The sequence below is a fragment of the Pseudomonas sp. GW821-FHT01E10 genome (assembly GCF_059422365.1).
In genome coordinates, this window is record NZ_JBWKWT010000021.1 from 1 (window position 1) to 56617 (window position 56617).

The window sequence follows — 56617 nt, forward strand, 5'->3', positions numbered from 1 at the left end:
TGGAGCGGGAAACGAGACTCGAACTCGCGACCCCGACCTTGGCAAGGTCGTGCTCTACCAACTGAGCTATTCCCGCATTGGCGTCCCCTAGGGGACTCGAACCCCTGTTACCGCCGTGAAAGGGCGGTGTCCTAGGCCACTAGACGAAGGGGACACACGTACAACATTCACTCCCTACCGCGTTTCGCTGTGTGCTTTACGCTGTAAGTGGCGCGCATTCTATGGATGGATTGAGGGGTCGTCAACCCCCAGATATAAATTTATTTAAATCAATGACTTCGCCCTGCTTTTGGCAGCGATTCAGGCTTTTGTGTCGCCTGACCTTTGGCGCCTATATTCTGGCATCCACCAAGACGCTATAGTCCATGCCGAGATGATGGCAATGTGCACCTCGCACGCTATTTACTTATAGAAGCGGCATTGCGGCCGATATAAGAAGAGCTATAGCCGATTCACTCGTCGAGCAACCCTATGCGCCCATATGCCAAGCCAACTACACTCGACTCGAACGCGAACCCCATAAAGAGGTCTTACCGGTGACACCACTCATGATCACCCTGCTAGTCGTAGCCGGGATCGCACTATTGATCGCCATTGGCTACATGAACCATGTGGTGGAAAACAATAAGCTGGAAAAAGCCCGCACCAAGGTTGAACTCAACGACCGCCTGCGTCGCTGCGGCGAAATCACCGAGACCTTTCCCGGTCAGTTCATGACACCCGCGCTCAAGTTGCTATTGACCCGTCTGGAACTGAACGTCTGCCAGCGCCTGCTCAACCTGGAAAAAACCAGCCCCACGCTCAAGCCACGGATTACCGAGCTGAGTGCCTTGGTTGCCCAAGGCGAATCGATCCCGGTCAACAACCCGCCGGCACCGATCCAGACCGAAGCCAAGGCCAAAGACGTGCGCTTCCTGCTCGAAGCCCTGCATGGCCAGATCACCCGTGCCGCACAGGACGGCTACCTGCCGACCAACGAAGCCAAGCACTGGATCCGCGAGGTCCGCCACATCCTGGTCCTGCTGCACATCGAATTCTTCAACAACCTTGGTCAGCATTCCCTGCAACAGAACCAGCCAGGTCAGGCCCGACTGGCCTTCGAACGAGGCGTGCAATACCTGCGCAAACAGCCGGAGCCCCAGGTCTACAGCGAACAACTCGAGTACCTGGAAAAACTCCTGGCCCGCGCCAACGACCAGGTCATGGACAAGATCGCCCCGGTTGAAGGCGAAGTGAACCAACTGACTGAAGGGCTCAAAGACGTCGAGGCTGATGCCGACTGGAAGAAGAAAGTGATCTACGACTGATCATGCAAATGCTGAAAAGCCACCGGGTCAGGTGGCTTTTTTTTTTGCGTTGGGATTGATGCCCGCCAGAGTCAATAGATCATCCGGACACAGCCCGGGCCTTCGGCAGCTGCTACAGCTTGAAATGCCCCACCATCCCCCTCAACTCACTCCCCAACTGCGCCAGTTCAATACTCGACGCCGCATTGCCCTGCATCGCCAATGAAGACTGATCCGCACTGGCGCGAATGCTCGTGACACTGCGATTGATCTCCTCGGCCACCGAGCTCTGCTCCTCCGCAGCCGCTGCTATCTGCTGGTTCATCTGCTGAATCAGCGACACCGCCGCCGCAATACTCCCCAATGCACTTTCGGTCTGCAACGCATCGCTCACCGCCAGCTTCACCAACTCGCCACTGCTCTGAATCTGCTGCACCGACGATTGCGCCGCCGTGCGCAAGGCACTGACCAGGCGTTCGATTTCCTCGGTCGATTGCTGGGTTCGCCTGGCCAGCGCCCGAACCTCATCGGCCACCACCGCAAAGCCCCGGCCCTGCTCGCCGGCACGCGCCGCCTCGATGGCCGCATTGAGCGCCAACAGGTTGGTCTGCTCGGCAACGCTTTTGATCACGCTGAGCACCGTGCCGATGTTCTGGATTTCTGCACTGAGGCTTTCGATGCTGGAGCTGGCCGAGGTGGCCGAGTCCGCCAGTTGCTCAATTCGCGCCATGCTCTGACGCACCACCTGCTGACCGCTTTCGACCTTGCCGTCGGCCGTCTGCGCCGCCTGGGCGGCCTCCTCCGCGTTACGTGCCACATCGTGCACCGTGGCGGTCATCTGGTTCATCGCAGTGGCGACCTGCTCGGTTTCTTCTTTCTGGCTGCTGACTTCAAGGTTGGTCTGCTCGGTCACCGCCGACAGCGATTGCGCAGAGCTTGCCAGCTGTTCGATACCGGCCTGCAAACCACTGACAATGCTGCTGAGCCCCGCGCCCATTTGCTGCATGGCTTGCATCAACTGGCCGATCTCGTCACGGCGGGTCACCTCAATCGTCGCGCTCAAATCGCCCGCGGCGATCTGCTGGGCGACACGGATCACGCTGCGCAGCGGTGCGACGATCAACCGGGTAATCACCCACGCGGCAATCAGCCCGACCAGCAAGGCCAGTGCCGAGGAGCCGATGATCAACAGCGAGTTCTTTTTCAGCTCTGCCTGCATCGACCGGTCTTCGGCAACGTAGGCCTGATCCACCCGCTCCACCACTTGCGCGGCGCGCTGGTGGAGTTGCTCGGAGACGGTCTTTTCCTGCGCCAACAGCCTGGTGTACTCGGCGAGTTTTTCAGTGAAACTGCCGATATGACCCGACACTTCATTGAGGACCGTCTGGTAACCCTCATCCTTTACGGTAGCTTTCAACTGTTCGGCCTGGGCCAGCGCCTGGTCGGCTTGCTCGATCTTGCCCTGCCCGGCACTGTCGTCGCCCTTGCGGCTCTGATCCAGACGTACGTGCGCTTCGTTCATGGCCTGCAACATCAGTCGCGAGACCTGGCTGACCTGATTCGCCTGCTCGATGAATTGCGCACCGTCCTTGCCCTCGGACTCCTTCAAGGCATAGGCGCCATCATCGCTAAGCCCGGACTGCAGCACATCCAGGTTATTGGCCACACTGGACACCGACCAACTGGCCATTTCCAGCGCCAGGTCCTTGGCCTGACTCAGCGAGACGAACTCGTCAAAGGCTTTGCGATAAGCCCCCAGAGACTGTTCGACGTCATTCATGACCGGCACGTTGGCTGCGGACTGAGCCTTGAGCTCGGTCGCCAGCGCGATCAACGCGTCCACCCCCGCGTGCAAGGCTTCCACGGTTTTCGGGTCGCCGCGCAAGACGTAGTCCTGCTCAAGCAGACGCACCTTGAGCAAACCGCTGTTGAGCGACGACATCTGCTTGAGCCCGTCGAAGCGATGACTGATGGTTTGCAGGGACCATACGCCAATGGCCGCCACCAGGGCTGTCAACAGCAGCACCAGTACAAACCCGACACCCAGTTTTTTCGCCATACCGAGGTTGGCAAAACGTCCTTGCACGGCCGAAATCATTGCGCTTAGTCCCCTGCCATTATCTGTTGATGCAGATTCGCAACGGGCTTGTGCCAACACAAGTCTCTGGCGTCGGAATAATGGCCAAAAGCTACGCCAGCGTCGTTTTCAGAACGCTTGAGGTCGATCCTCAGGGTCTGTTGACGTTTGGTGACGACCGCGACGGATGCCAACGTTGCGCAGGGCAAGGCGCGAGGAACGTGGTTTGGTTGTTCCAAATAAGTTCCGAGCAACGCAGCCCTGCGCAACGTTGGCTCCGTCCCTTCGGGTTGCGCGCCAACGTGCGCGAGGCTGCGTTGCGGGATTTGCCAAGGGAACAACCATTGGCGGCATCCCGCGCCTTGCCTCGCGCACGTTGGCATCGCAACGCGGCTCGCCACCAAACGTCAACAGACCCTGGCGGTAGCCTGAAAAAATGCCCGAGCACGAGGATCACAGGCATAGGCAACGTTGATGCGCTGCCAGTCATGAGCCTCGCCGGTGGGGCTGAATGCCGTTGCGCATGACAGACGGATGCCGAAGCGTCGCGCCTGAACCTGCACCTGAACGGCGTCGGCCTTGCGCGATCGCGCCCAGATGAACAGGCCACCTGCGGGTTTGCCGAAAACCTCCCATTCCGCGTCTTCAAGCACCTGCAAGGCCGCGTCCCTGTCGGTGCTTAAACGCTGGCGCTGACGCTGCACCAATTTGCGATAGGCACCACTGGCCAATAAAGAAGCCAGCACCGATTCGCTGAACCGTGAAGCACCCATGCTGCTGATCATCTTGACCTCGGCCAGTCGCGCAATGACGTCGGCACCCGCCACGACAAAGCCGACCCGCAACGAACTGCTGAGGGTTTTGGAGTAGCTGCCGACGTAGATCACGTTGTCATCGATACCCAGTGCCGCAAGACGCGTCCCGGGACCGCGGTACAAATCCGCATAGACGTCGTCTTCGATCACCAGTACGCCATGCTTTCTGGCCAGCTGCATTACCTGCCGAGCCACGCCCAAGGTCAAACTGCTGCCGGTGGGGTTGTGATAAAAGCTGTTGATGAACAAGCCACGGGGTTTGTATTTCAGCAACAGTGCCTGGAGTGCTTCGGTGTCGGGTCCGTGAGGCGTTCGTGGGACTTCGATCATGCTGACCCCGTGCAGCCTGAGCAAATCGAACAGCATCGAATAACCGGGGTTCTCCACCACCACGCAATCGCCCGGTTTGAACAACGTGCGCACGATCAGGTCGAGCCCATGACTGGCACCCGCCGTGGTGAGGATTCGACTTTCATCCACCGCGATATCCAGCTGCTTCAGTCGTTTGAGGATCTGTTGGCGCAGGGCAAGCAGGCCCAGCGGTGTGCTGTAGTTGAACAAACCGGCCATATCGGTGCGGCTGACCTGGCGTATGGCATAGCTCAGGTCGTCAGTCTCGCGCCAGCTTTCGGGTAATCCGCCGCAACCCAGCTTCAGATCGCCCGCGACGCCACTCTGCTGCTCAACCCCCTCGAACCAGGAAAAATCCCGTTGCCCGTGAGCGGCAAGCGCCGTTGCCGCGACAAAGAAACCCGCCCCGCTACGCGTGGCCAGCACACCTTGGGCCACTAACCGTTCACAGGCCTCGACAACACTGGATTGGCTGAGCAGATTGATCCGCGCGATTTGCCGCACGGAAGGCAAACGTGTCCCCGGCGACACCTCGCCACGATGGAGCCAGTCGGCCATCGCGTCGACGATTTGCTGCACGACCGGCACCAATGCCTGTCGATCGATTCTCAACTCCATGAGCAAGCAAACTCCTGTCTGTTTTGCGGAAAACAGTTAATCACAGGAGCGCTCGACAAGATGTGCGACAAAACCGCCAAAACCGTCGGTTCTAACCATTTGAAACACAATGCCCGGTGTTTTCACGGAACCGATGGCAGTGTGCGTAATGCTGAGAAACCTGTGGCGAGGGAGCTTGCTCCCGCTTGAGTGCGTAGCACTCACAAAAACCGGCAATGGTTGTCAGATTTTTGGGGCCGCTACGCAGCCCAGCGTGAGCAAGCTCCCTCGCCACAAAAGCAGGTATATCGAAACGCCTGATTAAAACGCCGTGACCCCACCATCCACCGCCAGCGAATGACCGGTGGTGAACGCCGCGCCGTCGCTGCACAGGTACAGCACCGCGCTGGCAATCTCCTCGACCTTGCCGATACGTCCGACCGGGTGCATGGCATTGGCGAACTCGCCCTTCTTCGGGTCCGCTTCATAGGCCCGACGGAACATATCGGTGTCGATCACCGCCGGGCACACCGCATTCACGCGAATCTTTTTCTTGGCGTATTCGATGGCCGCCGATTTGGTCAGGCCGATCACCGCATGTTTGGAGGCGGCGTAGATGCTCATCTTCGGCGCAGCCCCCAGGCCGGCGACCGAAGCGGTATTGACGATCGCGCCGCCGCCCTGGGCCAGCAGCAATGGCAACTGGTACTTCATGCACAGCCAGACGCCTTTGACGTTGACGCCCATGATCGCGTCGAACTCATCGAGCGTGCCCTCGGCCAGTTTGCCTTTCTCGATTTCGATGCCGGCATTGTTGAAGGCATAGTCGAGACGGCCGTAGGCATTCACGACCTCGTCCATCAGATTTTTTACATCGCTTTCCACAGTGACATTGCAGCGCACGAAGGTCGCGTCACCGCCGGCAGCGCGAATCAGCGCCACAGAGCTTTCACCACCGGCCACGTCCAGATCGGCCACCACCACTTTCAACCCTTCGGCGGCGAACGCCAAAGCGGTTGCGCGGCCAATCCCATTGGCCGCGCCCGTCACAACGGCGACCTGGCCGGAAAACGTCATGCTCATTGTTATGTCCTCGAAGGCAAGAATGTGGGGATCGCGAGTTCCCAGTCTAGCCACAGGGGCCGATGCCACGGCAGCACTATCAGAAGGCCGGTTGGGCACCCATGAGTGGCAGTGATGGAACGGCCGCCCTGACTATCACTGCACTGGATCGATGTGCATTCGCCGTGTCAGCCAACCTTGCAGCATCGTCCATGAAGGTCTATCAACAAGGCTTCATTCATCTTGAGTGCCTGTCATGACTACCCAGACCAATCGCCAGTTCCTGCTCGCCAAACGTCCCGTGGGGCCAGCTACCCGCGAGACGTTCACCTATCAAGAAGTACCAGTCGGTGAGCCTGCGGCAGGTCAGATCCTGGTCAAGAACGAATACCTGTCCCTGGACCCGGCCATGCGTGGCTGGATGAACGAGGGCAAGTCCTACATCCCTCCGGTCGGCATTGGTGAAGTGATGCGTGCATTGGGCGTAGGCAAAGTCATCGCCTCGAACAATCCGGGCTTTGCCGTGGGGGACTACGTCAACGGTGCCTTGGGTGTGCAGGATTACTTCCTTGGCGAGCCGCGAGGTTTCTACAAGGTCGATCCGAAACTGGCGCCGCTGCCGCGTTATTTATCCGCGCTGGGCATGACCGGAATGACCGCCTACTTCGCCCTGCTCGATGTCGGCGCGCCGAAAGCCGGCGACACCGTGGTGTTGTCGGGCGCGGCCGGTGCGGTGGGCAGCATCGCCGGGCAAATCGCCAAGATCAAAGGTTGCCGGGTGGTCGGCATCGCCGGCGGCGCGGACAAGTGCAAGTTCCTGATCGATGAGCTGGGTTTTGACGGTGCCATCGATTACAAGAACGAAGACGTGATCGCCGGCCTCAAGCGTGAATGCCCGAAAGGCGTCGACGTGTATTTCGATAACGTCGGCGGCGATATTCTCGACGCCGTGCTGAGCCGCCTGAACATGAAGGCACGGGTGGTGATTTGCGGTGCCATCAGCCAGTACAACAACAAGGAAGCGGTCAAAGGCCCGGCCAACTACCTGGCCTTGCTGGTCAACCGCGCGCGGATGGAAGGCTTCGTGGTGATGGATTACGCCGCACAGTTCGCCGCTGCCGGGCAGGAAATGGCCGGCTGGATGGCCAAGGGGCAGCTCAAGAGCAAGGAAGACATCGTCGAGGGACTGGAAACATTCCCGGAGACGCTGATGAAGTTGTTCAGCGGCGAGAATTTCGGGAAGTTGGTGTTGAAGGTATAAAAGCTTCGCGGGCAAGTCGGATCGCCGCACCGCTCGCTCCTACAGGAGCGAGGCTTGCCCGCGAATCGGCGCTTAAGCGATTTCTGCGACGACCGCCGCCAACGCCTTGGCCGGATCCGCCGCCTGGCTGATCGGACGGCCGATCACCAGGTAATCGGAACCGGCATCCAGCGCCTGACGCGGCGTCAGGATGCGGCGCTGATCGTCCAGGGCACTGCCCGCCGGACGAATCCCCGGCGTCACCAGTTGCAACGACGGGTGGGCGGCTTTCAAGGCCTGGGCTTCCTGGGCCGAGCAGACCAGACCGTCCATCCCGGCCTTTTCCGCCAGCGCGGCCAGGCGCAGCACCTGCTCCTGCGGCTCGATGTCCAGGCCAATACCCGCCAGATCCTCACGCTCCATGCTGGTCAGCACGGTCACGCCGATCAACAGCGGTTTCGGGCCGCTGCGCTGATCGAGCACTTCGCGGCAGGCGGCCATCATGCGCAGGCCGCCGGAGCAGTGCACATTGACCATCCATACGCCCATTTCCGCAGCCGCCTTGACGGCCATGGCGGTGGTGTTCGGAATGTCGTGGAACTTGAGGTCCAGGAACACTTCGAAACCCTTGTCGCGCAAGGTGCCGACGATTTCCGAAGCGCAACTGGTAAACAGTTCTTTACCGACTTTGACCCGGCACAGTTTCGGGTCCAGTTGATCGGCCAGCTTCAGTGCGGCGTCACGGGTGGGGAAATCCAGGGCGACGATGATAGGCGTCTGGCAGGCGGACATGAGTGGGCTCTCAGGCAAGTCGAAATCGGCGCGCATTGTAGCGGAACCAGCGCCGCTGCGGGACCCGATGATCGGTAATTCGTCGTCGCGGCTCAGGCAAGACTAGCTGCTGCGGCAATTGTGTCTAGCCCGATACACACACGACACGCCCACAACACCCTTCAACGCTACCCTCGTCAGCCGCAACAAGCCCTACAGCACTTCCCGCCTCACGGCCGGACGCCTATGCTGAAGCCACAACCTCGCAGCCTATCTTTGTGGTTGGCAGCCTACCTGGCAGATGAACGCACGCATGCACAATTCCCCAGCACCTCTGAACGACGATCAAAAAGCGCCGGCCGATGACAAACGCTGGAGCATTCGCGCCCTGATCGTCGACGATGACGTTCCGATCCGCGAACTGATGATCGACTACCTGGCCCGTTTCAATATCCACGCCAGCGGCGTCTCTGATGGCGCCGCCATGCGTCAGGCGCTGCAAGCCGAGCATTTCGATGTGGTGGTGCTCGATCTGATGCTGCCGGGTGAAGATGGTTTGTCGCTGTGCCGCTGGCTGCGCGCCGAATCGGACATCCCGATTCTGATGCTCACCGCCCGCTGCGAACCCACCGACCGGATCATCGGCCTGGAGCTGGGCGCCGACGACTACATGGCCAAGCCGTTCGAGCCGCGGGAACTGGTTGCGCGGATTCAGACCATTCTGCGTCGGGTGCGCGACGACCGTACTGAACAGCGTGCGAATATTCGCTTCGACAACTGGCGATTGAACAGCGTGTTGCGCCAGTTGATCGCCGCCGATGGCCTGGTGGTGCCGCTGTCCAACGCCGAATTCCGTTTGCTTTGGGTGTTCATCGAACGGCCGCGCCGGGTGCTCAGCCGCGAACAACTGCTGGACGCGGCGCGCGGTCGCTCGATCGAAGCGTTTGATCGCAGCATCGATCTGTTGGTGTCGCGCCTGCGCCAGAAACTGGGCGACGACCCGAAAGCCCCGCAGTTGATCAAGACCGTTCGCGGTGAGGGTTATCTGTTCGACGCACGAGACATCAGCTGATGCGTGCGCGCTTCGATACGCTGTTCGGCCGCCTGTTCGGCGTGCTGTTGGTGGCGATCGTACTGGCGCACTTGTTAGCTTTTTTATGGTTCAAACATTACGGACCGCCCCCGCCTCCCCCACCGCCACCGGGTTTTTCCGAGCGCTTCGACGGCCCTCCCCCACCAATGGACCCGCGTTTCGGCAATCGACCACCACGGCCATGGTTCGGCGGGCCGCTGGTGCCACTGACCTTTCAGTTTGTCTCGCTGATCATCGCCGCCTGGTACGGCGCCAAGCTATTGACCCGCCCGATTCAACGCCTGAGCGACGCCGCCGAGCGCCTGAGTGAAAATCTCGACAGTCCGCCGCTGGATGAGTCCGGCCCACGGGAGGCGCGGCAAGCGGCGCACACTTTCAACCTGATGCAGAAACGCATTCTTGAACAAATGCAGCAACGTTCGCGCATGCTCGGCGCGGTGTCCCATGACCTGCGCACACCGCTGTCGCGGCTCAAGCTGCGGCTGGAACAGATCGACGATGAGAAGCTGCAAGGCCAGATGCGTCAGGACCTGGACGACATGATCGGCATGCTCGATTCCACCCTCACCTACCTGCACGAACAGCGCACCAGTGAGGCGCCACAATGGATGGACGTGCAAGCGCTGGTGGAGTCCCTGAGTGAAAACGCCCAGGACCAGGGCGCCGACGTCCAGGCCCGCGGCCATTGTGCCCCGCTGCAGGTTCAACCGATGGCTTTGCGCTCGTGCATCAACAACCTGCTGGACAACGCCTTGCGTTATGCCGGGGACGCGCTGATCACGCTTGAGGACAGTCGCGAACAACTGGTGATCCGGGTCATTGACCATGGCCCGGGTATCGCGGCGGAAAAACGTGAAGCGGTGTTTGAACCGTTCTTTCGCCTGGAAGGTTCGCGTAATCGCAACTCCGGCGGCGTCGGCCTGGGCATGACCATCGCCCGGGAAGCCGCGGAGCGTTTGGGCGGGCAGTTGAGCCTGGAAGAAACGCCCGGCGGTGGTCTGACCGCCGTCATCCGCCTGCCCCGCGTCTAAGCCCGCACCCACAGGATCCGGGTCTGACTGGATAAGTTGTGTGTACCCATCGGTACAAATCCCACATACCCACGACAACTTGCCCCTTGAGGCTGCATAAGCCGGTGCACCCACCGGTTTCCCATTCCAAGGAGTGAGCACAATGATCGGTAGTGTCAGCAGCTACACGAGCTATACCAGCACCAGCAGTACCGCCACCAACAGCGCCCGTAGCCAGCAATTCCAGAAAGAACTGCTCGCCAAACTCGACAACAACAGCGACGGTGCGGTGGATCAGGATGAGCTCAAGAGCGCCCTGTCGCAGAAAAACGACGATGGTCTGCTGGTCAGCCTGAGCAAGAACTTCAGCGATCTGGACAGCGACAAAAGCGGCAGCCTGAGCAGCGAAGAGATGGCCGCGATGGCCCCTCCGACGCCACCGCCGCACGATCAGGCACCGAACACCGAGCTGGCCGATGCGCTGATCAGCGCTTTGGACAAAGACGGCGACGGCGCCATCAACAGCGATGAGCTGAGCAATGGCCTGACCAGTGCCGGCAGCACGGCCGACAGCTCGAAAATCTTCTCGGCCCTGGACAAGAATGAAGACGGCACCGTCAGCCAGGACGAACTCGCCGCCAGCCTGACCCCGCCGCCACCGCCACCTCAGCAGATGTCCAGCGAAGAGCTGTTCAGCCAACTCGATACCGACAGCGATGGCAGTGTCACGGCCACGGAACTGAGCAGCGCGTTGCAGGCGAGCGACAGCACTTCATCGACCGCCACCGACACCAGCGCCGCGTTGCTCAAAGTACTCGATAGCGACAGCAGCGGTGGCGTCAGCAACGATGAACTGAAAGCCGTCCTGCAAGCCGGCCGCGAGCAGAACTCCGACAGCTCCACCAATCAGTTCAACGTGACCGAAGCCCTGAACAAAATGATCGCCAACCTGAGCAAACAGTATTCGCTCGACAACGTGGCGACCGTGGGCAAACACCTGAACGTAGCGACCTGAGTCAAAAAACTTCGCGGCCCTAAGACCCAACAAAAAACTTAGGGCCGGCGATCTTCAACCCGAGCCTGGCTCTTGCTCCAATCGGTCAACAGGCTGTAAGCCACTGCCAACAACGTCGGGCCGATGAACAGGCCGATAAACCCGAACGCAATCAACCCGCCAAACACCCCGAGCAGCACAATCACCAACGGTAAATTCCCGCCCCGGCTGATCAGGTACGGCTTAAGCACGTTGTCGACCCCGCTGATAATGAACGTGCCCCAGATCCCGAGGAACACCGCCATTCCGTACTCACCCTTCCAGGCCAGCCACGCCGTGGCCGGAATCCACACCAACGGCGGCCCCATCGGAATCAGGCTCAGCAAGAACGTCACGATCCCCAGCACCAGTGCCCCAGGCACGCCGGCAATCAGGAAGCCGATCAACGCCAGCACCGCCTGCGCCGCCGCTGTGCCGATCACCCCGTTGACCACCCGTTGCACGGTGCCCGCCACCAGTTCGATGTAATACCCGGCGCGGTCGCCAATCAGCCGCTCCAGCAACCCATGGACAAACACCGCCAAACGCGGCCCGTCCCGGTAGAAAAAGAACACAAACACGATACTCAGCGTCAACTCGAGGATCCCGCCGCCAATCTGCGCACTGCGTGCCAGCAACCAGTTACCAACCTGACCCAGATAGGGCTTGATCGCCAGCATCATCGCCGCACCTTGCTGATCGATGCTGTTCCAGATCCCCACCAGCCGCTCGCCGACCAAAGGAATACCGCCAACCCAGGCCGGCGCTTCAGGCAGACCATCGACCTGCACATCCTTGATGAACGCCGTGGCATCGCGCACGTGATCCGCCAGGTTGAACCCCAGCCACACCAGCGGCACCGCCACCAGCAGCATCCAGCCAAGCGTCAGTAACAGCGCCGCCAGGGATTCACGACCATTGAGCCAACGGGTCAACAGACGCATCAACGGCCAACTGGCAAACGCCAGCACCGCCCCCCAGAACAGCGCCGACCAGAACGGCGCCATTACCCATAAACTCGCGCCAAACAGCACCAGCAGCAGGATCTGCACCAACAGCCGATCGTTATTGACCATGTAAGATCCCGAAAAAAGTCAGTCCGCAAAGAATTGGCGAATGCGCAGAACGCATTCGCCAAATGAAGCTTATCGCAACAGTTCGAAGTGCAGGCCAGAGCCTTCGACGCTGCCGGTTTCCATCCGCGCCGTGCGCACGCCCTGGCCGATCAACGCCTGGCGCCAGGCTTCGGCACTGGGCCCGGAAACGCTGACTCGCAGTGTGGTGTCCAGGTTCAGGCCTCGGGAAATCAAACGCAGCCAGGTGTCGTCAGGGTCGCCGTCGAGTTTGGGGAAATCGAGTTTCCCGGTGCTTTTGAGCTGGCGCAGCAACGTCGCGGACGTCGGCAGCAAATCACCCAACGGCGCCGAGGCATCGAACTGTTCGACGTGCAGATAAGCCCTGCGATTACCGCGAGTGATGCTGTAAAGCGCCACCAGGGTGTTTTCTTGGGGGGCCGCCAGACGCAGCAGCAAATAAGCCTGCTGATTATCGGCGCCATAGAGCTTGGCGTTACCGAAGACTTCATTGGCCCACAGGCTGCTTTCGCCACAATCCCGGGCCTGACACCAGAACAACAGCTCGGCGCCCTGCTTCTGCAAGGCTTCGCGGGCGGCGGTGAAGGCATCGGTGGAGGAGTGCTCCGGTGGCAATTCGTAGGTGACCGAGGTGGTTTGACCGCGAGCGGTGACCTGGCCGTCGAAACGCAATTGGCCGCTGATCTTGCGGATCGAACCCAGCGGGTAAATCCGCTCGAGTTCCACCGTCGGGCGATAGTCGACGATCTGCGCATCGGTTATGCGCGGCACGATAGGCAGGTCCTGACTGCCAGGAATGTCAGCGGCCAATAACCAGGGACTGAAACTGCACAGCGCCAGCAGAGTGAGTGAACGCATGGATAGGTTCATCGGATCAACATGGCCTGGGCACCCTTGATGACACTGGCATCATCGATGCGCTCCGGCACCCGCAAACCGCGCTGCACCGCAGGGCGTGCTTCCATGGCGGCCAGCCAGCGTTGCAAGGCAGGCAAGCCGTCCACCGAGACACCGGACCAGTCATGGCCACGGACCCACGGAAAGGTCGCGATATCGGCGATGCTGTACTCGCCCGCCAGGAATTCCACGGTTTGCAGACGCGTGTCTAGCACTTCATACAAGCGTCGGGTTTCATGTTGATAGCGATCGATGGCGCCCTGGAGCTTTTCCGGGAAGTAGCGGAAAAATACGTTGGCCTGGCCCTGCATCGGGCCGATGCCGCCCATCTGGAACATCAGCCACTGCAACACCACCGAGCGCCCTTTCGGATCCTGGGGCAGCAGTTTGCCGGTCATCTCGGCGAGGTAAATCAGAATCGCGCCGGACTCGAACACGGCGAAATCGCCATTGGCGCGGTCGACAATCGCCGGAATCCGGCCATTGGGGTTGATCTTGAGGAACTCCTCGGACTTCTGTTCCTTTTTGTCGAAACTCAAGGCATGCACCGTGTAGGGCAGGCCGAGTTCCTCGAGCACGATAGAGACCTTGTGGCCATTCGGGGTCGCTGCGGTGTACAGATCTATCATGGTTGTCTCCCATTTCAACCCGCCCAGCCTCGACAGTTGCCCGACGCAAGTCAAGGAACGGCGAAGAACCGATTGAAACAGTCTGCGACAAGACCGGCACCGGGTTCGTCATTGAGGTGCAAGTGATGGCCGCCAGGCAACTGTTCATGGCTAAAGGGTAGACGTTCCAGCAACTCGGGATGTTTGGCGAGCATGCCGTCAGCCGCGACCACCAAGTGTGCAGGACAACTGACGCGCTGGACGAAAGCCATCGCCTGCTCAGTGGTCAGACGCAGCGGCGATGGCAGCGTCAGGCGGCTGTCGGTGCGCCAGGTATAACCGCCCGGCACCGGCATCAAGCCGCGCTGGGCCAGCAGTTCAGCAGCTTCGCGACTGACCGCCACCAAGCCTTTCATGCGCGCTTCGATGGCCCGGTCGAGGGTGTTGTAGACCGGTTTGCGTTTTTCCCGCAGATCCAGCTGCGCCTGCAGGGCCATGCCCATGCGTTCGGCGGCGTTTTCGCCTTTGTCTGTAGGAGGAATGATGCCGTCGATCAACGCCAGGTGAGTCACCCGCTCCGGCAACGACCCGGCCAGCACCAGCGAGACGATCGCCCCCAGGGAATGCCCCAGCAGCGCAAAACGTTTCCATCCCAACTGCTCGGCCACTTGCAGCACGTCGTGGGCGTAGTCCCACAGCGCGTAACCGGCGCCGTTCGGCCGATGCCCCGAATGACCGTGCCCGGCCATGTCCAGCGCGATGATGCGCAAGCCGTTGAGCTTCGGCGCCAACCGGGCAAAGCTGTTGGCGTTGTCCAGCCAGCCGTGCAAGGCAATCACCGGCAAGCCGTCCTCGGGACCGAACAGGTGCGCCGCCAACTCGATGTGCGGCAGGCTCAGGCGAACTTCTTCGACGACGCTGTTCATGCGCAATCCTGTTGGCGGCGACCATCCCAGCGACTGAACAGGTTCTTCAGCAACGTGGCCGTGTCTTGTGGACGTTCGAGGGGAAACATGTGGCCACCGGGCAGGGTCAAGGACTCGCCCAGCGGCATGCGCCCGACGGATCGGGCGTGATGACGCATCACCACGCGGCTCTTGTGCCCGCGAACTACTGCCAGCGGCACTTTCAACTGTCGCGCGCGGCCAGGGCTGGTGTGCGGTACGCCGCGGTAGATGCTGATTTCCGTGGCCGGGTCGAAACGCAGGCGCAGCTTGTCGCCGACCTTTTGCAAACCATGTTGAAGATAGGCTTCGAAGCATTCCGGGTCGAAGCCACGAAACAGGGTTTTACCGGCGAAATACAGGCGGGCCGCTTCCAGATCGGCGAACTCTTCCCGTCGTCCCAACGTGCGACCGGCCGGGGTCAGGCGATCGATGAAACCGAAGCGTTTGGCGGCACGGATCACCCATTGATCGGTGCGGGTCAGCACCGGTGAATCGAGCATGACCACGCCGCGATACAACTCAGGGCAACGCAACGCGGCGTGCAGGTGCAGCACGCCGCCGAAAGAGTGGCCGACGCCCCAGACCGGCTCCGGCTGCTGCTGGAGGTGATGAATCAGCTCATCCACCAGATTGCTCCAGTTGTCGTCCGCCGGAAAACGCGGGTCATGGGCGTGCTGCTCCAGATGCGCCACCTGGTACTCGGGCGCCAGCGCCGCGAACAACTTGCTGTAGGTCCCCGAAGGAAAGCCATTGGCGTGGGCGAAAAATATCTGTTGCGACATACCGGCAGATCCATGTGCGAAAAACAGACGTTGATTGTCCGTAAGACGGCGTCCCACAGCAATGACCGTAACTGACAGGAATGATGACAGTCGGGTCAGGGCTATGGCGGGGGAGCAAGAATGCCCCTCGCCTTGCTACACAGAACATGTCGAAACTCATCGCGCCGGCGGTTTCTCCCCCAACGGCACCACCGCCATGGTCAGGCGCGACACACAACTGGCCTTGCCCTCATCACTGGTCAAGCGAATATCCCAGACATGGGTGGTGCGCCCGATGTGAATCGCCTTGGCCACCGCCGTCACCCGCCCGCTGCGCAGACCGCGCAAATGGTTGGCGTTGATTTCCAGGCCCACGCAATAAAACTTGCTGGCGTCGATGCACAGGAAACTGGCCATCGAGCCAACGGTTTCGGCCAGCACCACCGAAGCGCCGCCGTGCAGCAAGCCATAAGGCTGGTGCGTACGGTGGTCGATGACCATGCTCGCGGTCAGGGACTCGTCATCGAAGGCTTCGAAGCGAATATCCAGCACTTCGCCGATGGTGTTTTTCTGGATAGCGTTCAACTGCTCGATGTTGGGAGTGGTGCGCCACAGAGTCATCGTTGCGTTCCTTTGTTGGTGTTGTTCGTGACTCAATCCTGCCACAGCACCGCCTCGCTGCGCGCGCTCCATTCTTCGAAGCGCGCACCGTAAGCCGCTTCAATCATGTTGCGCTTGATCTTCAGGGTCGGTGTCAGGAAGCCGTTTTCCACCGCCCAACTGTCCTTGACCACCACCAGCCGATGCAAGCGTTCATGCCTGTCGAGGACGCCGTTGACCTCCTCCAGCAGTTGTTCCAGGCTTGAATGCAAACCCGCCCTCGCCGTCCCGCTGGCGTCCTGCTGACCGACCGCCGACAACACGCACAACCCCAGTGGCGCGCTCAAGCCATCGCCGACCACGCACACTTGTTCGATCCGCGAATGCACCGCCAGACGATTCTCGATCGGCGCCGGGGCCACGTATTTGCCTTTGCTGGTCTTGAAGATTTCCTTCAGGCGCCCGGTCAGGCGCAGGTTGCCCTCGGCGTCTTCCTCGCCCTTGTCACCGGTGCGCAGGAAGCCGTCCTCGGTGAGGGATTCGGCGGTTTTCAAAGGCTCCTTGAAATAGCCGAGCATGATCGCGCCGCTGCGCACCAGCACTTCACCTGATGGCTCAACCCGTACTTCGACTTCCGGGCATGGCTTGCCGATCCAGCCGGGGTTGTTTTGGCCGGGCAGGCCGATGTGGGAGTAACCGCAACTTTCGGTCATGCCGTACACCTCCAGCACGTCCAGCCCCAGTTTTCGATACCAGTTCAACAAGGTCTGCGGCACTGGCGCCGCGCCGGACAAGGCTATGCGCAAAGCGTCCAGCCCCAGCCCGGCGAGGACTTTGTGCCCTACCCGTTTGCCGATGAAAGGCAGGCCGAGCAGGAAGTCGAGGCGTTTTGCCGGGATCTTGCCGTACACGCCCATCTGGAATTTGGTCCAGATGCGTGGCACGCCGAACAGCGCGGTCGGTCGGGCACGCTGCAAATCGGTGAGGAAGGTGTCGAGGCTCTCGGCGAAAAACACCGTTTGCCCGGTGTAGATCGCTGCCAGCTCGACGAACATCCGCTCGGCGACATGGCACAGCGGCAGGTAGGACAGCAGGCGATCCGACTCATTCAGGCCAAACAACCGGGTGCCATGGGTGGTGGCAAATCCCAGCGTGCCGAAACTGTGCATCACGCCTTTGGGCTGGCCCGTGGTGCCAGAGGTGTAAATGATGGTCGCCAGTTGATCGGCGGCGGGTTTGGGGTCGTCCTGAATCGGTGAGCTGCGTTGCAGGTCGGCCCAGCTGAAATTGAAAGTGCCCACCGGGCACAGCGGCAGGCTGATGGTCGGCAGGTCAGGCCTAATCCCGACGGACATGCCCGGCCAGTCATCCAGCTTGCCGATGAACGCCAGTGCAGCTTCAGAATGATCAAGCACCTGAGCCACGGATTCGGCGGTCAGATTGGGGTACAGCGGCACCGAGACATGCCCGGCCATCCAGATCGCCAGGTCGGCGATGATCCAGTGGGCACAGTTTTTCGAGATCAATGCGATGTGGCTGCCTTGCGGCAATTCGCGAGCCCGCAGCCAGTGGGCGGCACAGCGCGCCTGGTGACCGACGTCGGCCCAAGTCAGCGTCTCGACCTGGCCGCCCCCTGTCGGCTGAACCAGAAAGCGCTGGCGTGGATGACGGGCTTCGCGCTCGTAGAAGACGTCCAGTGGCAAACGAAAAGCAGCAGACATGCGACTTGCTCCCATATTTCTGGTCTGGAGCAAGCGTAGTCAACCAAGCAAGTGCTTGGTTGACTATTTCACACAAAAATCAGCGTCCTGTGGGAGCCGGTTACGGGGTTTTGATGCCGTTGAGCTTCATCGCCCCGACCAGCAGTTCATCGCCCTCAAGCTCCGCCAGTCCGGCGGTGCCGACCCGCTCCGGGTCTTGCACGTGACCATGCTGCAAATAGCCCAGCAGGTTACCGACCAGCGGGTTGTGGCTGACCAGCAGTGCGTGATCCACGGAAACCAACTGCTCCGCCACTGCTTGCGGATTATTGTCGGGCGTCAGCCATTCGACGGTGCGAATCTCCGGTGCAAAACCCAGCTCCTTACGCACCAGCATTGCGGTCTCCTGCGCTCGCAGGTAAGGGCTGGCATAAATGGCAGTCAGGTGTTTGCCCTTCAATTTGGCCGCGATGCGCTTCACCTCTTTGCGCCCCTTATCGGTCAGGGCCCGCTCGGAGTCCGGACGGGTACCGTGAGGTTCGGCTTCACCATGACGCAATACCCAGAGTTTCATAGTTTCGGTTCCTCATCTCGGGCCGGATGCGGCGCCGGCGCCACAACGTGCGGAGCTTCACCTTCCGGTGTACGCGGCGCTGGCCAGTCGGCGAACGGCCAGGGCTTCTGGTCGCTGTGAAAGCTGCCGAAACGACCGATCTGCGCCAGAAACTGGCTCAGGCTGTCGCCGAAATTCATCAGGCTGGCGCTCGGTGCGCCATATATCAAACGATAGATCAGCTGCACCAGCACCACCGCGCCGAGGATCAATTGCGCCACTTGCCAGACCAGCACATAGACAATCATCCACAGCACCCGCAGCAGGATGGATTCGTACTTGCCTTCTTCTACTTTCGGATCGTTCATGTCTGTCTCGCTCCCTGCTCGTATCGGTTAAGTGCTTAGAAACCACTGGGGGAAATAAAGTCCACGTCGGTTTTCGGTTCGCCACGCATCAACAACCCAATCACCTGATCCAGCGTGCGCCCTTCGAACAGGATCGCGTGCAATCCGGCGACCAGCGGCATATACACGCCGACCTCCTGAGCCTTGGCCTTGAGCACCTTGAGGGTGTTCACGCCTTCGGCCACTTCGCCCAGACGCGTCACCGCATCCTCCAGGCTCAAGCCCTGGCCGAGGGCAAACCCGACCTGATAATTGCGGCTTTTAGGCGATGAGCAGGTGACGATCAAATCGCCGACGCCCGCCAACCCCAGGAACGTCATCGGGTTGGCACCCTGACTGACCGCGAAGCGGGTCATTTCCGCCAGTGCCCGGGTAATCAGCATGCTCTTGGTGTTTTCGCCCATGCCCAACGCCACTGCCATGCCGGCGATGATGGCGTAAACGTTTTTCAGCGCCCCGCCCAGCTCCACGCCAAAGCGGTCGGCGCTGGCGTATACGCGAAAGGTCCGGCCATGCAGCGCGGCCTGAACCTGCTGGCAAAGGTCTTCGTCTTCGCTGGCGACCACCGTGGCGGTCAGCGCGTGTTCGGCGATTTCACGGGCCAGGTTCGGTCCCGACAGCACGCCGATGCGCGCTTGCGGGGCGATGTCTTCAAGAATCTGGCTCATCAGCTTGAACGTATGGGCTTCGATGCCTTTGGTCAGGCTCACCAGCATTTTGCCGCTCAAAAGCTGAGCGTAAGGCGCCAGCACCGAGCGCAGCGCGCTGGAGGGCAACGCGACGAAGCACAGGTCGCAGGCTTCCAGCGTGGCTTGCAGGTCTGTGACTGCCTCCACCGCCGGAAGAATCTTGATGCCTTTGAGGTAACGCGGGTTCTCGCGATTGACCCGAATGGCCTCGGCCTGCTCGGGGTCACGCATCCACAGCCGCACCTGATGCCCGTTCTCGGCCAGCAGATTAGCCACGGCGGTACCAAAACTTCCGCCTCCCAGGACCGCAATTGGGCGCTGTTCAGTCATATGCAATCCGTTAATCCATACCAGTGGCGATGCCCGCATTATACGGAGCGGCCCAGTCGCGGCCAGCCCCGACATCAATTACCGGCACTTGTAGGAAGAAGACCAAGAAAACCGAGGAAAATGCCCACAACGTGACTGGAAAAGTCATTGCGCTCGGTTAACATGCGCGCCAATTAATCGCTATCAAGGCCGTGCCGTGTCTTTTGGCTCTCCCTCTCCTCGCTCGCCACTGGTGCTGGCGCTGATGTTCAGCTCGCCATTGCTGGCCGACGACCTGTTCCTGGACAACGGTCCGTTGCCGCAAGTGCTCACCGCGACGCGCCTGAAGCAGTCGCCGGCGGCCGTGCCGGGCAGCATGACGGTGATCGACAGCGAACTGATCAACGCCAGCGGCGCGCGGGACATCAGTGAGTTGCTGCGGCTGGTGCCGGGGATGATGGTCGGCAATATCAGCGGCAACCAGGCAGCGGTGAACTACCACGGCACCAACGCCAGCGAAGCGCGGCGCATGCAAGTGCTGATCGACGGCCGCTCGGTGTACCGCGCGGGCCTGGCCACGGTGGACTGGAGTGATATTCCGGTGGCCATGGAAGACATCGAGCGCATCGAGGTTTTCCGTGGCCCGAACACCGTCAGCTACGGCGCCAACGCGCTGATGGCGGTGGTCAATATCATCACCCGCAAACCGGCCGACAGCCACGGCACGCGGCTGAAAATCACCCGAGGCCAACGCGGCATCAACGATTTCTACGCCAGCCAGGGTATGGGCTGGGACAGCGGCGACTTGCGCCTGTCGCTGTCCGGCCAACAAGACGATGGGTTCGACTCGGACCGCACCGGCGCCGATTATCGCGACAACCGTCGTTTGAATCGCTTCAGCCTCGCCGTCAGCCAGACGCTCAATGAGAATCAGAGCATCGATTGGCAACTGAACGCCAAGGACGGGACCAACCAGCGGCCCTATACCTACAGCCCGGTGTTCTCAGGGATTACCGCCGCTGGGAACAATTCCGACGTCATCGCCAAGGACTACGCCGGCTCGCTGCGCTGGAACCTGGACATCAACCCTGATCACAGCCTTTATATTCAAGGCTCGGCGCAACACTGGGATCGTCAGCAGACTTGGCGTGCCTGCGATGCCGAGATCTCGTTCAGCCCGGAGCTGACCCAACTTTGGCACCTCAATCCCAATTACACCGAACGCCTGGCGCGCAACATCGCTCGTTTCACCGGCGCGCCCCCCGGTACAGCGGCAGAACAAGACCTGGCCAATCAGGTTCTGGCGCAATGGCGAAACGGCGCGAACAAAACGCTGTGCGGCGACATCGACCAGAGTGCCCGAGAGTCGCGCTACGACCTCGAACTGCAAGACACCCTCAGCCTGTCCGACACGCTGCGGCTGGTCAGCGGCATGAACTATCGTTACGACCGGGCCGATTCCGAGACCTACTTCAATGGCACGCTCGACGACACCACCTGGCGGGCGTTCGGCCAACTCGAGTGGCGCGCCACCGAGCACTGGTTGCTGCAAGGCGGGGCGATGTTCGAAGACACGCAATTGACCGGCAGTTCACTGACCCCACGACTGGCGGTCAACTATCTGATCAACCCGCGCCACGGTTTGCGCGCGGTGTATTCGGAAGCCGTCCGCTCGCCGGACATGTTCGAGAACAGCGTCAACTGGAGTTACCAGGTGACCAACCTGCAACCCAGTGCCTATGGCCAGACCAGCGCCCGCTATTTCGTCAGGACCCGTGGCCCGGGTGACCTCGAACAGGAACGCATGCGTTCCCGGGAATTGGGCTACAACGGCTACTTCACAGACTGGGGGCTGACGGTCGATGTGAAGCTGTTCTACGACGAAATCAACGGCATGATCAGCGAACCGCTGCGCAACAATCAGTACATTGCCAGCAACTCGAACAGCTCACGATTCTCAGGGACGGAAACCCAACTGGACTGGCGCGTCAGCAGCACCGATCGTCTGCGCCTGACGTACGCCTATGTCGATGCCGAGGCGAGCAACCCGCTGGATGCACAACAAACGGCGCGCAACAGCGGCTCCGCCGGTTGGCTGCGCAACTGGGGCCAGGGCTGGAACAGCGCGCTCTTCTACTATGGCGCCGACGCCCTCAACGGTTACCGCTTCGAACGGGTCGACACCCGCCTCGCCAAACGCATCGGCTTGGGCAAGGCCAATCTGGAGCTGGCCGGGATCCTCCAGCAACGCCTCGACAATCAGCCCACCACTTTCGTCGACAATAACTACGACGAACGCCGGGTGCTCTACTTCAGCGCGGAGCTGGAGTTTTAAGATGCCGTATTGCCTGCCACGGAAGACGCCAACCCTTGGCCGCCTGCTGGCCGGGCTGTGCCTGGTGTTTGCCGGGCTGCTGTGCAATCTGCCGGCCCGGGCCGCCGACATTCTGCTGACCGGCGCCGACGACAGCCCTGGCGTGCAGTCTTTCGTCCAGGCCCTGAGCGAGTTGCGCCCCACCGACAGCGTGCGTTTCCAGCCGGTCGCCAGCTTGCCCGCACCCGGCCAACTGCCCGCAGGTACCCGCCTGATTCTGCTCGACTTGCAAAGCCTCGACTGGCGCCTGCAAGACGCCCAAGGCCCGGCAACGCTGGTGCTGCGCATCAGCCGCCTGCAAGCCCACCAACGCTTTGGCGATGTTTCGCCACCGCACCTGAGCCTGCTCTGGAGCGATCCGCCGCTGGATCGACAATTGCGCCTGACCCGACTCGTCCTGCCCGAGGCTCGACGTGTCGGCGTGCTTTTCGACAGCCACAGCGAATTCCTGCTGAAGGAACTGCATCAGGCAGCCCTGCCCCTGGGCCTTGAAGTGGTCACCGAGCGTTGGGACAACACCAATGACAGTCGCCCGTTGCAGGCCCTGCTGAAAAACAGCGATGTGCTGCTGGGCCTGGATGATCCTGATCTGTACAACCCCAAAACCGTGAAAAACCTGCTGCTCAGCAGCTACGCACGGCAGCTGCCGCTGATCGGTCCCAATGCCGCGTTCGTCAGGGCGGGCAGCCTCGCCAGCACCTACAGCGACCAGAGCGATTGGCTGAAGATTCTCGACGAACTGCTCGACCGCCCCTACAGCACCTGGCCGCGCACCCTTTATCCGCAGCACTTCAAGGTCTTGAGCAACCCGCAAGTGGCTCGTTCATTAAGCATTGAACCGATGAATGAAGCCTCTGTCGCAACACAGCTGGCCGAAGGAGAACATCGCCCATGACCTTCCATAGCGGTTGGGACATCAATACCCGTACCCAGATCATCAGCCTCGGCCCGGCGCTGCTGCTGACGTTGCTGCTGATCAGTTTTTTCACCTTCGTGCGAATCCAGGACCTGCGCCAGGAACTCAACCACACCGGTCAACTGATCGCCAACCAACTGGCGCCGGCCACCGAATACGGGGTGATCTCGGGTAATAACGACGTGCTCGAGAGTTTGCTCAAAGCCACCCTGGCCACGCCCAATGTGCGTTTTCTGGAGGTTCAGGACCGCACCAACCGGGTTCTGGTGTACGTCGAACAACCGTCGGAAACCCACAATCGTTCGCACCAGGTCGAAGTGTTCCAGGCACCGGTGCGGCTGCAACGCATCGCGCTCAACAATGACTTCTTCCAGAACAGCCGCACCGCCCCCACGAAGCCGGGAGAAGATTACCTGGGCCGGGTGATCGTCGGTCTGTCCAATGACGCCTTCAACCAGCGCCAGCAGGAAATCCTGTTCAAGGCCGGGATCCTTGCCCTGTTCGCCCTGCTGTTTACCTTTCTGCTGGCTCGGCGTCTGGCCAGCAGCCTGTCGCAACCGATCCATGACATCGGCAATGCGGTCAAGGCGATCCAGAAAGGCGACTACAAAACGCCCCTGCCGATTGTCGATGACACCGAACTGGGCGCCCTGTCACAACACATCAACAACCTTGCCCAGGGCCTTGAACAAGCCAGCCGCGAACAGCATCAGGCCATGGCGCAATTGATCCAGACCCGCGAGGAAGCGGAAAAGGCCAACAACGCCAAATCCGATTTCCTGGCGATGATGAGCCATGAGCTGCGCACGCCGATGAATGGCGTGCTGGGCATGCTGCAACTGCTGGAAACCACCGCGATGACCGAGGAACAGATCGAGTACGCCGCGCTGGCTTCTGAATCGACTGAACACCTGCTCAAAGTGATCAACGACATTCTCGACTTCTCGCGCATCGAACGCTCGGAACTGGAGCTGGAGCACATTGCATTCAACCTCGCGGACCTGATCACCAGTTGCGCCCAGTCGTTCCAGCACAGCGCAGTGCAACGTGGGCTTGACCTGCAACTGCAGATCCCCGAGGACATGCGCGCCCTGCAGGTTCAGGGCGACCCGACGCGGATCCGGCAGATCCTGGTCAACCTGGTCGGCAATGCGCTGAAATTCACCGAACGGGGCCGCGTCACGATCGAACCGCAGTGGCAGTCGCTGGATCACGAATTGCTGTGGTTCACCTGCACCGTGCGCGACAGCGGGATCGGCATCCCGGCCGAAAGCCTGGAATTGATGTTCAACGCGTTCCAGCAGGCCGACAGTACTATTTCAAGACGTTACGGTGGCACCGGGCTGGGGCTGCCGATTGCCCGCACTCTGGCAGAACGAATGGGCGGCACCTTGCGTGCTCAAAGCGAAGAAGGCGTCGGCTCGGTGTTCACCCTGGAAATTCCTTTGGCGCTGTATAAGCAGTCGTTGCCGGTGCTGACGCCGCGAGTACATACCGGCAATGGCCACGGCGAAGGTCGCAATGTGTTGCTGGTGGAAGACAACCCGGTCAACCGCACCGTCATTGAAGCAATGTTGCGCAGCCTGGGCTTTACTGTCAGCGTCGTCACCGATGGTGCACAAGCGGTGCGCAGCGCCGAGAGCCTGATTTTCGAAGCGATTCTGATGGATTGCCGACTGCCGGTCATTGACGGCTACGAGGCCACCCGACAGATTCGCCAACTGCCCGGCTGCGCTGACGTGCCGATCATTGCCCTGACGGCCAACGCCTTGCAGGGCGATCGTGAAGCCTGTTTGTCCGCGGGAATGAACGATTACCTGGCCAAGCCCTTTAAACGCACTGATCTGCAGCAAATTCTGCAGCGTTGGGTGCAGTAGTGCAGGCCTTTCGACGATCTGCGACTGGCGTGAAAGACGAAAGTGCGGCAGTCTTAGGCACCCGAACAGGCCCTAAAAGGGGCTTGAATAATAATTTCAGTGCACAAGTGTACATTCATGTCCTTGGTACTGTGACTTTCACTACAACGCAATAGTCTATGAGTAGGCTGCTGACTCGAGGCATGAACGCTTCGATCGGCCGGGAAGATTCGCCCCCCTGCCGCATGGACTATTGAGGAGCTCGCATGACCAAACAAAACGCCTTTACCCGGGAAGACCTGCTGCGCTGCAGTCGTGGTGAGCTGTTCGGCCCGGGTAACGCGCAACTGCCCGCCCCGAACATGCTGATGGTCGATCGCATCACCCTGATCTCCGAAGAGGGTGGCAAGTACGGCAAAGGTGAATTGGTCGCCGAGCTGGATATCACTCCAGACCTGTGGTTCTTCGCCTGCCACTTCGAAGGTGATCCGGTGATGCCGGGCTGCCTGGGCCTCGATGCCATGTGGCAACTGGTCGGTTTCTTCCTCGGCTGGCAAGGCCTGCCGGGCCGCGGTCGCGCCCTGGGTTCGGGCGAAGTGAAATTCTTTGGCCAGGTACTGCCGACCGCCAAGAAAGTCACCTATAACATCCATATCAAACGCGTCCTCAAAGGCAAACTGAACATGGCCATCGCCGATGGTTCCGTGACTGTCGACGGCCGCGAAATCTATACCGCCGAAGGCCTTCGGGTCGGCGTTTTCACCTCCACTGACAACTTCTAAGGGTTATCCGCATGCGCCGCGTCGTTATCACTGGTCTGGGCATCGTTTCGTGCCTGGGCAATGACAAAGAGACCGTCTCCGCTAACCTGCGTGCAAGCCGCCCTGGCATCCGGTTCAACCCGGAATATGCCGAAATGGGTCTGCGTAGCCAGGTTTCCGGCTCCATTGACCTTCCCCTCGAAGAGCTGATCGATCGCAAGATCTATCGCTTCGTCGGCCACGCGGCGGCTTACGCCTACCTGGCCATGAAAGATGCCATCGCAGACTCCGGCCTGACCGAAGAGCAAGTTTCCAACCCGCGTACCGGCCTGATCGCCGGTTCCGGTGGCGCCTCCACGCTGAACCAGATGGAAGCGCTGGACATCCTGCGCGAGAAAGGCGTCAAGCGCGTCGGCCCATACCGCGTAACGCGGACCATGAGCAGCACTGTTTCCGCTTGCCTGGCCACCCCGTTCAAGATCAAGGGCCTGAACTACTCCATCGCTTCTGCCTGCGCCACCAGTGCTCACTGCATCGGTACCGCCATGGAACAGATCCAGATGGGCAAGCAGGACATCGTATTCGCCGGCGGCGGTGAAGAAGAGCACTGGAGCCAGTCGTTCCTGTTCGACGCCATGGGCGCCCTGTCCAGCCAGTACAACGAAACTCCGGAAAAAGCTTCCCGTGCCTACGACGCCAAGCGTGACGGTTTCGTCATCGCCGGCGGTGGCGGCATGGTCGTGGTCGAAGAGCTGGAACACGCTCTGGCCCGCGGCGCGAAGATCTACGCGGAAATCGTTGGCTACGGCGCGACCTCCGACGGCTACGACATGGTCGCCCCAAGCGGCGAAGGCGCCATCCGCTGCATGCAGATGGCCATGTCCACCGTTGACGCACCGATCGATTACCTGAACACCCACGGCACCTCGACTCCGGTCGGCGACGTGATGGAAATGAAAGGTGTGCGTGAAGTGTTCGGCGACAACGCTCCGGCCATCAGCTCCACCAAGAGCCTGTCGGGTCACTCCCTGGGCGCCGCCGGCGTTCACGAAGCGATCTACTGCATGCTGATGATGGAAGGCAACTTCATGGCGGGTTCCGCCAACATCGACGAACTGGACCCGGAAGTGGCAGACATGCCAATCCTGACCAAGACTCGCGAAGACGCCACCATCAACACCGTGATGAGCAACAGCTTCGGCTTCGGTGGCACCAACGCCACGCTGGTACTGAAGCGCTGGCAGGGTAAGTAATACCCCGCCTACGCCACACATAAAAACGCCCCGACTGGTTCGGGGCGTTTTTTTTGGCCAGGTTTTATCTACGGCCAGACAGCCCTTTAGACATGAAACATTTGTCATGGAACTCAACAGCCTGCGACTGAATGTCGCGTATTTCGCGGGCTGCAGCACTTTCTCCGTTTTTGAAAAAGTCCGTTACCGATTTCAGTCGTTTACTTAGCCAGCTAACAAAACTTATAACAAAGGCCTGCACACGCCTTGCTGCAGATAACAGAGATTGGAGCTAGCAGATGACTGTAAAAGTAACTGAACGCGACGATTCACATATGTCCCATGAAGGCATCGCCGCCGGTATCCGCATCTGGGATGTACATCAACAAGACCTGCTGGTCGGGATGTTCCATTCCGAGACCGAAGCCCACCAATACAAGGCCGAACTGGAATCACTGGAGCAGCAACGCGAAGCGCGTTCTGCATAACCACCGCATTGAAAATGACAAACCCCGCCATGAGCGGGGTTTGTCGTTGTTGCAGCTGCTAACGGCTTACCACATCAGATCGTCAGGAATCTGATAGGCCGCGTACGGATCGTCTTCGGTGCTGACTTCTTCTGTCTTCACATTCAGCTGCACGATGCGCTGTGGGTCGCGCTCCTGAATCTTCAGGGCCGCTTCACGAGGGATCACTTCATAACCGCCAGCGTGATGCACGATCGCCAGGGAACCGCTGCTGAGCTTGTTGCGCATCAGGGTGTTGACGGAGATACGCTTGACCTTTTTGTCGTCGACGAAGTTGTAGTAGTCCTCGGTGTTCAGCTTGGGCAGGCGCGAGACTTCGATCAATTGCTTGACCTGGGCGGCTCGGGCCTTCTGCTCGGCCTTCTCCTGCTGCTGACGGTTGAGCTCCTGATCGCGCTTGACCTTCTCGGCCATGGCTTCCTGAGCCGCACGCTGCTGGGAGTCATCGAGTTCGATCTGGCCTTTGTGGGCCAGACGCTGTTGTTTCTGTTTTTCTTTGCCGACCTGTTTGGCCTGCTTTTGGTTGACCAGCCCTGCTTTGAGCAACTGGTCGCGAAGGGAAAGGCTCATGGTGCTTACTCACTTAGGCAACAGCTCAGCCGCAGCTGGGCAAATTCTTTTCCTGACGTTTGGCTTCGCCCCACAAGGCGTCCAACTCTTCGAGGGTGCAATCTTCTATGGGACGGTGGGTGTCGCGCAATGCCTGTTCGATAAATCGGAAGCGTCTTTCAAATTTTGTGTTCGCGCCACGCAGTGCGGTTTCCGGATCGACCTTGAGGTGACGCGCCAGATTGACCACGGAAAACAGCAAGTCGCCGACTTCATCGGCAATCGCCGCCGAGTCATTGTCGGCCATGGCTTCAAGCACTTCATCGAGCTCTTCGCGAACCTTGTCGAGCACCGGCAAGGCGTCCGGCCAATCGAACCCGACCTGCCCTGCGCGCTTCTGCAGTTTTGCCGAACGGGACAACGCCGGCAGTGCCGCGGGTACGTCATCGAGCAAGGACAACTGCTCCGGCGCCGAAGACTTCTCGGCGCGTTCTTCGGCCTTGATCTCTTCCCAGCGTTGCTTGACCTGCTCTTCATTCAGACGCGGGACGTCCAGCGGCGCGTACAGATCACCGGTGGGAAATACGTGAGGATGACGGCGGATCAACTTGCGCGTGATGCTGTCGACCACGCCTGCGAATTCGAAGCGCCCTTCTTCCCGAGCCAGTTGGCTGTAATAAACCACCTGGAACAACAAGTCGCCCAACTCACCCTGCAAGTGATCGAAATCGCCGCGTTCAATAGCATCGGCAACTTCGTAGGCTTCTTCCAGGGTGTGCGGGACGATGGTGGCGTAGGTTTGCTTGATGTCCCACGGGCAGCCGTACTGCGGGTCGCGCAGACGGTTCATCAGGTGCAGCAGGTCTTCAAGTGAATACATCAATCAATCTCTGCGAGAACCTGTGGGAACCTGGCTTGTCGGATCGCCGCACCGCCGCGATCCGACAAGCCAGCCCCACAAAAGCTTGGCGGCCACAAAAAAGTGAACGCCTTACGGTGTGCGGTTACGGCGGGTTTCGATGATGTTCGGCAACTGGGAGATCCGCCCCAGCAACCGCCCCAGCGCATCCAGCCCCGGAATCTCGATGGTCAGGGACATCAACGCAGTGTTGTCCTCTTTGTTCGAGCGGGTGTTGACCGCCAGCACGTTGATCCGCTCGTTGAGCAGCACCTGCGACACGTCACGCAGCAGACCGGAACGGTCGTAAGCGCGAATGATGATGTCCACCGGATAGGTGAGCACCGGCACCGGCCCCCAGCTGACCTGGATGATCCGCTCCGGCTCGCGCCCGGCCAGTTGCAGCACCGAGGCGCAGTCCTGACGGTGGATGCTCACGCCACGGCCCTGGGTGATGTAACCGACGATGGCGTCCCCCGGCAACGGCTGGCAGCAGCCGGCCATCTGGGTCATCAGGTTGCCGACGCCCTGGATCTGGATATCGCCGCGCTTGCCCGGTTTATAGCCGGTGGCTTTGCGCGGGATCAGCTCCAGCTGTTCGTTGCCGCGTTCCGGCTCGACCAGTTGCTGCGCCAGGTTCACCAGTTGCGCCAGGCGCAAATCGCCTGCGCCCAACGCAGCGAACATGTCCTCGGCGGTCTTCATGTTGGCCTTTTCGGCCAACTTGTCGAAATCCACCTGCGGCAGGCCGAGGCGATTGAGTTCGCGCTCGATCAAGGTTTTACCGGCCGCAACGTTCTGATCGCGGGCTTGCAGCTTGAACCAGTGAACAATCTTCGCCCGCGCCCGTGACGTGGTGATGTAGCCCAGGTTCGGGTTCAGCCAGTCGCGGCTCGGGGTGCCGTGCTTGCTGGTGATGATCTCGACCTGTTCACCGGTTTGCAGGCTGTAGTTGAGCGGCACGATGCGCCCGTTAATCTTGGCGCCGCGGCAGTTGTGACCGATTTCGGTGTGCACGCGGTAAGCGAAGTCCAGCGGTGTCGCGCCCTTCGGCAAGTCGATGGCATGACCGTCGGGAGTGAAGATATAAACCCGGTCCGGCTCGATATCGACCCGCAGCTGTTCGGCAAGGCCGCCGATATCGCCCAGCTCTTCGTGCCACTCGAGAACCTGACGCAGCCAGGAGATTTTCTCTTCATAGTGGTTCGAGCCGGACTTGACGTCGGTGCCCTTGTATCGCCAGTGCGCGCAAACACCCAGCTCGGCTTCTTCGTGCATGGCGTGGGTGCGGATCTGCACTTCCAGCACCTTGCCTTCAGGGCCGATCACCGCGGTGTGCAGCGAGCGGTAGCCGTTCTCTTTCGGGTTGGCGATGTAGTCGTCGAACTCTTTCGGGATGTGCCGCCACAGGGTGTGGACGATGCCGAGCGCGGTGTAGCAGTCGCGCATTTCCGGCACCAGCACGCGAACGGCGCGCACGTCGTAGATCTGGCTGAACTCCAGACCCTTGCGCTGCATTTTGCGCCAGATCGAATAGATGTGTTTGGCCCGGCCGCTGATGTCAGCCTCGACGCCGGTGGCCTGCAACTCGTTCTTGAGCTGGGTCATCACATCGCTGATGAAGCGCTCGCGATCCAGCCGTCGCTCATGGAGCAACTTGGCGATCTGCTTGTACTGGTCGGGCTCAAGGTAACGGAAGGACAAGTCCTCCAGCTCCCACTTGATATGACCGATACCGAGGCGGTGAGCCAGCGGCGCGTAGATGTCGAAGACTTCACGGGCGACGCGGTTACGCTTCTCGTCATCGGCGGTTTTTACCGCACGGATCGCACAGGTGCGCTCGGCCAGTTTGATCAGCGCGACGCGCACGTCGTCGACCATGGCCACGAGCATCTTGCGCAGGTTTTCCACCTGGCCTTGGGTGCCCATCACCATGGATTTACGCGGACTCAGACTGTCGCTGATCGCCGCCATGCGTTGCACGCCGTCAATCAGTTTGGCGACCACCGGGCCGAAGCGCTGGCTGACCGCCGGCAACTGGATCTGGCCTTCGCGCACGCCGCGGTACAAGACTGCCGCGACCAACGAATCCTGATCGAGTTTGAGGTCGGCGAGAATCTCGGCGATCTCAAGGCCGGTGCGGAAACTCGAGGTCCCTTCGGACCACAGGTTTTTCGCCGCATTGGCTTGTTGTTCGGCCTCGCGAGCGAACTCGCAGGCTTCTTTCAAGGCTTCGCGATCCAGTGCCGTATCGATACTGACCGCGTGATCGAGCCAAGCCTCGAGATTGATACTGCCGTCAGTGTTGATCGGCTGGTGTGCTCTCACCTGTACCATCTTGCTTTACCTTCCCTACGACGCAGATTCAATGCGTCAAATCGCTGACCTTCATTGTCCGGGCGCCCCGCCGGGCTGATGCGTGGCGGCACGGACGGTCAGTCGGACCAGACGAGCCATCCTAGCTCGCTTCAAATAACGCCATGGCCTCGACATGCGCCGTTTGAGGAAACATATCGAGAATCCCGGCACGTTTTAACCGGTAGCCCTGCTTGATCAATTCGACCGTGTCGCGCGCCAGAGTTGCAGGGTTGCACGACACATAAACCAATCGTTCGGCACCCAGGGACGCAAGCTTGCGCACCACCTCGAAAGCACCGTCGCGAGGTGGGTCCAAGAGTACCGCACAAAAGCCTTCGCTGGCCCATTCGGCATCAGCCAAAGGCTGGGATAAATCGGCCTGAAAAAATTTCGCGTTATGCAAATTATTACTAGCGGCGTTCGCGGCGGCCCGCTCGACCATGGCCTGCACACCTTCCACCGCCACCACTTCACGAACGGTCCTGGCCAGCGGCAAGGCAAAGTTGCCCAACCCGCAGAACAGGTCCAGAACCCGCTCATCGGCTTTCGGCGCCAACCATTCCAGCGCCTGAGCGACCATCGCTTCGTTGACCCCGGCGTTGACCTGGATGAAATCTCCAGGCCGATACGCCAGGTTCAAGTCCCACGGTTCAAGGCGATAGCCCAGGGTCTGATCGGCCTCGACCGGTTGCGGCTCGCCGTCGCCATGCAGCCACAACTGGGCCTCATGGAGCGCGCAGAATTGCTTGAGGATCGTCATATCGGCTTCGGACAACGGCGCCATGTGCCGCAGCAATACCGCCAATGACGAACCGCTGAACAATTCCACATGCCCCAGTGCCTGAGGTTTGCTCAAGCGCCGCAGCATATCCGGCAAGCGGGTCATGATCGGTTGCAAGGGCTGTACCAGCACCGGGCACTCGTTGATGGCGACGATGTCCTGGCTGCCCGCTGCGCGGAAACCGACTTCGAGTTTTTTCGCCTTCATGTCCCAACGCACCGCCACCCGGGCACGACGCCGGTAGCCGAATTCCGGACCGCTCAATGGCGCAGCCCACTCTTCGGGTTCGACGCCGGCAACCCTCGACAATTGCTCGGCGAGCATGCGCTGTTTCAGGGCGAGTTGTTCGTTGTGGGGCAGATGCTGCACGCTGCAACCACCGCAGCGACCGGCATGGGCGCACGGTGCCGGGCGGCGCAATTGGCTGGCCTGGAACACCCGCTCGGTACGCGCCTCGACCACTTTACCGTGGGCACCCAAGACCCGCGCCTCGACCTCTTCACCGGCCAAGGCACCGATAACGAACCAGGTGCGACCTTCAAAAAATGCGATACCGCGACCGTCATTAGCCAGGCGCTCGATGGTCAAACGCTGCTTTTTGCCGGTCGGGACTTGCGGGGCCTTGCTGCCGCCCGTGGGCTGGAAGCGCAGGCCTCTCTCTTGCTTGGCCATCAGTTTGGCGCGTCGAAAATGCCGGTCGACAAGTAACGGTCGCCACGGTCACAGATGATCGCGACAATCACCGCGTTTTCAACTTCTTTGGACAGGCGCAGCATCGCCGCCACTGCACCGCCCGAAGACACGCCGCAGAAAATGCCTTCTTCGCGCGCCAGACGACGGGTCACGTCCTCGGCCTCGCTTTGCGCCATGTCGACGATCCGGTCCACGCGATCGGCCTGATAAATCTTTGGCAGGTATTCCTGCGGCCAGCGGCGGATGCCCGGAATTGCCGAGCCTTCCATGGGTTGCAGACCGATGATCTGCACGTTCTCGTTCTGTTCTTTCAGGTAGCGCGAGACACCCATGATGGTGCCGGTGGTGCCCATCGAGCTGACGAAATGCGTGATGGTGCCCTGGGTCTGACGCCAGATTTCCGGACCGGTGGTGGTGTAGTGCGCCTCGGGGTTGTCACCGTTGGCGAACTGATCGAGCACCTTGCCACGGCCTTCGGCTTCCATTCGCTGGGCGAGGTCGCGCGCGCCTTCCATGCCTTCTTCCTGGCTGACCAGAATCAGCTCGGCGCCATAGGCCGTCATCGCGGCTTTACGCTCGGCGCTGGAGTTGTCCGGCATGATCAGGATCATCTTGTAACCCTTGATCGCGGCGGCCATGGCCAGGGCAATCCCGGTGTTACCCGAAGTCGCTTCGATCAGCGTGTCGCCGACGTGGATCTGCCCGCGCAATTCGGCGCGGGTGATCATCGACAGCGCCGGACGATCCTTGACCGAACCCGCCGGGTTGTTCCCTTCGAGCTTGAGCAAAAGCGTGTTGCTGGTGACGCCAGGCAGGCGCTGCAAACGGACCAGCGGAGTGTTGCCGACGCAATCGGCGATGGTTGGGTACTGCAAGGTCATGGCGTATTCGCAATCCGAACTGCGGGGGCGCCTATCATACCGGCAAACGTGCGCAGGCCATATCACGCAAAGTAAGGGGCTTATGGCTTATGGGAATAAGCAGCTGAATCAGTACTCTTCACCTTGCGTGACATTTACTCTGGCTGAAGATGATCAGGTTGTGCGACCAGGACAATTGTCGCACCAGTGGTGCGACTTTCTCTTCAGCGCGATAACTCTCATAGAACTGGCACATGCGAAACAAATTCGACGGGGTAAACCCGCGCAGCCTCAAGGCAACATACAAGGAGCAAGGCTTGCCCGCGATGGCGAGGACACGGTTAAAACGTCATGTGCTAACAACCGCATATTCAACCGCAACCCAGTATCAGTGTTCTCAGCCCACAAACTCCCGCCCTGCCGCTGCACCGCATTCCTCGCAATGCTCAACCCCAACCCGAACCCACCCTCCCCCGGCCGTGAACCGTCGAGCCGGATGAACGGCGAGAAGATCCGCTCAAGATCCTCGTCAGCCACCCCACCGCCCTCGTCCTCCAGCCACAGGTGCCAAAAGTCGCCATCACGCCGGCCACCGAACATCACGAGACCGCCCTGCGGTGAATGACGAATGGCATTGCGCAGAATGTTTTCCAGCGCCTGGGCCAGGGTATTGAGATGGCCGCGCACCCAGCAGGAGGCATCCACCGCACAGTGCAACTGACTCGCCGGCCAGCTGCTTTCATAGCAAGCGTTTTCCGTGAGCATTTCCCACAAGGCCTGGACCTGGATCGCTTCATCGGGCAAAGACGTGCGCTCGGTGTCGAGCCAGGCCAGTTGCAGCGCATCCTCGACCAGGCGCTGCATGCCGTCGACTTCCCGGCTAATGCGCTCGCGCAATTGCTCCAGGTCCTGCTCACTTTCACAGGCCACCCGCAACCGGCTGAGCGGCGTGCGCAATTCGTGGGACAGATCGCGCAGCAATTGCTGTTGCAGGAGCACCGTGCGGCCCGGCGCGTCAGACCACTTCATCGACCGCACTCAATACGTACCCTTTGCCCCAAACCGTGCGCACTTCACGCTCGGTGTAACCGATGGCCTTGAGCTTGCGGCGAATCTGGCTGATGTGCATGTCGAGGCTGCGGTCATGGGGCGCATAACCGCGCTGCAATACCTGCTGATAAAGGAACGCCTTGCTCAACACTTCATCGTCGTTGCGGTTCAGCGTGTCCAGTAAACGGTACTCGCTGCGGGTCAGGCCGGCCGCGTACTCGCCCCAAAAGACCTCGCCCAGTTCATCGTCAAAACGCAGGCAGTCCGTCGCAGGGGGCGTCGGTATCGGCGCTGGTCGACGGTCGAACGCCACCCGCCGCAGGATCGCTTCGATGCGCACCCGCAACTCGGCCATGCTGAAAGGCTTGGGCAGGTAATCGTCGGCCCCGAGGCGAAAACCACTGATGCGATCCGCCTCGGCACCCAGCGCCGACATCAGCACCACTGGCGTGGAATGGCTCTGGCGCAATTGGGTCAGCACCGCCAGGCCATCGAGCCCCGGCAACAGAATATCCATCAACACCACATCGAAGGCCTGCTGGCGCGCAATCGCCAGGCCTTCCTGCCCGTTCTGGCACCAGGTCACCTGAAAACCGCAGCGCCCCAGATGCTCATGAACATAAGCACCGAGCACTGGATCGTCTTCGATAGAGAGGATGCGAGGATGGCCAATCGCGATGGGAGTCATGAGTATCTGCAAATAATTCTCAATTGCTGATTATTCAAGATTGCCTCTCCAGGGGCAACCCAAGGTTTGTCTCCCTGGGCCAAAGCATTGAACTGACCGACGAATGACGACATCAATTTTACGAAGATTGCCCGCATGCAAATCGCTACACTGCGCAGGTGGCGCGTGCCGGACGCATGTGCAGGTCAATAAACAGCTGGATGCAGGAGAGATGCGTGCTCAAGAAACTGGGAATTAAAGGCCGCGTGCTGTTACTGACCCTGTTGCCGACCACCCTGATGGCGTTGGTCCTGGGCGGCTATTTCACCTGGATGCAGCAATCGGACCTGCAAGCCCAGCTCATGCAACGCGGCGAAATGATCGCCGAACAGCTGGCACCGTTGGTGGCCCCGGCCATGGGTCGCAAAGACAACGAGCTGCTGGAGCGCATCGCCACCCAGTCCCTGGAACAGACCGACGTGCGCGCGGTGACCTTCCTCGCCCCCGACCGCACGCCGCTGGCCCATGCCGGCCCGACCATGCTCAATCAGGCCCCCCTGGGCAACGGTTCACAGTTGCTGCGCCGCAGTGGCAATGACGCCACGCGTTACCTGCTGCCCGTGTTCGGCAAGCACCGCAACCTGGCTGGTGACCTGATCCCCGATGAAGCCGACCGCCTGCTGGGCTGGGTCGAACTCGAACTGTCCCACAACGGCATGCTGCTGCGCGGCTACCGCAGCCTGTTCGCCAGCCTGCTGCTGATCGGCGGAGGCCTGGCCGGTGCGGCGCTGCTGGCGTTACGCATGGGCCGAACCATCAATCGGCCATTGAGCCAGATCAAACAGGCCGTGGCACAACTCAAGGACGGTCACCTGGAAACCCGCCTGCCGCCCCTCGGCAGCCAGGAACTGGATGAACTGGCGTCCGGCATCAACCGCATGGCCGGGACGCTGCAGAACGCTCAGGAAGAATTGCAAAACAGCGTCGACCAGGCCACCGAAGACGTGCGTCAGAATCTGGAAACCATCGAAATCCAGAACATCGAGCTGGATCTGGCGCGCAAGGAAGCCCTGGAGGCGAGCCGGATCAAGTCCGAGTTCCTGGCCAACATGAGCCATGAAATCCGCACGCCGCTCAACGGCATTCTCGGCTTCACGCACCTGCTGCAAAAAAGCGAACTGACGCCGCGCCAGCTCGATTACCTGGGCACCATCGAAAAGTCCGCCGACAGCCTGCTGGGGATCATCAACGAGATTCTCGATTTCTCGAAAATCGAGGCCGGCAAACTGGTGCTCGACCATATTCCGTTCAACCTGCGCGACCTGCTGCAAGACACCCTGAACATCCTCGCCCCGGCCGCCCACGCCAAAGAGCTTGAGCTGGTGAGCCTGGTTTATCGCGATACGCCACTGTCGCTGGTGGGCGATCCGTTGCGACTCAAGCAGATCCTCACCAACCTTGTGAGCAATGCGATCAAGTTCACCCGCGAAGGCACCATCGTCGCCCGGGCGATGCTCGAAGAAGAGCATGAAGACAGCGTGCAACTGCGCATCAGCATTCAGGACACCGGCATCGGCCTGTCGAACCAGGACGTGCGCGCCCTGTTCCAGGCCTTCAGCCAGGCCGATAACTCGTTGTCCCGACAACCCGGCGGCACCGGCCTCGGATTGGTGATTTCCAAACGGCTGATCGAACAAATGGGCGGCGAGATCGGCGTCGACAGCACGCCGGGCGAAGGCTCGGAATTCTGGATCAGCCTGAGCCTGCCCAAAACCCGCGACGACGCCGAAGACCTGCCCGGCCCACCGTTGCTCGGGCAGCGGGTGGCTGTCCTGGAAAACCATGAACTGGCCCGTCAGGCATTGCAGCATCAACTGGAAGACTGCGGCCTGAGCGTCACGCCGTTCAATACCCTGGAAAGCCTGGCCAATGGCGTGACCGGCGCTCACCAGACCGATCAGGCAATCGGCTTGGCGGTGCTCGGCATCACCAGCAACGACATGCCGCCGGAGCGCCTCAACCAGCACATCTGGGACCTTGAACACCTGGGCTGCAGAGTGTTGGTGCTGTGCCCGACCACCGAACTGACGCTGTTCCATCTCTCGGTGCCCAACCCCCACAGCCAGCTCCAGTCCAAACCCGCCTGCACCCGCAAGCTGCGTCGGGCCCTGTCTGATCTGGTCAACCCGCGCCAGCAGCGCAGCGACCCCGCCGAGCCCGTTTCCAGCCGCGCGCCGAAGGTCCTTTGCGTGGACGACAACCCGGCCAACCTGCTGCTGGTGCAAACCCTGCTCGAAGACATGGGCGCCAAGGTGCTCGCGGTAGAAAGCGGTTACGCCGCGGTCAAGGCCGTACAGAACGAGACTTTCGATCTGGTGTTGATGGACGTGCAAATGCCCGGCATGGATGGGCGCCAAAGCACCGAAGCCATTCGCCAATGGGAAAGCGAGCGGCATTGCACGCCACTGCCAGTCGTGGCCCTCACCGCCCATGCGATGGCCAATGAAAAACGCGCGTTGCTGCAAAGCGGCATGGACGACTACCTGACCAAACCCATCAGCGAACGGCAACTGGCGCAAGTGGTGTTGAAATGGACGGGCCTGGCGCTGCGCAATCAGGGTCCGGAGCGTAATAGCGATAACAACAGCGGTCATGAACTGCAGGTGCTGGACCACGAAGAAGGCCTGCGCCTGGCGGCCGGCAAGGCCGATCTGGCGGCGGACATGCTGGCCATGCTGCTGGCCTCCCTGGAAGCCGATCGCGAGGCCATCCGCGTGGCCCGTGAAGCCAACGATCAGAATGCCCTGATCGAGCGGGTCCATCGCCTGCACGGCGCAACCCGTTATTGCGGCGTCCCGCAACTGCGCGCCGCCTGCCAGCGCAGCGAAACCCTGCTCAAGCAACAGGACCCGAAAGCCCCCGTCGCGCTGGAAGAACTCGAACGCGCCATCAATCGCCTCGCGGCCCATGCGCGCATCAATGCCTGATGCAGCGCAATAACGCAGGAAGGCCTGAACGCTAAGCTTAAACCCTATGGCAGCTGCCGAAGGCTGCTACGGGGTTTGAGACTTCCAGGAGGACAGCATGCGCACGATTCTTTTCAGCAGCCAGACCTACGACCGCGAGAGTTTTCTCGCCGCCGTCCTGCCCGCCGGCATCGAACTGCATTTCCAGCCGGCACGACTGAGCCTCGACACGGCGGCGCTGGCCGAGCATCACGAGGTGGTCTGCGCCTTCATCAACGATGACCTCAGCGCCCCGGTGCTTGAACGCCTGGCAGCAGGCGGCACACGCCTGATCGCCCTGCGCTCGGCCGGTTACAACCATGTCGACCTCGCGGCGGCGAAGCACCTGGGGCTGACGGTTGTGCGGGTCCCGGCGTACTCGCCCCACGCCGTGGCCGAACACGCGGTGGCGTTGATCCTGGCGCTCAACCGCCGTCTGCACCGCGCCTACAACCGTACCCGCGAGGGCGATTTCAGCCTGCACGGGTTGACCGGCTTCGACCTGGTGAACAAGACCGTCGGCGTGGTCGGCACCGGGCAGATCGGCGCGACCTTTGCGAAGATCATGCACGGCTTCGGCTGCCAATTGCTGGCCTATGACCCCTATCCGAACCCACAGGTCGAAGCCCTCGGCGCGCGCTACCTGAGCTTGCCGCAACTGCTGGCCGAGTCGCAGATCATCAGCCTGCATTGCCCGCTCAACGAGCAGAGCAAACATTTGATCAACCGCGAGTCACTGGCGCACATGCAGCCCGGCGCGATGTTGATCAACACCGGGCGTGGCGGTCTGGTGGACACGCCGGCGCTGATCGACGCATTGAAAAACGGCCAATTGGGCTATCTGGGACTCGATGTCTATGAAGAGGAGGCGCAGTTGTTCTTCGAGGACCGCTCCGACCTGCCACTGCAAGACGATGTGCTGGCGCGCCTGCTGACCTTTCCAAACGTGATCATCACCGCACACCAGGCCTTCCTCACTCGCGAAGCCCTGGGTGCGATTGCCGCGACCACTTTGCAGAACATCGCGGCCTGGGTGGCCGGTTCGCCACACAATCAGGTCGAGCGCTGAACGGCTCAGGCCTTGGACAAGAGGATCATCAGGCCCAGCCAGCCGAAGCCCAGCAAGCGCTGCCCCAGCGAATGCCCGCGACGCAGCAGGAACCAGACAAAAAACGGCGGCAGAAAGAAAATCATCAGTTTCAGCCAGAGTTCCACCGGACGCGGTCCATTGAGCACCGGTGCCGGGACCTCAGCCTGGGTTTCGGTTTTTCGTTTACGCCCGAAGGCGGCCGGGGTCACCCGAGGCACACTCTCATTGCTCGGCAAACGCCCGAAAGAAAGCGGTGCTTCCACAGGCGCTGCCGTCGAAGTAGCCGCGTGCACCGTTGCCGCAGGCGCACCGCAATGAATGCAAGCAGGCGCCGTGGAGCTGATGCGTTGCTTGCACTCGTAACATTCGATCAACGCCATTTCTGTTCCTTAGAGATGCAAAAGTGGCAGTTTGCCATGGATTAGCAGGCAATTTGAACCTGATCGAAGGTCACATGCCCACGCCATGCTGTGCTGATGCCCGTGCTAGCATATCGCGCATATTTGGAGGACCCATGGTCGAACACGATTTCCGCTACAGCCTGATGAACCCGCAACACACCCTCACCGAATGCCGCGCCCTGGTGCCGGGGCGTTATCAAGTCACCGGCAACGGCGGTTCGATTCGCAATAACGACGTGCTGGTAGTGACCCTCAAAGGCAGCAAGGACTTGTCCATGCGCCTGACCGTCGAAACGGTTCGCCACCTGATCAACCCGCCCGGCCAATGGGTCGCGGTGGCCAGTGGTCCGGTGTTCGGCGAACTGGCGATCCACACCTGGAAAGTCAACTGCGACAGCTGCGCCAAAGAGCTGAGCTTCGAGTTCGCGGTCGACGCCAAGCTGGGCAACAAGGCTGAAAAACCGGCCGCCACCGCACGGATTGCCGAGCTGGGCTGGACCGCAGCCGGCGAAAAACACCTGTGCCCGAAGTGCCAGGAGCCTGCGTGATGAAACGCCTTGCTCTGACCACGATGGTCGGTGCCAGCCTGCTGGGCTGCGCCGCCGAGCCGGTAAAGTTGCAACAGAACCGCAGTTACATTCTGGAGTGGATCGGCGAACGTCCGCTGATGGACTACAGCCACCTGACCATCACGCTCGGTGACGACGGTCGGGCCTACGGTAACGGCGGCTGCAACCACTGGTTCGCGCCGTATTCCCTGGAAGGTGAAAAGCTCAGCTTCGGCAAGATCGGCAGTACCCGCAAACTCTGCGCGCCGGCGTTGATGGAACAGGAAAAACGCTTCCTGCAGGCGCTGGAAAACGTCCAGCGCTGGGACGTCTCACCGATTGACCAGATGCGCTTCTGGCCGGCCGAAGGCAAGCCATTGCGTTGGTGGCTTGAAGAGGGGTGATGCCCCTGTAGCGAGGGAGCTTGCTCCCGCTCGGCTGCGCAGCAGTCGCTAACTATCCGACGCGGATTGTCTGACACACCGAGTCGGATGGTTTTAGGGCCGCTTCGCGCCCCAGCGGGAGCAAGCTCCCTCGCCACAGGCGGTGCTCGGTCAGTTGGTCGCCTGCAACGCCTCAAGCTTCGCCATCACCCCCGCCGCCGTCTGCTCGCCCATCAACTGTTCCCGCACCTTGCCCTTGTTATCAATGATGTAAGTCACTGGCAGCGCTTCACTGCGCGGCAATTCGAAAAGGTCGGCCGGATCCTGGGCCAGCACGGTGAACTTGATCCCCAGTTTCTCACTGGCGCCTTTGAGCTCTTCGCCCTGCACATTGTCGAAGTTGACCCCGAACACGCCGATCTTCTTGCCCTGGAGCTGCTCGGCCAACGCATTCAGCTGTGGGATTTCGGTCCGGCACGGGCTGCACCACTCGGCCCAGTAATTGAGCACCAGCCATTGTTTATCCAGACGCTCGGCGGCGACCTTGTGACCATTCTGGTCGATGCCATAGTCGTTGCCACAGCCCCCCAGCAATAACGCCCCCATGATCGCCAATGCTGCTGCCAGTCGCCTTGTCATGTCTCAATCCTTGTCAAAAATAGAATGCACCTGCGACCCATCGCCTCCCAAGGTTCTGGATTACGCGCCGCACAGTTAGAATAGCCGCCACTTTACGCAAGAAGCGACCCGCACATGACCGATCTGACGCTTTATCACAACCCGCGCTGCTCGAAATCCCGCGGTGCGCTCGAACTCATCGAAGCCCGTGGCCTGACGCCAACGGTCGTCCGCTACCTGGAAACACCACTGGACGCCGCGCAAATCCAGAGCCTGTTGAGCAAACTCGGCATCAGCGCCCGGCAATTGCTGCGCACCGGCGAGGACGAGTACAAAACCCTCAACCTGGCCGACAGCAGCTTGAGCGAAGCGCAATTGATCGCCGCCATCGCCGCACACCCGAAACTCATGGAGCGGCCGATTCTCGAAGTCGGCGACAAAGCCATCATCGGCCGTCCGCCGGAGAATGTACTGGAGTTGCTGCCGTGAGCGCGCCGTACATTCTGGTGCTGTATTACAGCCGCAGCGGCTCGACCAATGAAATGGCCCGGCAGATTGCCCGCGGTGTCGAGCAGGCCGGCCTTGAAGCCAGGTTGCGCACGGTGCCGGCGATCTCCACTGAATGCGAAGCCGTGGCGCCGGACATTCCCGATGAAGGCGCGCTGTACGCCAGCCTCGACGATTTGAAGAACTGCGCCGGCCTGGCCCTGGGCAGCCCGACCCGCTTCGGCAACATGGCCGCACCGCTGAAATACTTCCTCGACGGCACCAGCAACCTGTGGCTGACCGGCGCCCTGGTGGGCAAACCGGCCGGAGTCTTCACCTCGACCGCCAGCCTGCACGGCGGCCAGGAAACCACACTGCTGTCGATGATGCTGCCGTTGCTGCACCACGGCATGTTGATCACCGGCCTGCCTTACAGTGAATCGGCGCTGCTGGAAACCCGTGGCGGCGGCACGCCTTACGGCGCCAGTCATCACGCCGGGGCCGATGGCAAAAGCGGTTTGAACGAACATGAAGTCGCATTGTGCCGTGCCTTGGGCCTACGCCTGGCGAAGACTGCGCAGAAACTGGAGAGCCATCGTGGCTAAGAAGCCTAAGGTGTTGCCTGCCATCGAATGGCTCGAACCGCGTGTACGGGCGATGCGCGTCATCAGCCTGCTGTGCTTTTTCGGCCTGGCGGGGCTGCTTTGCGCCTACTACCTGGTGTTCGCCGACCTGCATGGCGCGCGGCCGTGGGTGATTCTGCTGATCGAACTGGTGCCGCTGCTGTTGCTGGCACCGGGAATGATCGTCGGCAGTGCCCGTGGGCATTCGTGGATGTGTTTTGTGGTGAATCTGTATTTCATCAAGGGCGCATTGGCCGCCTATGACCCGAACCGGCAGCTGTTCGGTTTGCTGGAGATGGGCGCGAGCCTGGCGGTGTTCTGCTCGGCGATGCTGTATGTGCGGTGGCGGTACCAGTTGAACCGCAAGTTGGCGGGGGAAGGCGAGATTTCCGTCGCCTGACGGCCCCCACCGTGATCATTCCCACGCTCTGCGTGGGAATGATCATCTTCGTCAGTGGTTAACGGTATACGCCAGCATCATCGAAATCTGGCTCATCGGCCGTCCACCACTCTCTTCGTGCCATTGGTTGAACGCATTCTGCACCGTGGCCAGGTCGCGCAAACTGCTCGGCACCTTGTCGATGATCTGCTGTGCATTCAGCGCTGCCACCACGTCGTAGCTCGGCACGAAGGTGTCCTTGCCGACCATCCGCAAGAATCGCGGTGCGGATAACCCGCCCAACTGATGGCCGTGTTTTTTCAGGTAGGTCCACAAGCCGACGATATCGGTTACCGGCCAGTCGGCGATCAACGCACCGAAACTACCCTTCTCATGGGCCACGTCCAGAATGAACTGCGCATTGCGCGGCACACTCTTGAGCTTGCCCAGGTGGCGGATAATTCGCGCGTCCTGCATCAAGCGCTCCAGATGTTCGGCGCTCATCAGCACGACTTTTTCCGGGTCGAACTTGAAGAACACTTCTTCGAACGCCGGCCACTTGGCATCCACCAGGCTGTGCTTGAGCCCGGCACGGAATACCCGCAATGCCATGATCGAGAGGTAGCGGTCGTCGCTGATCTTGCGCAATTGCGCCGGGGTCTTGGGAACCGGCAGATGGGCTTCCAGTTCAGCCGCCGAACCGAAGCGGTTCAGACAGTATTCGTGCAGCCACTTGTAATCGCGCATGCCCTCTCCTACGGGATGAAATTGAAAACGGCGCCCGCGAGCGCCGTGTGTCTGAGTGACTTGAACCGTCAGAGGTTCACTACGTTGACGAACCGCGATGCGGCGCTTTCGTCGATACGCAGGTTGGTGAAGTCGAACAGGTTGCGGTCCGCCAGTTGCGACGGGATCACGTTCTGCAGGCTGCGGAAAATGCTCTCGGTGCGGCCCGGGGTCTTGCGTTCCCACTCCTGCAGCATCTCTTTAACCACCTGGCGTTGCAGGTTTTCCTGGGAGCCGCAGAGGTTGCACGGGATGATCGGGAATTGCTTGAGGTCCGAGTAGGCCTGGATGTCTTTTTCGTTGCAGTAGGCCAGCGGGCGGATCACCACGTTGCGCCCGTCGTCGGCGCGCAGCTTTGGCGGCATGGCCTTGAGCGAACCGTTGAAGAACATGTTCAGGAAGAACGTCTCGACGATGTCGTCACGATGGTGACCGAGGGCCATTTTGGTCGCGCCGATTTCGTCGGCAAAGGTGTATAGCGTGCCGCGACGCAGGCGCGAGCACAGCGAGCAAGTGGTCTTGCCTTCCGGGATCAGCTCCTTGACCACCGAGTAGGTGTCTTTCTCGACGATGTGGTACTCGATGCCCAGTTCTTTGAGGTAAGCCGGCAGCACGTGCTCGGGGAAGCCTGGCTGCTTCTGGTCCATGTTCACGGCGACGATCTCGAACTTGATCGGGGCGACTTTCTGCAAATGCATCAGCACGTCGAGCATGGTGTAGCTGTCCTTGCCACCGGACAGGCAGACCATGACCTTGTCGCCGTCTTCAATCATGTTGAAATCGGCAACAGCCTCACCGGCCTGGCGGCGCAGGCGCTTTTGCAGTTTGTTCTGGTTGACCGTAAGAGTGCCCATGACGCGAAATCCGTGAGGTGTGACGAAAGGCCGGCATTTTACGCAAAAACCCTGACGGGGCGAAGCCTGCACTTATATGACTTGAGCATACCCCTGTGGCGAGGGAGCTTGCTCCCGCTCGGCTGCGCAGCAGTCGCAAAACCTGCCGCCGCGGTTTGCCTGACACAACAGGGTGGACTGTTTTGGGGCCGCTTCGCGCCCCAGCGGGAGCAAGCTCCCTCGCCACAGGTTCCATTCGGCACAGACCTTGCGGCGATTAACAGATTTGTTTACAGCGCGATTTGCTCTAAAGCCCTCGCACTATTGCAAGTAACTCCTTTCTATACTGCGACATAAGGTCGCACGCGTATTCAGACCTGTTCTTACCTGGCCACTTTGGCCTGTAAGCGCTCCGCTGGGGGGCGATGGCAACAACAAGAGGAGTGACTGGCATGATCCATCACGTAGTGGGACTCTTTACCCACCCTGACCAGGAATGGAAAGAAATCCGTGGCGACGAGGAAGAAAGCATCAGCCACATGTACCTGACGCACACCCTGATTCTGGCGGCGATCCCTGCCATATCGGCGTTTATCGGCACTACGCAAGTCGGCTGGGTCATCGGTAACCGAGCGCCGGTCATGCTGACTATGGAAAGCGCGCTATGGATGACCATCATGTCGTACCTGGCGATGCTCGGCGGTGTCGCGGTGATGGGCGCCTTCATTCACTGGATGGCCCGTACCTATGACGCCAACCCGAGCCTGGCGCGCTGTATCGCATTCGCCACGTACACCGCCACCCCACTGTTCGTCGGCGGCCTGGCGGCGCTGTACCCGCACTTGTGGCTGGGGATGATCGTCGGCACCGCGGCTGTCTGCTACACGGTGTACCTGCTGTATGTAGGGCTACCAACGTTCATGAACATTCCATCGGACGAAGGCTTCCTGTTTTCGAGCTCGGTGCTCGCCGTAGGATTGGTGGTACTGGTAGCCATCATGGCGTTTACCGTGATTGTCTGGGGCCTTGGCGTGGGACCGGTCTATACCAACTGACAAACAAGCGCCAACATAAAAAACACGCTCCGCCACTACAGGCCGCCGCTAGGCGGCCTTCTAATGCGAGCAACGACCATTCGGCGCCTGAGCGATTCGCAAGCCCTCGGGGTTGCGGCATACTCGACATCCTTGGAGATCCATCAAGCATGCCCGAGCAACTCAATACCCGCGTCGAAGACTGTTTCCTGCAAGCCGAATCCTTTTTCAAACGACCTTTCAAACGCCCCGTGGTGAGCCTCAAGCTGCGCGGGCAAAAAGCCGGTGTCGCGCATTTGCACGAGAACCTGCTGCGCTTCAACCCGCAGCTGTACCGGGAAAACACCGAAGACTTCCTCAAGCAGACCGTGGCGCACGAAGTCGCGCACCTGATCGCCCATCAACTGTTCGGCGACCGCATCCAGCCCCACGGCGAAGAGTGGCAACTGATCATGCGCGGCGTCTACGAACTGCCGCCCAACCGCTGCCACACCTATGACGTCAAACGTCGCAGCGTGACCCGCTACATCTACAAATGCCCCTGCGCCGACAGCGATTTCCCGTTTTCGGCCCAGCGTCATAGCCTGGTGCGCCAGGGGCGGCGGTATTTGTGCCGGCGCTGTCGCAGTACGTTGGTGTTCAGCGGGGAAATGCGGGTCGAATAAGTTGAGCTTCGGCCGGGACAGACGCTAGATAACTACCTTGGCCCGCCGCAGCGCTTCAATCCGCTCAACACTAAACCCCAACTCCCCCAACACCTGATCCGTATGCTGCCCCAGCCGGGCGCCGATGTGCCGTGGCTCAGGCAACCCCGCTGAAAACTTCAACGGACAGGCCATCTGCGCCTGGGTCGAGCCATCGCCCCGCGGCACCTCAGCCACCAATTCCCGCGCCTGCAACTGCGGATGCCCGACCGCTTCGCCCAGGCTCAACACCGGCTCGACACACGCATCGGCCCCGGCAAACAGCTCACACAGCCAGGCAAAGTCGTGTTTTTCGAATTCAATGTTCAGCGCGTCCTTGAGCGCCCGTTGCCGGGCGGGGTCGGACGACAATCCCTCGGCCGCCAGTTCCGGACGGCCGAGCACCGTGCACAATTGCTGCATGAACCCCGGTTCCAGACTGCCCACCGACAACCAGCGGCCATCGCGCGACCGGTAGTAATCGTAGAAGCTGCCGCCGTTGAGCATCTGCTCTTCCCTGCCCGGCTCAACGCCGCAGGCCAGGTAGCCGGCACCGGCCATGGCGTTCAGGCTGAAGGCGCAGTCAGTCATGCTCACATCCAGATGCTGTCCCTGCCCGGTCTGCTGCCGCGCGATCACCGCTGCCAGCAGCCCGATCACCCCATGCAACGAACCGCCCGCGACATCTGCCACCTGCATACCCAACGGCAACGGGCCGCTGTCGGCGCGGCCGGTGTAGCTCGAAAGGCCCGCCAGCGCCAGGTAGTTGATGTCGTGGCCGGCGCGGTCCTTGTAAGGGCCGGTCTGGCCATAGCCGGTGATCGACACATAAATCAACCGTGGATTGATCGCCTTCAAGGCTTCATACCCCAGGCCCAGCCGTTCCATCACGCCAGGGCGGAACTGCTCCAGCACAATGTCGTAGTCCGCAAGCAATTGCTTGATCACTTCCAGCGCCTCGGGCTGCTTGAGGTCCAGCGCCAGGCTGCGCTTGTTGCGATTGAGGTAGGCGTGGCTGGCCGACACCCCCTGATCATGGGGCGGCAGCACCCGCAGCAAATCCGTGCGGGTCGGCGATTCGATGCGCAGCACCTCGGCGCCCATGTCCGCCAACAGCAACGAGGCGAACGGCCCCGGCAGCAATGTCGAGAAATCCAGAACCTTGAGTGATGCCAGTGGACCGAGCATGAGCGTTCTCCAGTGCAGTCCCCCAAGCCTAGGCAGCCCGGGACATTGCAGCAATCACCTTATGTGCCAGTGACACTGACCGTTACGCTCAAATCGCAGGCAACAAAAAACCCGCCGAAGCGGGTTTTTCATTTACAACAAGGCTTACTTGGCGTTCGTCGGGGTTGCCCCTTCGACGTGGCCCAAAACATCATCTTTAGGCTCGTCGGCAATGCCGCGACCGCCCGAGGCCAGCTCGGATTGCAGCACGTCGGTGTCCAATTCCTTGACCCACTTGGCCACAACAATGGTGGCAACCGCGTTACCGATCAGGTTGGTCAACGCGCGGGCTTCGGACATGAAACGGTCGATACCCAGGATCAGCGCCAGGCCGGCAACCGGCAGGTGGCCAACAGCGGACAAGGTAGCGGCCAGTACGATGAAGCCACTACCGGTCACGCCGGCAGCGCCTTTGGAGGACAGCAGCAACACCACCAGCAGAGTGATCTGGTGAGTGATGTCCATGTGGGTGTCGGTGGCCTGAGCAATGAACACTGCCGCCATGGTCAGGTAGATCGCCGTACCGTCGAGGTTGAACGAGTAGCCGGTCGGGATCACCAGACCTACCACGGATTTCTGCGCCCCCAGACGCTCCATTTTGATCAGCATGCGTGGCAGTACCGACTCCGAAGAGGAAGTACCCAGCACGATCAACAGCTCTTCACGGATGTAGCGGATCACTTTCAGAACGCTGAAGCCGTGAGCACGAGCAATACCACCCAGCACCACCAGAATGAACAGCAGGCAGGTGATGTAGAAGCAGGCCATCAATTGACCGAGTTGCACCAGCGAGCCAACGCCATAAGCACCGATGGTGAACGCCATGGCACCCAAGGCACCGAGCGGCGCGAGCTTCATGATCATGTTGATGATGTTGAACATCACGTGGGCGAAGCGATCGATGAAGTCCAGGATCGGCTTGCCGTAGGCACCCAGGCGATGCAGGGCGAAACCGAAGATCACCGAGAACATCAGCACTTGCAGGATATCGCCCGTGGCGAACGCACCGAAGATGGTGGTCGGGATCACGTTCAGCAGGAAGCCAACGACGCTTTGATCCGCACCGGCAGCCACGTAGGTTGCGATTTTGGAGGCATCCAGCGTGGTGACATCGATGTGCATGCCGTTACCCGGCTGCACGATGTTGACCACCACCAGACCGACCAGCAGTGCAATGGTCGAAACGATTTCGAAATACAGCAGCGCGTAACCGCCGGTCTTGCCGACCGACTTCATGTTCTGCATGCCCGCGATACCGCTGACGACGGTGCAGAAAATGATGGGAGCGATGATCATTTTGATCAGTTTGATGAACCCGTCACCCAACGGCTTGAGGGCTACACCGGTCTGCGGGTAGAAGTGACCGAGCAGGATGCCGATGGCGATGGCAACGATCACCTGGAAATACAGGGATTTGTACAGTGGCTGACGAGTCGTCATTGCAAAGTTCCTCAAGAGCGCCCGGTGACAACATCCATCTGTTGCCCAAGACACTTCAATTGCGAACCCTCCTGCACTGGAGGGATTTGTTTTGTCGAGCTGCGCAACGGCAGGCATCTGCTGGTTGTATCGCAAGGCCCGTGCCACATTCGCCAAAAAGCCTGCGAGCCTTTTGACATCAAGGGTTACAGGTTTCTTTTGGTCACCAACCAGTTACCACCATGTGGCGGATTTCCGCCAACCCACCTGACCTCGTCCTGCAATTTGGCGGATATCCGCCTTGTTCATCGTCGATGGGCACCGCTACCATCCATTGCTCAGTGGACGGACCTGCCCCATGCGTGAACGCACCATCGCCAGCCATTTCGCCCGTGCCGCCCTCGGCGGCGCACGCCGACGTGGCTACGACTATTCGAGCCTGCTGCAGCAACTGGGGATCAGCCCCGAGTTGCTTGAAGAACCGCGCGCCCGAATCGCGCCGGAACAGTTCACCCGGTTGATCCAGGGATTGTGGCTGGCCCTGGACGACGAATACCTGGGCTTCGGGCAGGCCCCGAGCAAACCCGGCAGCTTCGCGATGATGTGCCACGCGGTGATCCACTGCCGCACGCTGGAGAAAGCACTCAATCGCGGCCTGTTGTTTTACAGCCTGTTTCCCGGGGCGCCGCGTCTGGCCTTGAGCCGCGAAGGCGAGATGATTCGCCTGAGCCTCGACGATTCGCCGCTGTGGGACCCGGACCACTTCCTCAGCGAAAGCCTGCTGGTGATCTGGCATCGGTTCGGCAGCTGGCTGATCGGCCAGCGCATTCGTCTGGAGCACGCCACATTCAGCTACCCGAGGCCCGAGCACGGGACCGAATACGACTTGCTGTTTTCCTGCCCGCTAACGTTCGATACTACTCAGAGTAGCCTGCTGTTCCACAGCCGCTACCTGAACATGCCGCTGTTGCAGGACGAACGAACCCTCAAGCACTTTCTCGAGCGCTCCCCCGCCGACCTGCTGTCACGCCCCGACGAAGGTGACAGCCTGAGCAGCCAATTGCGGCGCTTGCTCAGCCGCGACAGTGCACGCTGGCCGGACCTGGAAGCAGTGGCGGCGCACCTGCACATCAGCCCGCAAACCTTGCGTCGGCATTTGCGTGAGGAAGGCACGAGTTTTCAGGAATTGAAGGATCAGTTACGCCGGGACATCGCGATTTATCACCTGGGGCGAGCGGATCTGTCGCTGCAACAGATTGCCGAGCAGTTGGGGTTTTCAGAACCTTCGGCGTTTCATCGGGCGTTCAAGAAGTGGACGGGTTTGACGCCGGGGGCCTATCGGGCGCAGGAGAACTGATTTCACAACTTTGCAGGCAGCCATGCTGTTGTGGCGAGGGAGCTTGCTCCCGCTCGGCTGCGAAGCGACCCCAAAATCTGCAACCGCAGGTTTCAGGTACACCGCATACACCGGTTTTGCGACTGCTGCGCAGCCGAGCGGGACGGTGCGGCGATCCGACAAGCTCCCTCGCCACAATAAGTGCTCTCACCACAGACTTTCGTCAGCCTTGCGGATCAAGGTTATCCAGCACCCGGTTGACGGCCAGCTCACCGAGCATGACCACCGATTGAATCCCCAGCATCATGTTGCGATGGGGCATGTCCATCAACCCGGCGAACTCACAGAGCATCCCGCTGGCTGACGCCCGGGATTCGCAGGCGTTGACCAGCAGGGTTTCGTTATCAAAAAGAGGTGGCAGCTGTACCCTGGTTAGCAGACCAGGACTCTAGAACCCGGCGCACCGAAGTGCCTTATCTACCTCACCTCGAATTTGTCGACGTACATGTCATCTCTATTACGAATAATGATTGATTTTATTCTGCTCTTGCCCGGCGCACTGAAACTGACATAGGCGTATTGGTAGAGACTCGTATAAGGCAATGGCATCGTGCCAATGACATTGCCTCGTTCATCCATATAAACGACTGCATTCTCTTCGTGCAACTGGTGCGAAACGAACAAAAAGCTGACATGACTGGCTAAACCCGGAAGGGTGATTTCAACCGTGCCTAGCATGTTCAGCGTGACGCGTCCGAGTAGCGACGTGTAGTTTCTGTCGGTGGTATGAACATTCGTCAAATGAACAATTCCGCCCAGTGACTTTAGCGTTATTCCACTTGCAAACTTATGTACGGAGCCGGGGTTAAAACCAATCAGAGGTGAACTTTCGAAGTCTTCAGAGCCGGCATACGATCGAAGGCTGACGATGTAGTTAACGTCCTTGAAGACAACGGTATGACCGCCGACTGTTACCTCGACCTTGAGTGTTATTTCGGCATTATCAAATAACGCATCGAGCCATGGACGCGATATTGCCTGGGTCAATCCGTTTGTCACGTCCTGTTCTGTTATACGGTGGTTCTGCAAAACCGGAAGCGGTGCATGATTTCTATCCACGACCGTTACATCAATGCTCTGCCCGATCGCTATAGATACCCATGGGAGAAGTCGGAAGGTAGCGTCGACCTCAAAATCATCGAGATTTAGTCCACCCGCCTTCGCCTGCAGAATTTCCGCTACCGGCAAACGGGCATCGCCGTCCTCAATCCGTGCAACAGTCACCAACAACGCCCCTGACCGGGCAATCGCCTTGCCACCCCGAATCAACAACCAGCGAAACCTCAGTTGGCTCCCTTGCCGCTCCGCAAGAAATGCCTGGGTCAGGACAGTGTTCGTCCGCTTGTTCGTGTTGAAAGCCACCGCTGGAAATGGCGTGGCACCGGTCGGCGGGTTGATTTCGATCAACTGAGCCTTGTCCCCGGCACGGGCGTCCAGATACTCGACGCGCAGGGTGGCCAGCTCAAAAGGATCGAGGGGCCTGGCAGTGCCGACCAGCGTTGGAGGATTCAGTTTGATCGCGCCTTCGCCAATGACCTGCGCCTCGGCCACTTTGGAAACACCAATGACCTTGCCTCCCCTGATCTGCTCATAAGTCACGGACACCTGGCTATCCAGAAGAATCTTGGCCACCGGTACCGGCAATTTTTGAATAAAAGGCAGTCGACTGACCGTGGCTTCTGCACTGTGCCTCACCACCGGCCCAGTCTCTGGCGTACATGCGTAACTCACTCGAACGATATCGCCGGCCATCCAGAGTGGCGAAAACACATGGACCAGCACGTACAGAAAGTCCTTCACCTTGCCCAGATCAATGGTGCTCGGGTCATCGGAGGGATCATCCGGGTTCTCGCTCAGATCCGGAGCCGTCAGTGTGACGCGCTCCGTATCGACATTGGCCTTGATCGTGCGCGACCAACGCCGCTTGTCGTCGGGTTGTTCACCTGGGAAACCACGGTGTAGGAGATCGCAAACTCCGGGTGACTACCGGCCCGTTCGAACATCGCCCGCGTGATGACGATCACGTACGGTTTGCCTTCCTCACCGGGTTGCACCGTGAAGGTGAAACGCTCGCGATTAAGCTCCAGGGTGATGACGTCATAGGCGTTCATGAACGGATAGCGCAACGTGAGACGTACACCTTTATCCACCTCGTCCTTGCCGATCTGAGGCGGATTGCCCAGTTCGGGCGGCGGGCTGATGTCCAGATGGGGATGAGTCCCTGTACCGGGAACGTCATTCCCGCCGGGAAGGTCGCGGTGATAAAGCGCCCATGACTCGGTTGATGGGCCACTGTTGCCGCTGGTGCGTTCTACCTCGTAAGTGAAAACATGCACGCCGTCATTCAGAAGCGACTGGAAGACGTTGAAATACACAGGATCGTTCTGATCGGCCGGGGCCACCGGTTTGCGCTCGATCAACTGCGGCTGAGTATCCCGAGGCCCCTTCACGTACAGCGCAATGTTGAGATACCCCCCAAGCAATGGCGGATCGACCACAGCCTGAACCGCCCCTTCCCGACTGCCGTCCTTTTTGACGACCTCCCTGAAACTCGCTCGCGGCAGGCCCTCCACCGGCACGTCGACAGGCGGCGGCGGATCGACGATAACACCAGGTGTTGCCCCCGCAAATTTCACGGGTGAAAGCGCCATCACACCAAGGTTTGTTTGATTGACCGTCATGGGACACCTCTAGTCGTCGACAGGGGCCGCGAGCGCGACCGGATCAGCACAATCAGACACTTGAGCAAAGCCTGTGGCTACTGTCAGAAATAACAGGTAGAGGCCGTATTAAGACGAACGGTCGATAGGTGCGAGGGCATTGGTTGATCTTTTAAGCCAAAAAAACGGCCCGCGAAGGCCGTTTTCTGAGAGGAGCAAACACCGTCGACTAGCCAGCGGTATTCTGCGGATCGAGGTTATCCAGCACCCGGTTCACTGCCAACTCACCGAGCATGACCACCGATTGAATCCCCAACATCATGTTGCGATGGGGCATGTCCATCAACCCGGCGAACTCACTGAGCATCACGCCCGCCGATGCCAGGGAGTCGCAGGCGTTGACCAGCAGGGTTTCGTTATCGACCTTCGCACCGACATGGTAAATGGTGCTGGGTTTGCGCTTGGTGTCTTTGGGAGTGGGTGGTTTGAGGTAGTGGTCGAGGGCGCGGTCGGCGGCTTCGTGGAGTTTTTTGGAATCGAGGGATTCGTAGGGGGATGTTGGATCGGTTTCCGGTGGGTTCGGTGTGATCTTGAACATATGACGCTCCTAGAGTAATGGAGCCGCTACATATCGCTGCTAAACGAAAAAGAGGTGGCGGCTGTACGCGGGTTAGCAGACCAGGACTCTAGAACCCGGCGCACCGAAGTGCCCCACGCAAAGCCGCCATAATATGAACGACTAACGTTGTACGCCTAGAGATGACCCGGGCTGCTAAACCCGATCGCTGATTGGTCAGCGACAAGGAAACGATATAGCCCACGCCCCAGGCGCACTAGCCGGCGGATTCTGGCGTAGTCGTAGGCAGCGGCGCAAGGATATGTAGGTTGGGTGAGTGTCTGGAAATGTCTATTAAACATCGCCTGTTGATCGTTCCCACGCAGAGCGTGGGAACGATCGTTAAACCACCGGAAAATGAATCCGGAACGCCGCGCCGCCCATCGGCGAATCCCCCAGCGTCAGCTTGGCGCTGTAGCTTTCGATGATGTCCTTGACCACCGCCAAGCCAATCCCCTGCCCCGGATGCTGGCGGTCCAGCCGCTCGCCGCGCTCGAGAATCCGTGCGCGTTGGTCCGGTGGTACGCCGGGGCCATCGTCTTCAATGCAAAGCTCAATGCTACTGAGGGTTTCGCGCACGCTGATGCGTACTTCGTTCAGGCACAGGCGATAGGCGTTTTCCAGCAGGTTGCCCATCATTTCCAGCAAGGCGCCCTGCTCGATCGGCACGTAGCACTGATCCGGCAGATCGAAGGCGACCCGCACGCGTTTGTCGCGGTAGACCTTGTCCAGGGTGTCGCAGAGGCTTTGCAGCACCGGGCGTAAGCGTACCTGATGGCGCACCAGACCACTTTTGCGCAGGCTGGCCCGTTGCAGTTGATAGCTGATCTGCTGGCTCATGCGTTCGATCTGGGTTTGCAGCACCCAGGCCTGATCGCGCTCTTGCGGCTTTTGCGCCATGTCTTCGCTGACCCCTTGCAACACCGCCAGCGGGGTTTTCAGGCTGTGGGCCAGGTCGTCGAGGGAGTCGCGGTAACGGCTGCGCTGTTCACGCTCGCTGTGCAGCAAACGGTTGAGCGAGCCGGTCAGGCGCAGCAGTTCGCGCGGGTGTTGTTCGCTGAGGCTTTCGCGGGTGCCGCTTTCGATCTGGTCCAGCTCCTGGCTCAGCCGGCTCAACGCCTGCAAGCCCCAGGTCAGGCCGACCCAGAGCAAGACGAGCAACACCAGTAACGCGGCACCGAAGCCCAGGTAGAGGTTTTCCCGCAGGCCTTCGAGGGTGACTTCGTATTCGCGCACCGGTTGCAGCGCGACGATGCTGAACGCCGCGCTTTTGCCGCCGAGCAGCTTGACCTCGACGTCATAGACGAAAAACTCTTCACCATTGGCCTCGCGAATCCTCGCGAACTCGTTCCCGCGCCCGTCGTAACGCGGCTTGTAGTTGATGTTCTCTTCCTGGGTGGCCCTCGAGCGCCAGACCAGGTGACCTTCGCGGTCATAGATGTAGCCGAGCAAACGGCTGTCGGTGAGGTTGAAACGCTCATCGGGTAACTGCGCCGGCATCTGCAAGCGGTTGTTATCCACCCGGGCGGCGGAGATCAGCGTGGTGACGTCCGACGCCAGGCGCTGCTCGATGGAGTCCTGCAACGCCAGGCTGAACGCGCCCTGCATCGCCGGCAGTAACGCCAGCATGAACAACACCGCCAGGGTGGTGGCGGCGAGCATCAAGCGGACACGAAGGGAACGAATCAAGTGCAGCGCTCATTGAACAGGTAGCCGAGGCCACGCACGGTATCGATCGGCTTGAACCCGGCCGGGCCTTCGAGTTTGCGACGCAAGCGGCCGACCAGCACTTCGATCACATTCGGATCGCGCTCGTCGTCATCCGGATAGAGTTGCTCCATCAAGCGGTCCTTGGCCACCACTTGCTGGTGATGGCGCATCAGGTATTCGAGGATCCGGTATTCGTAGGCGGTCAGCGCCAGCGGCTGGTCATCGAGGGACGCCTGTTTGCGATTGAGATCCAGCACCAAGGGACCGGCGACGATGGTCGACTGGGTGAAACCGCTGGAGCGACGCAGCAAGGCATTGAGCCGGGCGTCCAGCTCTTCGAACTGGAACGGCTTGACCACGTAGTCGTCGGCACCGGCGGCGAGGCCTTCGACCTTGTCTTGCCAGTTGCCGCGCGCGGTGAGGATCAGGATCGGAAACGTCTTGCCCTGGGAGCGCAGCTGACGAATCAGGTCGAGCCCGCCCATGCCCGGCAAACCGAGGTCGATCACCGCCAGGTCATGGTTGAACTGCTCGGCCTGATGCAACGCATCGATGGCGTTGGCCACGGCCTCGACCACGTGGCCGCTGTCCGTCAAACGGGTCTGCAGGTGATGGCGCAACAGCGCTTCATCTTCGACAACCAGCAATTTCATAAGGCTCTCCGGGGCAAATCAACATCTCCAAAGGTCAGTCAAGCCTGCTCCCACAGGTTGCGAGGCTTAACTGACTGGCAACCAAACGCTGTTTAGAAAGCGTAGTTGGCGGACAAGTACGTTTGGGCGCTGCTGGTCAAGTCCAGCGAACCCTGTTTGCTGCCGCCGCGCTCGCTTATCTCGGTGCTGGCGTTGCTACGCAGGTAACGGTAACCCAGCTCGACCGAGGTGTTTTGCGAAACTTGCTGCAACACGCCGAGCTGGCCGCCAATGGCGTAACCGATGTCGCTGTCGCGGCTGAAGCCTGGCGATTCCTGGGTCATTTTGGTCAAACCGGCCGTGGCACCGCCGAACAGTTTGGTGCTGCCACCCACTGGGTAAAACAGATCGTAGCTGCCCAGCAGGTTTTCCTGACGCAGTTTAATGCCATTATGCGAGCCCGACACGTTGTCGTAAGTGGCGTAGTAGCGGCCCTGGCTGTCTTGCTGGCCCACACGCAAACCCCAGGTGTTGTCCTTGCCGATCACACCGTCGGCGTTCGGGTGGTTGAGGTTGTCGTTCAGGGCACTGGATTTTTTAACCTTGTCGCTGGTCTGGCCAAAGGTCAGCCCGGCAAAATTGGTGGTGTCGGCGTGGGCGGCAACA

Annotated in this window: 53 protein-coding genes, 2 tRNA genes and 4 pseudogenes (1 of these 59 cut by a window edge); 21 read left to right on the forward strand and 38 right to left on the reverse strand. The window is 60.3% G+C overall.

The window, feature by feature from the left end; all coding sequences use genetic code 11:
* Together AC07V0_RS25335 and AC07V0_RS25340 are read right to left on the reverse strand one after the other, a co-directional pair.
* Nucleotides 1-76: transfer RNA gene (locus tag AC07V0_RS25335), tRNA-Gly, on the reverse strand.
* A gap of 2 nt (nucleotides 77-78) precedes the next feature.
* Nucleotides 79-154: transfer RNA gene (locus AC07V0_RS25340), tRNA-Glu, on the reverse strand.
* A 394-nt stretch (nucleotides 155-548) separates the two neighbouring features.
* On the opposite strand from AC07V0_RS25340, the gene AC07V0_RS25345 reads away from it, so the two are divergent.
* Complete coding sequence (locus tag AC07V0_RS25345) at nucleotides 549-1307, forward strand: hypothetical protein (RefSeq protein WP_064616541.1); 759 nt, start codon at nucleotides 549-551, stop codon at nucleotides 1305-1307.
* Between the two features lie 112 nt (nucleotides 1308-1419).
* Here the strand turns inward: AC07V0_RS25345 and AC07V0_RS25350 are convergent, their stop codons facing one another.
* The 4 genes and pseudogenes from AC07V0_RS25350 to AC07V0_RS25365 all read right to left on the reverse strand — a co-directional run bounded on the left by AC07V0_RS25350 (nucleotide 1420) and on the right by AC07V0_RS25365 (nucleotide 6209).
* Nucleotides 1420-2301, reverse strand: a complete 882-nt coding sequence (locus AC07V0_RS25350) for a methyl-accepting chemotaxis protein (protein WP_495020049.1) — start codon at nucleotides 2299-2301, stop codon at nucleotides 1420-1422.
* Nucleotides 2281-3384 (reverse strand): annotated as a pseudogene (locus AC07V0_RS25355) (HAMP domain-containing protein); the annotation flags it as partial. The pseudogene AC07V0_RS25355 and the gene AC07V0_RS25350, both read right to left, overlap by 21 nt.
* Before the next feature lie 386 nt (nucleotides 3385-3770).
* A complete protein-coding gene (locus tag AC07V0_RS25360; protein ID WP_111455156.1) occupies nucleotides 3771-5147 on the reverse strand; it encodes an aminotransferase-like domain-containing protein in 1377 nt (458 codons plus the stop codon).
* Between the two features lie 300 nt (nucleotides 5148-5447).
* Complete coding sequence (locus tag AC07V0_RS25365; RefSeq protein ID WP_138866982.1) at nucleotides 5448-6209, reverse strand: SDR family oxidoreductase; 762 nt, start codon at nucleotides 6207-6209, stop codon at nucleotides 5448-5450.
* Between the two features lie 235 nt (nucleotides 6210-6444).
* On the opposite strand from AC07V0_RS25365, the gene AC07V0_RS25370 reads away from it, so the two are divergent.
* The gene (locus AC07V0_RS25370) at nucleotides 6445-7449 is read left to right on the forward strand and encodes an NADP-dependent oxidoreductase (protein WP_018926267.1); all 1005 of its coding nucleotides are present in this window, start codon (nucleotides 6445-6447) and stop codon (nucleotides 7447-7449) included.
* 72 nt (nucleotides 7450-7521) lie between these two features.
* Here AC07V0_RS25370 and pyrF read toward each other — a convergent pair whose 3' ends face one another.
* Entirely contained in the window at nucleotides 7522-8220 is a 699-nt protein-coding gene (pyrF, locus tag AC07V0_RS25375; protein ID WP_167331181.1) for an orotidine-5'-phosphate decarboxylase, read from the reverse strand.
* A gap of 292 nt (nucleotides 8221-8512) precedes the next feature.
* On the opposite strand from pyrF, the gene AC07V0_RS25380 reads away from it, so the two are divergent.
* From AC07V0_RS25380 to xopAW, 3 genes are all read left to right on the forward strand, one after another.
* Complete coding sequence (locus tag AC07V0_RS25380; protein ID WP_019581208.1) at nucleotides 8513-9271, forward strand: response regulator; 759 nt, start codon at nucleotides 8513-8515, stop codon at nucleotides 9269-9271.
* Nucleotides 9271-10323, forward strand: coding sequence for a sensor histidine kinase (locus AC07V0_RS25385; protein WP_018926270.1), 1053 nt, complete (start codon nucleotides 9271-9273; stop codon nucleotides 10321-10323). Before AC07V0_RS25380 ends, AC07V0_RS25385 begins: the two co-directional genes overlap by 1 nt.
* Nucleotides 10324-10465: 142 nt before the next feature.
* Nucleotides 10466-11317: a XopAW family type III secretion system calcium-binding effector gene (gene xopAW / locus AC07V0_RS25390; RefSeq protein WP_192350869.1), complete on the forward strand. Its 852-nt coding sequence runs from the start codon at nucleotides 10466-10468 to the stop codon at nucleotides 11315-11317.
* A 38-nt stretch (nucleotides 11318-11355) separates the two neighbouring features.
* Here xopAW and AC07V0_RS25395 read toward each other — a convergent pair whose 3' ends face one another.
* The 10 genes from AC07V0_RS25395 to AC07V0_RS25440 all read right to left on the reverse strand — a co-directional run bounded on the left by AC07V0_RS25395 (nucleotide 11356) and on the right by AC07V0_RS25440 (nucleotide 19921).
* Nucleotides 11356-12411 carry an AI-2E family transporter gene (locus AC07V0_RS25395; RefSeq protein WP_018926272.1) on the reverse strand — a complete coding sequence of 352 codons (1056 nt, stop codon included), beginning with the start codon at nucleotides 12409-12411 and terminating at the stop codon, nucleotides 11356-11358.
* A 69-nt stretch (nucleotides 12412-12480) separates the two neighbouring features.
* On the reverse strand, nucleotides 12481-13287 hold the full coding sequence (locus AC07V0_RS25400; protein WP_018926273.1) for a DUF4892 domain-containing protein: 807 nt from the start codon (nucleotides 13285-13287) through the stop codon (nucleotides 12481-12483).
* 8 nt (nucleotides 13288-13295) lie between these two features.
* On the reverse strand, nucleotides 13296-13955 hold the full coding sequence (locus tag AC07V0_RS25405) for a glutathione S-transferase family protein (protein ID WP_018926274.1): 660 nt from the start codon (nucleotides 13953-13955) through the stop codon (nucleotides 13296-13298).
* Between the two features lie 50 nt (nucleotides 13956-14005).
* Nucleotides 14006-14860, reverse strand: coding sequence for an alpha/beta hydrolase (locus AC07V0_RS25410; protein ID WP_192350867.1), 855 nt, complete (start codon nucleotides 14858-14860; stop codon nucleotides 14006-14008).
* The gene (locus tag AC07V0_RS25415; protein WP_192350865.1) at nucleotides 14857-15663 is read right to left on the reverse strand and encodes an alpha/beta fold hydrolase; all 807 of its coding nucleotides are present in this window, start codon (nucleotides 15661-15663) and stop codon (nucleotides 14857-14859) included. Before AC07V0_RS25415 ends, AC07V0_RS25410 begins: the two co-directional genes overlap by 4 nt.
* A gap of 156 nt (nucleotides 15664-15819) precedes the next feature.
* Entirely contained in the window at nucleotides 15820-16263 is a 444-nt protein-coding gene (locus tag AC07V0_RS25420; RefSeq protein WP_019581216.1) for a hotdog fold thioesterase, read from the reverse strand.
* A gap of 32 nt (nucleotides 16264-16295) precedes the next feature.
* Nucleotides 16296-17963: an AMP-binding protein gene (locus AC07V0_RS25425; protein ID WP_192350863.1), complete on the reverse strand. Its 1668-nt coding sequence runs from the start codon at nucleotides 17961-17963 to the stop codon at nucleotides 16296-16298.
* A 100-nt stretch (nucleotides 17964-18063) separates the two neighbouring features.
* Nucleotides 18064-18516 (reverse strand): phosphohistidine phosphatase SixA, encoded by a 453-nt coding sequence (sixA, locus tag AC07V0_RS25430; RefSeq protein WP_018926279.1) that lies wholly within the window; start codon nucleotides 18514-18516, stop codon nucleotides 18064-18066.
* A complete protein-coding gene (locus AC07V0_RS25435; RefSeq protein WP_018926280.1) occupies nucleotides 18513-18863 on the reverse strand; it encodes a DUF4389 domain-containing protein in 351 nt (116 codons plus the stop codon). Before AC07V0_RS25435 ends, sixA begins: the two co-directional genes overlap by 4 nt.
* 35 nt (nucleotides 18864-18898) lie before the next feature.
* Nucleotides 18899-19921 (reverse strand): NAD(P)H-dependent glycerol-3-phosphate dehydrogenase, encoded by a 1023-nt coding sequence (locus AC07V0_RS25440; RefSeq protein WP_018926281.1) that lies wholly within the window; start codon nucleotides 19919-19921, stop codon nucleotides 18899-18901.
* Between the two features lie 196 nt (nucleotides 19922-20117).
* On the opposite strand from AC07V0_RS25440, the gene AC07V0_RS25445 reads away from it, so the two are divergent.
* The 6 genes from AC07V0_RS25445 to AC07V0_RS25470 all read left to right on the forward strand — a co-directional run bounded on the left by AC07V0_RS25445 (nucleotide 20118) and on the right by AC07V0_RS25470 (nucleotide 27527).
* A complete protein-coding gene (locus AC07V0_RS25445; RefSeq protein WP_192350862.1) occupies nucleotides 20118-22235 on the forward strand; it encodes a TonB-dependent receptor plug domain-containing protein in 2118 nt (705 codons plus the stop codon).
* A 1-nt stretch (nucleotide 22236) separates the two neighbouring features.
* Nucleotides 22237-23169, forward strand: coding sequence for an ABC transporter substrate-binding protein (locus AC07V0_RS25450; RefSeq protein WP_192350861.1), 933 nt, complete (start codon nucleotides 22237-22239; stop codon nucleotides 23167-23169).
* Entirely contained in the window at nucleotides 23166-25067 is a 1902-nt protein-coding gene (locus AC07V0_RS25455; RefSeq protein WP_018926284.1) for an ATP-binding protein, read from the forward strand. The genes AC07V0_RS25450 and AC07V0_RS25455 overlap by 4 nt, the downstream gene beginning before the upstream one ends.
* Nucleotides 25068-25312: 245 nt before the next feature.
* Nucleotides 25313-25828, forward strand: a complete 516-nt coding sequence (fabA, locus tag AC07V0_RS25460) for a 3-hydroxyacyl-[acyl-carrier-protein] dehydratase FabA (RefSeq protein WP_018926285.1) — start codon at nucleotides 25313-25315, stop codon at nucleotides 25826-25828.
* Between the two features lie 11 nt (nucleotides 25829-25839).
* Entirely contained in the window at nucleotides 25840-27060 is a 1221-nt protein-coding gene (gene fabB, locus AC07V0_RS25465; protein WP_007937568.1) for a beta-ketoacyl-ACP synthase I, read from the forward strand.
* A 278-nt stretch (nucleotides 27061-27338) separates the two neighbouring features.
* Complete coding sequence (locus AC07V0_RS25470; RefSeq protein ID WP_018926287.1) at nucleotides 27339-27527, forward strand: hypothetical protein; 189 nt, start codon at nucleotides 27339-27341, stop codon at nucleotides 27525-27527.
* Nucleotides 27528-27593: 66 nt separating this feature from the next.
* On the opposite strand, the gene AC07V0_RS25475 is transcribed toward AC07V0_RS25470, so the two are convergent.
* From AC07V0_RS25475 to AC07V0_RS25510, 8 genes and pseudogenes are all read right to left on the reverse strand, one after another.
* Nucleotides 27594-28136, reverse strand: a complete 543-nt coding sequence (locus tag AC07V0_RS25475) for a DUF2058 domain-containing protein (RefSeq protein ID WP_018926288.1) — start codon at nucleotides 28134-28136, stop codon at nucleotides 27594-27596.
* Nucleotides 28137-28161: 25 nt separating this feature from the next.
* Nucleotides 28162-28995 carry a nucleoside triphosphate pyrophosphohydrolase gene (mazG, locus tag AC07V0_RS25480; RefSeq protein WP_018926289.1) on the reverse strand — a complete coding sequence of 278 codons (834 nt, stop codon included), beginning with the start codon at nucleotides 28993-28995 and terminating at the stop codon, nucleotides 28162-28164.
* 111 nt (nucleotides 28996-29106) lie between these two features.
* Nucleotides 29107-31350: a GTP diphosphokinase gene (gene relA, locus AC07V0_RS25485; protein WP_018926290.1), complete on the reverse strand. Its 2244-nt coding sequence runs from the start codon at nucleotides 31348-31350 to the stop codon at nucleotides 29107-29109.
* 121 nt (nucleotides 31351-31471) lie between these two features.
* Nucleotides 31472-32824, reverse strand: a complete 1353-nt coding sequence (rlmD, locus tag AC07V0_RS25490; RefSeq protein ID WP_192350860.1) for a 23S rRNA (uracil(1939)-C(5))-methyltransferase RlmD — start codon at nucleotides 32822-32824, stop codon at nucleotides 31472-31474.
* A complete protein-coding gene (cysM, locus tag AC07V0_RS25495) occupies nucleotides 32824-33726 on the reverse strand; it encodes a cysteine synthase CysM (RefSeq protein WP_018926292.1) in 903 nt (300 codons plus the stop codon). Before cysM ends, rlmD begins: the two co-directional genes overlap by 1 nt.
* Nucleotides 33727-33859: 133 nt before the next feature.
* Nucleotides 33860-33994 (reverse strand): annotated as a pseudogene (locus AC07V0_RS25500) (DUF1016 N-terminal domain-containing protein); the annotation flags it as partial.
* 2 nt (nucleotides 33995-33996) lie between these two features.
* Nucleotides 33997-34707 (reverse strand): annotated as a pseudogene (locus AC07V0_RS25505) (sensor histidine kinase); the annotation flags it as partial.
* A 13-nt stretch (nucleotides 34708-34720) separates the two neighbouring features.
* Complete coding sequence (locus AC07V0_RS25510) at nucleotides 34721-35443, reverse strand: response regulator transcription factor (protein ID WP_192350858.1); 723 nt, start codon at nucleotides 35441-35443, stop codon at nucleotides 34721-34723.
* A gap of 215 nt (nucleotides 35444-35658) precedes the next feature.
* On the opposite strand from AC07V0_RS25510, the gene AC07V0_RS25515 reads away from it, so the two are divergent.
* Nucleotides 35659-38409: a response regulator gene (locus AC07V0_RS25515; RefSeq protein WP_018926296.1), complete on the forward strand. Its 2751-nt coding sequence runs from the start codon at nucleotides 35659-35661 to the stop codon at nucleotides 38407-38409.
* A 97-nt stretch (nucleotides 38410-38506) separates the two neighbouring features.
* Nucleotides 38507-39496 carry a 2-hydroxyacid dehydrogenase gene (locus AC07V0_RS25520; protein ID WP_086944567.1) on the forward strand — a complete coding sequence of 330 codons (990 nt, stop codon included), beginning with the start codon at nucleotides 38507-38509 and terminating at the stop codon, nucleotides 39494-39496.
* A gap of 5 nt (nucleotides 39497-39501) precedes the next feature.
* Here AC07V0_RS25520 and AC07V0_RS25525 read toward each other — a convergent pair whose 3' ends face one another.
* Nucleotides 39502-39897 carry a hypothetical protein gene (locus AC07V0_RS25525; protein ID WP_086944566.1) on the reverse strand — a complete coding sequence of 132 codons (396 nt, stop codon included), beginning with the start codon at nucleotides 39895-39897 and terminating at the stop codon, nucleotides 39502-39504.
* A 134-nt stretch (nucleotides 39898-40031) separates the two neighbouring features.
* Between AC07V0_RS25525 and AC07V0_RS25530 the strand changes: the two genes are divergently transcribed.
* Both AC07V0_RS25530 and AC07V0_RS25535 read left to right on the forward strand, forming a co-directional pair.
* Nucleotides 40032-40466, forward strand: a complete 435-nt coding sequence (locus tag AC07V0_RS25530; RefSeq protein ID WP_018926299.1) for a hypothetical protein — start codon at nucleotides 40032-40034, stop codon at nucleotides 40464-40466.
* Nucleotides 40466-40870: an META domain-containing protein gene (locus tag AC07V0_RS25535; protein WP_007937547.1), complete on the forward strand. Its 405-nt coding sequence runs from the start codon at nucleotides 40466-40468 to the stop codon at nucleotides 40868-40870. The genes AC07V0_RS25530 and AC07V0_RS25535 overlap by 1 nt, the downstream gene beginning before the upstream one ends.
* A gap of 150 nt (nucleotides 40871-41020) precedes the next feature.
* Here the strand turns inward: AC07V0_RS25535 and AC07V0_RS25540 are convergent, their stop codons facing one another.
* A complete protein-coding gene (locus tag AC07V0_RS25540) occupies nucleotides 41021-41488 on the reverse strand; it encodes a TlpA family protein disulfide reductase (protein WP_192350857.1) in 468 nt (155 codons plus the stop codon).
* A gap of 114 nt (nucleotides 41489-41602) precedes the next feature.
* Here AC07V0_RS25540 and arsC point away from each other — a divergent pair, with 114 nt between their 5' ends.
* The 3 genes from arsC to AC07V0_RS25555 are packed head-to-tail and all read left to right on the forward strand — an operon-like array spanning nucleotide 41603 to nucleotide 42976.
* The gene (gene arsC / locus AC07V0_RS25545; RefSeq protein WP_018926301.1) at nucleotides 41603-41956 is read left to right on the forward strand and encodes an arsenate reductase (glutaredoxin); all 354 of its coding nucleotides are present in this window, start codon (nucleotides 41603-41605) and stop codon (nucleotides 41954-41956) included.
* The gene (wrbA, locus tag AC07V0_RS25550; protein WP_018926302.1) at nucleotides 41953-42558 is read left to right on the forward strand and encodes an NAD(P)H:quinone oxidoreductase; all 606 of its coding nucleotides are present in this window, start codon (nucleotides 41953-41955) and stop codon (nucleotides 42556-42558) included. The genes arsC and wrbA overlap by 4 nt, the downstream gene beginning before the upstream one ends.
* Nucleotides 42551-42976 (forward strand): DUF2069 domain-containing protein, encoded by a 426-nt coding sequence (locus AC07V0_RS25555; RefSeq protein ID WP_064616505.1) that lies wholly within the window; start codon nucleotides 42551-42553, stop codon nucleotides 42974-42976. The genes wrbA and AC07V0_RS25555 overlap by 8 nt, the downstream gene beginning before the upstream one ends.
* Before the next feature lie 51 nt (nucleotides 42977-43027).
* On the opposite strand, the gene AC07V0_RS25560 is transcribed toward AC07V0_RS25555, so the two are convergent.
* Nucleotides 43028-43702, reverse strand: coding sequence for a DNA-3-methyladenine glycosylase I (locus AC07V0_RS25560; RefSeq protein ID WP_192350856.1), 675 nt, complete (start codon nucleotides 43700-43702; stop codon nucleotides 43028-43030).
* Nucleotides 43703-43770: 68 nt separating this feature from the next.
* Entirely contained in the window at nucleotides 43771-44595 is an 825-nt protein-coding gene (gene ttcA / locus AC07V0_RS25565) for a tRNA 2-thiocytidine(32) synthetase TtcA (protein ID WP_007937538.1), read from the reverse strand.
* Between the two features lie 431 nt (nucleotides 44596-45026).
* Here ttcA and AC07V0_RS25570 point away from each other — a divergent pair, with 431 nt between their 5' ends.
* Both AC07V0_RS25570 and AC07V0_RS25575 read left to right on the forward strand, forming a co-directional pair.
* Nucleotides 45027-45629, forward strand: a complete 603-nt coding sequence (locus AC07V0_RS25570) for a Yip1 family protein (protein WP_018926304.1) — start codon at nucleotides 45027-45029, stop codon at nucleotides 45627-45629.
* Between the two features lie 149 nt (nucleotides 45630-45778).
* Nucleotides 45779-46273 carry a SprT family zinc-dependent metalloprotease gene (locus AC07V0_RS25575; RefSeq protein WP_007937535.1) on the forward strand — a complete coding sequence of 165 codons (495 nt, stop codon included), beginning with the start codon at nucleotides 45779-45781 and terminating at the stop codon, nucleotides 46271-46273.
* Between the two features lie 24 nt (nucleotides 46274-46297).
* Here the strand turns inward: AC07V0_RS25575 and AC07V0_RS25580 are convergent, their stop codons facing one another.
* A complete protein-coding gene (locus AC07V0_RS25580; RefSeq protein ID WP_064616502.1) occupies nucleotides 46298-47479 on the reverse strand; it encodes a CaiB/BaiF CoA transferase family protein in 1182 nt (393 codons plus the stop codon).
* A gap of 144 nt (nucleotides 47480-47623) precedes the next feature.
* Nucleotides 47624-48958, reverse strand: coding sequence for a dicarboxylate/amino acid:cation symporter (locus tag AC07V0_RS25585; protein WP_018926306.1), 1335 nt, complete (start codon nucleotides 48956-48958; stop codon nucleotides 47624-47626).
* A gap of 337 nt (nucleotides 48959-49295) precedes the next feature.
* Here AC07V0_RS25585 and AC07V0_RS25590 point away from each other — a divergent pair, with 337 nt between their 5' ends.
* On the forward strand, nucleotides 49296-50294 hold the full coding sequence (locus tag AC07V0_RS25590) for an AraC family transcriptional regulator (protein WP_192350855.1): 999 nt from the start codon (nucleotides 49296-49298) through the stop codon (nucleotides 50292-50294).
* Nucleotides 50295-50496: 202 nt separating this feature from the next.
* On the opposite strand, the pseudogene AC07V0_RS25595 reads toward AC07V0_RS25590, so the two are convergent.
* The 7 genes and pseudogenes from AC07V0_RS25595 to AC07V0_RS25625 all read right to left on the reverse strand — a co-directional run.
* Nucleotides 50497-50679, reverse strand: a pseudogene (locus AC07V0_RS25595) (DUF6124 family protein); the annotation flags it as partial.
* A gap of 71 nt (nucleotides 50680-50750) precedes the next feature.
* Entirely contained in the window at nucleotides 50751-52115 is a 1365-nt protein-coding gene (locus AC07V0_RS25600) for a hypothetical protein (protein WP_495020046.1), read from the reverse strand.
* A gap of 86 nt (nucleotides 52116-52201) precedes the next feature.
* Nucleotides 52202-53014, reverse strand: coding sequence for a hypothetical protein (locus tag AC07V0_RS25605; protein ID WP_495020047.1), 813 nt, complete (start codon nucleotides 53012-53014; stop codon nucleotides 52202-52204).
* A gap of 208 nt (nucleotides 53015-53222) precedes the next feature.
* Complete coding sequence (locus AC07V0_RS25610) at nucleotides 53223-53591, reverse strand: DUF6124 family protein (protein ID WP_192350853.1); 369 nt, start codon at nucleotides 53589-53591, stop codon at nucleotides 53223-53225.
* Nucleotides 53592-53951: 360 nt separating this feature from the next.
* Nucleotides 53952-55298, reverse strand: coding sequence for an ATP-binding protein (locus AC07V0_RS25615; RefSeq protein WP_064616500.1), 1347 nt, complete (start codon nucleotides 55296-55298; stop codon nucleotides 53952-53954).
* Nucleotides 55295-55972, reverse strand: coding sequence for a response regulator transcription factor (locus AC07V0_RS25620; protein ID WP_064616498.1), 678 nt, complete (start codon nucleotides 55970-55972; stop codon nucleotides 55295-55297). Before AC07V0_RS25620 ends, AC07V0_RS25615 begins: the two co-directional genes overlap by 4 nt.
* Before the next feature lie 92 nt (nucleotides 55973-56064).
* Nucleotides 56065-56617: the 3' portion of a hypothetical protein gene (locus tag AC07V0_RS25625; RefSeq protein ID WP_192350851.1), read on the reverse strand. It continues 50 nt past the right edge of the window; 553 of the gene's 603 nt are visible here — the last part of the coding sequence; the start codon falls outside the window, past its right edge — the gene reads right to left on this strand; it ends in the stop codon at nucleotides 56065-56067.

Coding starts and splice junctions, on each gene's coding strand:
- AC07V0_RS25380 (WP_019581208.1), top strand. CDS start 8,513: ATGCACAATTCCCCAGCACCTCTGAACGACGATCAAAAAGCGCCGGCC.
- xopAW (WP_192350869.1), top strand. CDS start 10,466: ATGATCGGTAGTGTCAGCAGCTACACGAGCTATACCAGCACCAGCAGT.
- AC07V0_RS25405 (WP_018926274.1), bottom strand. CDS start 13,955: ATGATAGATCTGTACACCGCAGCGACCCCGAATGGCCACAAGGTCTCT.
- AC07V0_RS25415 (WP_192350865.1), bottom strand. CDS start 15,663: ATGTCGCAACAGATATTTTTCGCCCACGCCAATGGCTTTCCTTCGGGG.
- AC07V0_RS25420 (WP_019581216.1), bottom strand. CDS start 16,263: ATGACTCTGTGGCGCACCACTCCCAACATCGAGCAGTTGAACGCTATC.
- sixA (WP_018926279.1), bottom strand. CDS start 18,516: ATGAAACTCTGGGTATTGCGTCATGGTGAAGCCGAACCTCACGGTACC.
- AC07V0_RS25475 (WP_018926288.1), bottom strand. CDS start 28,136: ATGAGCCTTTCCCTTCGCGACCAGTTGCTCAAAGCAGGGCTGGTCAAC.
- AC07V0_RS25535 (WP_007937547.1), top strand. CDS start 40,466: ATGAAACGCCTTGCTCTGACCACGATGGTCGGTGCCAGCCTGCTGGGC.
- AC07V0_RS25530 (WP_018926299.1), top strand. CDS start 40,032: ATGGTCGAACACGATTTCCGCTACAGCCTGATGAACCCGCAACACACC.
- ttcA (WP_007937538.1), bottom strand. CDS start 44,595: ATGGGCACTCTTACGGTCAACCAGAACAAACTGCAAAAGCGCCTGCGC.
- AC07V0_RS25580 (WP_064616502.1), bottom strand. CDS start 47,479: ATGCTCGGTCCACTGGCATCACTCAAGGTTCTGGATTTCTCGACATTG.
- fabB (WP_007937568.1), top strand. CDS start 25,840: ATGCGCCGCGTCGTTATCACTGGTCTGGGCATCGTTTCGTGCCTGGGC.
- pyrF (WP_167331181.1), bottom strand. CDS start 8,220: ATGTCCGCCTGCCAGACGCCTATCATCGTCGCCCTGGATTTCCCCACC.
- rlmD (WP_192350860.1), bottom strand. CDS start 32,824: ATGGCCAAGCAAGAGAGAGGCCTGCGCTTCCAGCCCACGGGCGGCAGC.
- AC07V0_RS25620 (WP_064616498.1), bottom strand. CDS start 55,972: ATGAAATTGCTGGTTGTCGAAGATGAAGCGCTGTTGCGCCATCACCTG.
- AC07V0_RS25525 (WP_086944566.1), bottom strand. CDS start 39,897: ATGGCGTTGATCGAATGTTACGAGTGCAAGCAACGCATCAGCTCCACG.
- mazG (WP_018926289.1), bottom strand. CDS start 28,995: ATGTATTCACTTGAAGACCTGCTGCACCTGATGAACCGTCTGCGCGAC.
- AC07V0_RS25385 (WP_018926270.1), top strand. CDS start 9,271: ATGCGTGCGCGCTTCGATACGCTGTTCGGCCGCCTGTTCGGCGTGCTG.
- AC07V0_RS25605 (WP_495020047.1), bottom strand. CDS start 53,014: ATGACGGTCAATCAAACAAACCTTGGTGTGATGGCGCTTTCACCCGTG.
- AC07V0_RS25450 (WP_192350861.1), top strand. CDS start 22,237: ATGCCGTATTGCCTGCCACGGAAGACGCCAACCCTTGGCCGCCTGCTG.
- AC07V0_RS25470 (WP_018926287.1), top strand. CDS start 27,339: ATGACTGTAAAAGTAACTGAACGCGACGATTCACATATGTCCCATGAA.
- AC07V0_RS25370 (WP_018926267.1), top strand. CDS start 6,445: ATGACTACCCAGACCAATCGCCAGTTCCTGCTCGCCAAACGTCCCGTG.
- AC07V0_RS25570 (WP_018926304.1), top strand. CDS start 45,027: ATGATCCATCACGTAGTGGGACTCTTTACCCACCCTGACCAGGAATGG.
- AC07V0_RS25510 (WP_192350858.1), bottom strand. CDS start 35,443: ATGACTCCCATCGCGATTGGCCATCCTCGCATCCTCTCTATCGAAGAC.
- AC07V0_RS25575 (WP_007937535.1), top strand. CDS start 45,779: ATGCCCGAGCAACTCAATACCCGCGTCGAAGACTGTTTCCTGCAAGCC.
- AC07V0_RS25520 (WP_086944567.1), top strand. CDS start 38,507: ATGCGCACGATTCTTTTCAGCAGCCAGACCTACGACCGCGAGAGTTTT.
- AC07V0_RS25350 (WP_495020049.1), bottom strand. CDS start 2,301: ATGCAAGCCATGCAGCAAATGGGCGCGGGGCTCAGCAGCATTGTCAGT.
- relA (WP_018926290.1), bottom strand. CDS start 31,350: ATGGTACAGGTGAGAGCACACCAGCCGATCAACACTGACGGCAGTATC.
- AC07V0_RS25585 (WP_018926306.1), bottom strand. CDS start 48,958: ATGACGACTCGTCAGCCACTGTACAAATCCCTGTATTTCCAGGTGATC.
- AC07V0_RS25410 (WP_192350867.1), bottom strand. CDS start 14,860: ATGAACAGCGTCGTCGAAGAAGTTCGCCTGAGCCTGCCGCACATCGAG.
- AC07V0_RS25455 (WP_018926284.1), top strand. CDS start 23,166: ATGACCTTCCATAGCGGTTGGGACATCAATACCCGTACCCAGATCATC.
- AC07V0_RS25365 (WP_138866982.1), bottom strand. CDS start 6,209: ATGAGCATGACGTTTTCCGGCCAGGTCGCCGTTGTGACGGGCGCGGCC.
- AC07V0_RS25560 (WP_192350856.1), bottom strand. CDS start 43,702: ATGCGCGATTACAAGTGGCTGCACGAATACTGTCTGAACCGCTTCGGT.
- fabA (WP_018926285.1), top strand. CDS start 25,313: ATGACCAAACAAAACGCCTTTACCCGGGAAGACCTGCTGCGCTGCAGT.
- AC07V0_RS25395 (WP_018926272.1), bottom strand. CDS start 12,411: ATGGTCAATAACGATCGGCTGTTGGTGCAGATCCTGCTGCTGGTGCTG.
- AC07V0_RS25360 (WP_111455156.1), bottom strand. CDS start 5,147: ATGGAGTTGAGAATCGATCGACAGGCATTGGTGCCGGTCGTGCAGCAA.
- AC07V0_RS25440 (WP_018926281.1), bottom strand. CDS start 19,921: ATGACTGAACAGCGCCCAATTGCGGTCCTGGGAGGCGGAAGTTTTGGT.
- AC07V0_RS25590 (WP_192350855.1), top strand. CDS start 49,296: ATGCGTGAACGCACCATCGCCAGCCATTTCGCCCGTGCCGCCCTCGGC.
- arsC (WP_018926301.1), top strand. CDS start 41,603: ATGACCGATCTGACGCTTTATCACAACCCGCGCTGCTCGAAATCCCGC.
- AC07V0_RS25540 (WP_192350857.1), bottom strand. CDS start 41,488: ATGACAAGGCGACTGGCAGCAGCATTGGCGATCATGGGGGCGTTATTG.
- AC07V0_RS25345 (WP_064616541.1), top strand. CDS start 549: ATGATCACCCTGCTAGTCGTAGCCGGGATCGCACTATTGATCGCCATT.
- AC07V0_RS25610 (WP_192350853.1), bottom strand. CDS start 53,591: ATGTTCAAGATCACACCGAACCCACCGGAAACCGATCCAACATCCCCC.
- AC07V0_RS25425 (WP_192350863.1), bottom strand. CDS start 17,963: ATGTCTGCTGCTTTTCGTTTGCCACTGGACGTCTTCTACGAGCGCGAA.
- AC07V0_RS25435 (WP_018926280.1), bottom strand. CDS start 18,863: ATGAACGATCCGAAAGTAGAAGAAGGCAAGTACGAATCCATCCTGCTG.
- cysM (WP_018926292.1), bottom strand. CDS start 33,726: ATGACCTTGCAGTACCCAACCATCGCCGATTGCGTCGGCAACACTCCG.
- AC07V0_RS25400 (WP_018926273.1), bottom strand. CDS start 13,287: ATGCGTTCACTCACTCTGCTGGCGCTGTGCAGTTTCAGTCCCTGGTTA.